Here is a 57,394-nt window from a genome sequence, read left to right as displayed (position 1 = left end):
GCGGTGGATGCCGCCGAATCTATTCGAGCCAACCTATTGTTGGAAGAAGAAGCGCTGGATTATTTTGCTTGGCCTAACTTGGCTGCCTACGACCGACTCGTCCGCATTGAGGCCCGTCTGAATCATTCCAAACAAGCGCTTCTCTGGGCTGAAACGGCAAAGTCGCGCGAGTTTCTGCGCCGGTTACGACTGAGCGGTGTGACGCGATCGCACGGAGTTTCGGAGGAGTTAACAGACCGAGAAATGCAGCTAATGACTCAATTGCATCAAGCGGCAGAGGCACTTAAAACTGTTGGCGAACCAGATCGGTTGAGCGCACTCAGAAACTATGAAATAGCAGAACAAGCTCTGCGACAAGTTTGGGATGAAATTGAACTGTTTGCGCCAGAATATATAGCTCTGCGTCAAGGGAAGTCGGTTTCTTGGGAAGAATTGCAACGGTGCCTGCAAGTATGACCGATAACATCGAGCTAAATTATCTGGATGCTTTGTGGCCAGCATTTGAAGAAGCCTTAGCAAAAGGTATGCAGCTCTCTCACCATGCCATTCATCACTTGCTGAGTATGGCTGGGGAGTTGAGCAATCAAAACGATTGGGACAGAGCGTGGCGAGCTTTCTGTATTGCTCGGCAATTTGTCAAGCGATCTGGCGATAGCGATTTGTTGGCGCAAGTAGCTTCGCAGCGCGCCTTTCTCTATTACCAGTGGGGTGATTTGCAAGGAGCAGCTCTGGCGTGGGAAGAAGCGCTGGCACGTTTTAGACAACTCGACCGAACCCAAAGTATCGCCAACAGTCACTCGAATCTAGGCATTATTTACAGGTCTTTAGGCGAGATGCACAAAGCCGAAATGCACTTAAGACGGGCATTAGTGTTTTTTCGCGCTTTGGAAGATCGGGTAGGGAAAGTTTCTGTTTTGAGCAATTTGAGCGTGGTTTGCAAGAGTTCAGGAAAGACTGAGGAAGCACTGGGTTTTGGCGAGCAAGCTTTAGACCTTTGCCGACTACTTCAAGATAAAAAAAGTGAAGCTGGCTGTCTGGATAATTTTGCTAGTTTAATCCTAACTCTCGGAGACTCCAACCGCGCCCTTGCTTGCAGGCACGAAGCACTGTTCCTGTGGAAGGCATTAGGAGAGCGTCGAGAAGAAGCCATGACTCTAAATAATTTGGGTATTATTTACCAAATCCGGGGAGATGTTGGTCAAGCTCAAAATTGCTTTAACGAAGCTTTAGAATTGCATCTGAGTTTGGGAAAAGACCGCTCTACTCCCAGAAATCAGGGCAATCGTGCCACAGTTCTCGTTAACCTAGGACTCCTCTATCGCGATACAGGCGAATTGTCTCGCGCGCGCGCGCACTTGGAAGAAGCTTTGATAATTTATCAGCAAATCGGTTGGTTCAGAAACATTATAACAACGCTCGACATTCTGGCTCTGGTTCATCAATCTCTCGGCGATCTAACAACTGCCTTGGCTTGCACGAACAAAGCTCTGGAGATGGCGCAGACCGGAGGCTACCGCAGTACCGAAGCGCATTTGTGGGGCAATCAAGGCTTGATTTATCAGTCTTTGGAAAGGCTGGATGACGCTCTCAAGTGTTACGAACGAGCGCTAGTTCTGCACAAAGAATGCAACGACCAATTGGGTCTGCTGGCAGCATTAATAAATATAGGAAGTATCAATCGTCTTGAGAAACGTTTTAAGGAGGCTCGAATCTCTCATCTAGAATCCCTAGAAATCGCTCGTTCTTTGGAATATAAAGAAGGTCTAGCTTACAATTTAGCGAGTTTAGCATTGATTTACAATCAACTCACTGATTTTTCAACAGCATTAGACTATCAAGAACAGGCATTATCGGTTGCTAAAAGCATTCAGCATCCCGAACTTATATGGCAGATTCGATACAGTCGAAGCGAGACTTATCGGGGTCTAGAGCAAATTATAAATGCTGTAGCAGAACTCAAAAAAGCTGTGATAATTATTGAAAGAGTGCGTCGCCGTCTGAGACGAGATGAGGAGCGGTTGAGCTTTTTCGGCGCACCCAAAGGAAATGTTTACGCTCTGCTAATTGCGATACTTCACGACTATTTAAAACGAGATAATGAAGCGTTAGAGTATGTAGAGCGTTCGCGTTCGCGGGCATTCTTGGATGTACTCGAAGCTAGAGGGCTGACTTTACCAGAGGGCGGTGAGGGAGAACCGCTACGATTTCAGGAATTGGTGGGACTGCTATGCTGAAAGCTCTACCTTAAGGAACTGGGGCAATGCTAGCGTGCTTTGGGTCGAACTCAGCCGATGCAGCCACGCGCGCCTTACTTGCGAAAATCTGAGGACTATTTCCCTCATCTGATCGCACCCTTAAAGGTAATGCTGAATCTGGCTGGAAATGTTACGATACTGCTGGAGCGGATGAGAGGAATGCCTATAAAAACTCTCCCCGCATAGATTTTTTGGAAGGATGTTGAATTCTGTATCAGAACGAAAGCCTCCCCAAACATTAAGCTACATTAATCTGTGACGCGGTTTTTCCGTGGAATTAGATGACAGAAAAGCTTGTTTGCTGCATCACCTGAATCATTACACCAAATGCCTACTAAGCGCGTCATCTTAGCTGAATACTTCACTGTCGAAGACCGTACCCTACTTTTTATAGTCCGCGATGACTTTAAAGAACCAGAGGTTATCGAAATTCCGGTGGGAACTGAAGCCATCCAACAAATTGTCATCAAGCATTTTCAGGCGGAAAGAAACGCAGCAGGTCAGGTAGTCAAATCAACAAAAGATAAGGTATTGAATTTGGATGAAGCGGTCTATCAGTCCTTCTTCGCACCTTTCGTCGCACCGTTGGTGTCCAACTCGTCCCAGGGGGACATAATGACAGAAGAAGGCGACATTATCTGGTTGGTGCCGCACAACTTTCTCCACTACCTGCCTTTGCACGCCCTGCAAGTGGAGGGTCGCTACTTGATCGAGCGCAACCCGGTCTGCTACACCCCCAGTGCTTCCGTGATGAAATACTGCCACGCCAAGCGCAAAAACAGGCGAGAGAAGGCATTGATTCTGGCAGATTCTTGTTCGGATAGGTTGCATACTCAAGAACAAGGCATCGCAATTAAACAACTTTTTCAGCCTGATGCTGAACTGTACATCGGGAACGAGGTCACCAAGGATTTACTGGTGCAAAAGCTTCAACAATCCAAAGCTGACATCGACATCCTGCACATTGCTTGTCACGGGGAATTTAATGCAGTTGAGGCTTTAAAGTCGGGCATCCAGTTGGCGCAAGAAGAAAAATTGACGGCAGAGGAAATATTAGGCTTGGATCTCAACCTGGATTTAGTCACTCTCAGCGCTTGTGAAAGCGGCATCAATGCTAATAAACCAGGAGATGAACTCATAGGACTGACTCGCGCCCTAATTTATGCAGGAACGCCTTCAGTAGTCGTCAGTTTGTGGGAGGTGGATCAGATTTCTACTAGCATCTTAATGAGTAAGTTTTACCAAAAGTTAAAAGATAGAGCTAATAAAGCGGAAGCTTTACAGCAAGCACAAATTGAGTTGCGGAATATGACGGCTCAAGATGTAATCGATTATTGCGTAGCAGCCAAAAAGCGATTGAATAACCCCATTGCTCGACTATTATTGGATTTTAATATTGCAGATATGCGCCAGAACGCTAGGGATTTTGAGGGAGCAGTCAACGATTACAATCGCTTACTTCAAGAAACAGAAAAATCCAGCAAAGAGTACGAACAAATGCTAACAGCGCTGGAAGCGTGTGAGTTTGTTCTTGACCCCCTACCTGTGGATTATCAGAGAGCAGTTTACGACCATCTTTACTACTGGTCACCATTTATCTTAGTAGGCGATTGGAGATGATTTTATGAGTCCGTTTAATAACTACGTGATAAGGACAATCCAGAGCCTCTCTGGCAGTATGCAGCCAACAGAGGCAATAGCTGCACTGCAAGCTGCTAATGCTAGCCACGGGGTCGTTATAGATGAGCAAGGAGTTCCGGCAGCGCTGGTCGTAGCTGAGGATTTAGAGCAAGCCACCAGTCGGGGAGCGCCCTTTCTGCTGCATCCCCTATCAACCCTACCTCCAGTTGTAATCGTGGGCAGTAAGGCATCTATGCAAGATTTAGTCATTAGGGATACAACGCTGAAATCATTTATTGCGGGAGCCAGGGGAGCGGTCGTCTTGGGTGATGAGGGCATTTTTGGTATTGTTCCTATCCGAACAATCAAACAATTTCAGGGAACGAGCCAGGTGCAGGTAGGCGGTGGAACGCTAGGGCTTTCTGCCAGAATGGGAGATATGGTGTTGGCCGGTGAGCGCACCACACCTTTGTGTCGGGTTATGTGTGCTGAATGCGGTTTCATCAATGAGTTGCTTTTTCTCGACAGGAGAAACCTACCCCCTTGCCAAAATACTGACACCAACGTGCCACCTCATACTTTGAAACTTCGCTAAACCGGAATACTGGAATGTTTAATGATGTCCTTAAGGAAGTCACGGGCGTTCTCGACCGTCGCTTTCTGCTCAATGCTTTCTTTCCCAGCTTGACCTTCTGGGGACTGCTTGTTGTTGTAGCATTTGCTGGCGCTGGATGGGATTTGGTAAAAGTGGCTCAGATTTGGAATCAACAAGATGTCACATTTAAAACTTTGCAAATAGTGGGGTGTCTCAGTTGGGTAACATTCTTTTCCGGGATTTTGACCAGCCAGTTAACTGCAATCGTGCGATTTTATGAAGGGTATTGGAATTTCCCTCTTAGTCGTCGCCTAGCAGCTATCGGTAAAAGCTGGCATCAAGATCGTTTGAAGGAACTTGATTTTGATATACAGATGAAGGAAATTACAGACAAACTTCAACAAGTTCAAACTCAGCTAGAGCCAGTTAACCAAGCATTGTCACACAATTCTCTTCAGCCATCAAACTCGCCTCAACATTTAGCTCAGCTTCAGAAGCAACAAGCTCAACTTCGGAAACAAGAAACTCGGCTTGAGAAGCGGCAAGCCCAGCTACAACAAAATCTGGCAAGTTTGTATAACTGTATCTATCTGTATTATCCCCTGCCTACGCAATCGGAAAAGGTGATGCCAACCAGTTTGGGAAATATTCTCAAAAATGCCGAACTATACTCGTTCGAGCGCTACGAACTGGATGCCGTTCTGATTTGGCCCCGCCTGTACAACCTGCTTCCCGACCGTTTTATTCAGACTTTGGCTGAAGCAAAAAGTTCATTAGACTTCATGCTAGTCATCTCTACCCTTGGTGGAATCTTTGCGCTCCTAAGTGGTGCTTATTTGCTAACTATTCAATCATCAGGATGGCTGTTTTTGCTGTGTTTTTGGGGAGGATTATTAGTAGGGTGGCTGGCTTATCGAGGTGCGTTGGGCAGCACCATAATCTATGCCGAATTGATTAAGGCGGGCTTTGACCTGTACCGGAACGAACTGCTCAAACAAATGCGCTTACCCCTACCCAAAACACCTACAGAGGAGATTAAGCAATGGGATGAAATTCGCCAGTTTCTTTATAGCAGCAACACGCAAGTAACTTGGCAATACATCGAGCCTGATATAACCACAGATAGAAATTCACCCTGATGTCTGCAAATAAACCATTCAAGTTTTCTTTATCCCTCAGTCAGTGGTTGGCTGTCGTTGTCATTCCGGTTGGCATTGTCGCTGCTGCCTACCTGTTTTGGCATGAAACCAAAACAAGCGTTTCTATTCCTGTGCCAAAACAGGACTTACCGGCCTATCACTCAATTAGACCAGGCGATTTAGTCCAGAAAATCTACTCGACCAGAAACCTACCTTCTAACACTTTCAGAAAGCCCCAAGAGATTATAGGGCGGTATGCGCTGACCCAGATTCCCAAGCAAAAGCCGCTGACGGAAAAACAACTCAGTTCCAAGGTTGACCCAGTTCTCCTTGCTAATACCGTTGCTGTTGGTATCCTTGCCACACCTGCCACAACATTGGGTGGTAGCTTGCAAGTGGGTGATATCGCGGACATTATGCTTGTGCCTGCCACAACTAAGTCAGGGTTTTCATCTCCCACGCTATTTCCTAACATTTTGATATTGGATGTGAAAGCTGCGTCGCAAGCAAATTCATCGTCTGCATCTGTGATTGTGATTGCCCTACCTTTGAAGCGTCAGCAAGAATTTATTAGCAAAAGTTTCGGTGCAACCTTATTACTCACCCGCAAGCTTTAATAACTTTAATGATGAAAGAAGACACCATCGAAATTGTTGGTTTTCACGCACATATTTACTTTGACAGTGATAGCCGCGATGCTGCTGCGCGTGTACGTGAAGGATTGGCTCAGTTTGAGGTGCAGCTAGGGCGTTGGCACGACAAACCCATTGGGCCACATCCTCAAGCGATGTATCAAGTTGCTTTTTTACCCCCGAAGTTTGGCAAAGTCGTTCCCTGGTTAATGCTCCACCGCGATGGGTTAGATATTCTCGTCCATCCCGAAACAGGCGACGATCTGGCAGACCACACAACACATTCTTTGTGGCTGGGAGAAAAACTAGAGTTGAATGTCGAATTCCTGCGACCTAAGACAGCCAACGCAAGCGGATGAGCTCACCCTCCGTAAAAAGTAGCAATTCATTTTTCCTCACTGATCGCAAGAAACGCCCGTACTCAGTTGCTGACACTCGCTCGATTTGGAGCGAGTGTTGCACCTTTTAGATGGACAGATGACGGGTCGCGTTTTGATTCCAATAACCCAGCTTCAACCGAGCATTTCTTGGCCTTTCTTTACCTCATGTCCTCGGAAAGCTATTATCTCGGCTATACGGCTACAACGTCGCGCGGTTTGTTGAATTGGTTCATCTTATACAGCAGGGACGGCAAGACTTTTCAGCTTGTTTTTGCCAGATAAATTCTTTCAATTTCAGTCGCAGCCAAAGGCTTAGAAAATAAGTAGCCCTGTCCAAACTCACAGCCAAGTTGTTGCAGCCAGCTCAGTTGCTCAGTTGTTTCAATGCCTTCGGCAATAACCACGAGTTCAAGTTGATTGCTCAGAGCAATAATAGTGTTCACAACTTGATAGTTACGATTCCCGGCAAGGATTTCATTGACAAAAGAGCGATCGATTTTGAGGTTGTCCACTGGAAAACGGTGCAGATAACCCAAGGAAGAATATCCCGTCCCGAAATCATCAATGCTAATCTGAATTTGTCGCGACCGCAATTGTTCAGTCAGCGCGATCGCCGCAATCGCATTTTCCATAATCGCACTTTCGGTAATTTCCAGTTTCAGGCGAGCGGGGTTGACTTGAGTTTCTGCCAACACCCGATCGATATCAGATAAAAGAGTTGGGCAAGCAAATTGTCGCACAGAGAGGTTGACGCTCATCGTCAACTCCGACTGGCCCTGTTGCTCCCATGCGCGAAGTTGCTCACACGCCTGCTGCAACACCACCATTCCCACTGGTACAATCAGCCCTGTTTCTTCCATGCAGGGAATAAATTCTCCCGGTGAAACCATACCCAGAACCGGATGTTTCCAGCGCACCAACGCTTCAAAACCGCAAACTTGTTCGGTTTGTAGATTGACAATCGGCTGATAGTAGGTGACAAACTCTTGATGTTTCAGCGCCCGTTGCAAATCATTTTCCAGCGTCAGGCGATTCAGCATTGCCAAAGACATTTCACGCTCGAATATTTGATAGCAACCTTTCCCGCGAAGTTTAGCTTTGTACATTGCTGTATCAGCATCTTGTAGAGGTTCTTCCGGTTGTTGATAAGCGCTGCTACCTAAAGCAATGCCGATACAAGCTGTCATAAATATTTCACAATCAGCCAGCAAAAAAGATGCGTCAAAGCTCCGCAGAATCGATTCAATAAATGACTCCAGGACTTTCTCGCCATCGATTTGATACAATAAAAAGCAAAACTCATCCTCACCTACCCGTGCTAGAACATCACCGGGGCGAAGATAGTCTTGTAACCTTTGTGCGACTGCAAGGAGTAATTGATTGCCGACGACATAACCAAAGGAACTATTCACCAGTTTAAATTGATCGCAGTCTAGATAAACTACTGCAAAGGAGAATTTTCCTGTTTGTAGAAGCTCAGCCAACTTTTGAAGCAAGAAAGTTCGGCTGGGTAGCGTTGTGAGTGCATCCTGAAAAATCATGGTTTGCAACTGAGCCGTGCGTTGTTGCACCGTTGTTTCCAATCGGGTATTGAAAGTAGCTAATTGCTGATATTGCTGGTGGATGCGTAACATAGAGCGCACCCTTGCTCTTAACTCCAAGCGATTAATCGGTTTGCTAATAAAGTCATCCGCTCCAGCCGCGAAGCATCTAGCTAAATCCGTTTTGGTGATGAGGGCTGTCACCATAACGATTGGCACAGATTCCCATTGTGGCATAGCTTTAATCCGCCGACATACTTCTATGCCATCTATTCCAGCCATCATCACATCCAGTAAAATTAAATCTGGCCGAAAAAGGTCTAGGGAATCGATCGCCTCTTCCCCATTTGCAGCATAATGTAACTGATAGTCTCGATCGCTCAACAGGGTTTCAATTACATCAAAGTTATCTGGTTCGTCGTCAATAATTAGAATGGCAGGATTATTCATAAAAATATTATGGGAATGGGGAATGGGGAATGGGGAATGGGGAATGGGGAATGGCGAATGGGGAATGGCGAATATCAATCCCGTTGGCATCCGAATTATTTATCAAAATTCAGGGGGTTAAAACGCCCACATGACGGTGGAATGTTTTTATAGTGGAGTTTAAATCATCATTCTAAAAACCTAGATGTTAACTGTAAAGCGGTCAACCTGTATGCTGTCAACTGTCCACTGTAAGGTGCGTCACTGTAAGATGGTCGATTTTTGTTTGCGATGGTTGGTGGCGAGGGAGCATCTCACTTTTGCAGCCAAGCTAGAAATCTAAGTTTTGAGGCAGAAGGCTCTCTTGCTGCGAGGCAGAAGGAAGGAGCCAAAAGAAGTGTTTTTACAAATATGAGATGATCCCGGTGGCGACGCACCCTACAACTGTCAACTTGTTTACTGTCCCAGGTCAACTATCAACTGTCAACTTGTTTGCTGTCAACTATCAACTGTCAACTGTTTAATAGACAATTCAATATGAACCGTCGTCCATTCATTGACAACACTTGAAATTCCGAAATTACCTCCATACAGTTCCACGATTTTCTTAACTATTTTCAATCCCAATCCGATGCCTTGTTGCTGGTAATAATTGCGTTCAAATTGTGTAAACGCTCCGATTTGTGCAATTTGTTCTGCTGTCATCCCTCGTCCTCTATCCGAGATAGATAGATAAAATGTTTCATTTTTTAATTGACTGCTGACTTGGACGGGCGTACCAGGTTTAGAAAATTTAAAAGCATTTTCTAGCAACTCATCGAGCGTGCAAGTAAAATCTCGTTCGCTCATAGTAATTTCTACATTTTCAAGTTCCCAAACCAAGTCATTTACACGATTAACAGTTTCAGCTTGGGCTTTGATAGCATTTTCAATAAGAAGTTGAGTTGAGATGTGTGGCTGATGCGTGTTTCTAGTTTCAGCAAAGTCAGGATTGCTAGTAAACATCTCCAACTGCGCGTAGTGCAAAAATCTTTTGGTTAATTTTTGCAGTCTCAATGCAGATTTTTGGGCTATTACCAACAACTCATTAACTTCCTCTGAACTCATGTCTTGATATTCATCAACCAGCAAACCAATTACGCCAAAAATTCCATTGAGGGGAGTGTTGAGTTCGTGGGGCAGTGTAGAAACTAAATTACCGCACAATTCATCCAAATTATTTTGCAATAACTGAATCGTATTTTCTTGTAATTTGGATAAACTCTCTATCCGATCGTATTGTTGTTTAACGCGCAGCATAGATTTGAGTCTGGCGCGAAGTTCAATGCCATTGACTGGCTTGCTAATGAAGTCATCTGCACCAGCTTCCAGGCAACGAGCCAGGTCTTCTTTAGTAGTGAGAGCCGTTACCATAATAATCGGTACGGGTTCCCATTGCGGCATAGCTTTAATTTGTTTGCAGACCTCAATACCATCTATTTCTGGCATCATCACGTCCAGTAAAATCACATCTGGGTCAAACAGTTTGAGGGATGCGATCGCACTACTACCACTGGCGGCGTAGTGTAGTACATAATCTGGCTCGTTTAAGAGTGTTTCAATAACATCAAAGTTGTCGGGTTCATCGTCAATCACTAAAATAGAGGGCATATTCATTCGTTATCTTGTGTTGGGGTTAAAAGCTGTTGGATAGTGGCAACCAGTTGCTTGAGCTTCACTGGCTTAGTTAAATAATAATTTGCCCCGGCTTCCAAGCAACGATCTCGATCGCCAGTCATCGCCAGAGCCGTGAGTGCAACAATCGGAATATCAACCAAGTTAGGAGCGAGGCGAATCTGTCTCATTGCCTCTAGTCCATCCATTCCCGACATTTGGATATCCATCAAAATCAAGTTAGGCTGGTGAGTTTTGGCCATGTCGATCGCCTGTTGCCCATCTTTTGCCAAGATAATGCGATAACCCTTGGCTCCGAGGTAGCTAGAAACCGTACTGATATTGGCTTCGTTATCTTCTACGAGCAAAATCAGAGGCGTTTGGCTGGTGGCTTCGTTGGTGGCGAAGCTGGTGGGTGGAGAGTCTTGTTCGAGAGTATTGGCTAGTTGCTCGCCTGCTGTCATTTCAGGTGAGAGGGGAAAACCAATCGTACAGGGTAGGTCGATCGCAAAGCAACTGCCCGTACCTAGTTCGCTGGTGAGTTCCACCCTACCACCGTGGAGTTCGACAATTCGCTTCACCACTGCCAGCCCCAAGCCCGTTCCTGCATATTGACGGTTTAAGGCAGTATCGATTTGGATGAAAGGCTGAAATAGTTTCTTGATATTTTCTGGTGCTATGCCAATGCCCGTATCGATTACGGCAATTCGCAAGAAGTTTTTTGGGGAAGAATTACTAACAGTTGCATCGGAATTCAGTTGGCGGACTGGAGATACCTCTACAGTGATAGAGCCGCCTGAGGGAGTGAATTTAACTGCATTGTTGAGTAGGTTAATTAATACCTGACGAATGCGTCGTTCATCCACTAACAAATCTGGTAGATTTGCTGGAATTTTCATCTCAAGTTGGATGCGTTTCTTGAGAGATTGCTGTTTAATAAACGCTAAACTAGACTGACAAATATGAGAGACAGAAATTGAAGTACAGTCGAGTTCGACCTGTCCGGCTTCTATTTTTGCTACATCGAGGATATCATCGATCAACTCTAGCAAATGGGAGCCGCTTCGTTCCACAGTTTGTAAGGCCTTGAGTTGTTTCTCGTTGACACTGCCAAAGACTCCTTCTTGTAGTCCTTCGGTCATGCCCAGAATCGCGTTCAAGGGAGTCCGAAGTTCGTGACTCATGTTGGCAAGAAATTCATCCTTGAGGCGAGTGGCGCGGGCGAGTTCTTGGTTGGAAACTGCCAGTTGTTGATTGCTATCAGTGAGCTTTGCCTCTGCCTCTTGTCGTTCGGCTAGTTCTTTCTGTAATTGCTCAAAAAGATTCGCTTGCTGAATGGCAATTGCTAACTGATTAGCTGTTTGTTGAAGTAAATTGATTTCCCGTTGTTGCCATTGGCGCGGACGATCGCATTGATGGGCAATCAACAATCCCCAAAGGGTTTGATTTTGAATAATTGGAACTACTAATTTAGCTCGAACCTGGATTTCTGCTAGGAATTCGACCAAACAGGGCAAGACTGATTGCTGTTCGTTTTCGCGATCGCTTAGGGCATATATTCTTCCCTGTAGATAACGAGCATAGTTTTCTTCAGGAAAAACCTCTTCCGGGAAGACAATATTCAGAATCTTCGGCCAATTTGCTAAAACAGATTCGGCAATGGCTGCCCCCGTACCTCCGGGAAACACACGATATACCAATACTCGGTCTGACTTTAATACTTGATGGACTTCCTCAACGGTGGCATTGAGAATCTCGTCCAGATTCAACGATGACCGCATCCGTTGAGTAACCGATCCTAACAACCGCTGCTGTTCTGCCTGTTGTTGCAACCTCACTTCCGCTTGTTTGCGCTGGGTAATATTCCGAAAAATACCCCGCGTCGCGATCGCTCTGCCATCTTGAAACTGACAATTCACATTCCCCTCGACGATGATTTCTCTGCCATCTTTGGTCAGGAATCTGGTTTCGATACCCAAACAGAGCGCACCAGCAAATAAGCTTTGCATCGCAGTCTGACAATGTACTAATTCATCGGGATGGATAATTTGGAAAAGGGACAGTTGAAGGAGGTCAGCATCGTTGTATCCCAGCGTTTCTTTCCACGCAGCATTTACAAATAGAATCCGACCGTCGGGAGCAATGCTTTGAATGAGATCGGTGGCGTTGTCGAAGAGATCGCGCAGTTGAGCCTCGCGTGCTTGTAGTTCGCGCGTCCGCTGTTCGACCCTCGCTTCCAAGTCCTGATTCAAGCGGTGCAACGCATCGTTGGCGGCTTTCCGCTGTAATTCTGTGGCTGCCCGTGCTGCAAAGACCTGAAGAATGGCGATTGCTTCGGCACGTTTTTCGGCTGGTAAGGGCTGTTTGTCTAAAATGCAAAGGTTGCCAATCGCCTTGCCGATATCGTCTTTTAAGGCAATGCCCAAATAGCTATCTGCCTGCATCGTCGCCAAGTATAAATCATCAGGAAAGATGCTTTGCACTTGGCTGGGGCTGTAAAATTCCCCATTTTTCAAAGCATATTCGCAGGGAGTGCGAGCTGGATGATAGGATTTTTCGGGCTGCAAAGCTCCATTTGCCCAGAATCCAAGGGTATGGAGTTCGTCGCCCACCAGCTCGGTAACGATGGCACAGCCGATATCCAACGCTTCGGAAATGTGGCGCACTAGGGCGAGAAAAAAGTCTTTTCCCGTGACGGCAGCAGTTCCTGTTACCAGTTTTTGTAGGGTTAATTCAGCTCGTTTGCGATCGCTAATATCAGTAATCGTCCCCACATAACCTATAACCCGCCCAGCGGCATCATGCTCTGCCACCGATTGCCCGTACACCCAAGTCACAACACCATCGGTGCGTTGGAAGCGATACTCCAGGCTAAAGGGGCGGTTTTCTTGGGCCGATTGATACCACTCTGTCGCTATTTTGTCTCGATCCTCTGGGTGCAATCTTTGCCGCCATCCATCTCCGGCTGAGGATTCTGGAGTCAGTCCGGCTATCTGACACCATCGATCGTTGACATAGGTACATTTACCTTCAGCATCGGTACGGAAAATCCCCACGGGAGCGGCTGCGGTTAATGTGATGTAGCGCTCTTCACTTTCGAGTAACCGAGCTTCTGCTTGCTGGCGTTCGCTCAGTTGAGCTTGCAATTTTTGGTGAGTGGTGGCTTGCTGGATGGCAATCGCCAGTTGTACCGACAAAGCTTGCAACAGTTCGACTTCTTCCGGTTGCCACTCGCGGGCGTTCTGGCTTTCAGTGACATTGAGCAAGCCCCACAATTCATCTCCACACAGCAGCGGCACCAAGATTTTCGCCCGCGTCTGGAGGCGGATCAGCATCTCGCGGTGGCAATCTGACATGGGGGTAGTGTAGATATCGGGTACGACCCTAATTCGCCCCTGGCGGTAAATCTCCGTACAGTCTTGGCTAAAACAGGTGTCGTTAATCCGCTCGTTCACTAAAGACAGGGCCGAGTCAGTAGATTCGGCAACGGCAATGGTTTGCCAATCCGCTTCAAACTGCCAAATGTTCACGCGATCACACCCCAGCACTTGGCGTACCTGGGCCACAGTCGTATCTAAGATGCTTTGCAAACTCAAGGACGAGCGAATTTGCGTGGCAATTGCAGCCACCAATTTTTCCCTTTCTGCTTGAGCTTTCAGGGCTGTCGTCCGGGTTTGTACTTGTTTTTCTAGTTCAACGGTGCGGGTTTGTAATAATTCAATTTTCTCTGCTTCTAATACCACTACCTTCTGTTCCATGACCTCTGCCAGCTTGTATAGCTCCAATGGATTGAGGGCTTGTAGCAAGCTGGTCTGGGTGATGATGCCCAATAGCTGTCCCCGGAGGCCCGTCACCGCCAACCGATGAATCAAGCGCTGTTCCATGATGGAGTGCACCACCCACAGCGAATCGTCAGGTCTAACGGCAAAAATCGGTCGGCTCATCACCGTCTCGGCTTTACAGGTTTCCAAGTTCAAGCCCAATGCCTGAAACTGCACAATATCTCGCTCGGTGACAATCCCCACCGGAATTTGCAACGGTTCCGATTCACTCCGACTGATTTCCACTATCATTACGGAACTAACCCGGTGTTTTGCCATCAGTTGGGCGATCGCCAACATCAATACATCTGGCTCGGCACAAATCACCTGATTCGTCATCACCTCTGATACCAGTCGCAACCGCAAAAGATCTACAGGGCGACTGGTTTGTCGCAAACTTTCATGGGTCAGTAACCCCACTAAGCGCTCGGACTCTCCCAGAATGGGTAAGTGGCGAATCTGGTACTGTTGGAGCATATTAATCGTAGACAATAAATCGGTCAAAGCAGACTCGTACATGGTGATGACTGGATGTGCCATCACCTCTCGCATTGCCAAAGTCTCCAAAGAACGCTGCTGAGCACTCAAGCGCACGACATCCCGCTCTGTCAAAATACCTACCAAACGCTCATTTTCTACGACCAACACGCAGCTTGACCGTACCTCTAGATGCAGTTCGTCCAGTTGTCCATTTGCTGTTTTAGTGGTATCGCAGATAGCCCGCATACCGCTCATTTGGGCGATGGCTTCTATCACCGTCGTATCTGGTTTAACCATGAGAGGGTCGCGCACGATCGCCGATTTCAGTTCTGATGGGGTAAGAGCTGTGGTGCGGGTAAACATTGCTATAAAGGTATTTATTTTTGATTATCGCTCTTTTGTAGAATTTGTTAGACCGCAGCCCGCAAACTTATTTCTTTGCTCAGAGGTACAAGAAATTAGCGATGGATGGTGGCTCGACGATAATTTTTAGTTGCTGTTGCTATAGGAAATAAACCAAGCTTCGGTACGGTGGCTCCCAACACCTCAATTTAGATGCAAACCAAAACCCAATCCGCCCACCATGCCCAAACTCCCCGAATGCGATCGCTGCATCTTGTACGCCCGCAACCCCCACTTAGTCTGCGCCGTCCATCCCGCAGGCCCCAACGCCGACACTTGCTTAGACTTTCGAGCAAACCCCAACGCTGAATCGGAGGAATTGTGGGAACCCGAAGGTGCGAGCTACTACAACGGCGAACTCATCCTGCAACCGAGGCAGCGGTGGACTTTGGAACAGCAGCTAGAGCTTTTGGACACGCACCCCTTGTTTACCGGCCGGTGTCCCCGGTGTGAAATGACTTATCCCAAGTACGAAGTCCCCCCGGTGCATTGGGATTGTGCGGAGTGCGGGTGGATGGATGATTCGGTGTGAGGTTGGCGGGAATTGGGCGATCGTTGGTTTTATTGGTGGCAGAGCGATGGGAAGTGAGTAGGGGAAAATAGGTAGAGACGTTCCTATGGGCAACTACGCAAAGGGAAAGTTTGCTCAGAATTTGATTAAGTGGAATTTGGATAGCCTGACTAATTTAGAATATAAAAAGGATTTTCGGCGTTTGGGCGTTATTCTGGAAGAGCCAGAGTTTTCAACTACATTGGGGTTCTGCACGATTTTGGTAGCTCCGATGGAGCAATGTTGGTTCAAGGATTGAAAATTGAAAGTATGATTTTTAAGTAAAGTAAACTAGATTATGACTACAATTTCACCAGATGAATTTGGACGGTTTCGCTCAGAGCTGGCAAATAATCCAGAAGCCTTAGCTGCTCTTGATGTAATTGAACAGTGTGAGGGTAACTTAGAAGATGCAGCCCAAGTGATTTTACTTGAGGCAGGAGAAGAAGAAGTTCAATCAGATTTGTTTGATAAGTTAATTAGATACTGCCGCAATGTTGCCTGTCAGGAGGATATGAAAGAGGAATTACCCGTACTGGTAGCTGCTGTTACAGAATATTTAGCAGCGGGTAGTGGCTTTCCCCCAGGTCTGGCAACTCCGTTTTCTATTTTTGTAATTAAGAAAACACTGAAGAAATTTTGTCTGTAAAACGACCAAATTCTAAATCCCTGTAGTAATGAAGGCTGCCCAGTAGTACGGGCTTGCAAATGGATAGGGTTGGGCGCGAATTTGGTTTTCTGCATTCTTAAGAGATGCACTAAATATTCGTTGCTTTCTTGGTGGAAGCATGGGAATAATATGATTAATTTGAGGTTTTAGTTCGTTGTCTAGAATTTCCTGACAACGTTCGCTACTAAGCTCTCGAAGCCATTTTTGTGCTTTTTTTAGGGCGCTAGCTACATCTAATCTTTGATGGGTTGAGAGCTCGGTCAAAATATTTTTGAATAGCTCCCCGATCAATAATGTAGTTGAAATACTATTCACTTCCCACAGACTATGGACAATATTAGAACAACCAGCAAATATAAATCCACTGGCTAAGCCAATATACTCATCACTGAAACTATTCGGATAAGTCAACCCTGTTTCGCAAGCTGAAAGAATCAGTAGTTGGCATTGGCTAAGGTCGAGGTCAAAAATTTCCCCCATCATCAGACGAGTGTTATTGGCTAATTTTAAACAAGATTGTTCAGGTAATTTTAAAATATATTCACCATGACCCGAAAAAATAACACAGTGAGCCAGACGCATTTTTTCTATATTGCCAGAATCATTGAGGGCATCTCTTGTAGCAGCCTCTCTGACTATAACACAAGCTTCTTCTTGAAAGTAATGACCAATTGTTTCCACTAAGGAATTAGCAAATGGTAAATTTTGTTCGGGATCTTGAATTGCAAAGAGGCGACTCAAGTCAAAGTTTTTAGATTTTTGAGTCATTTGTAATAGTTGGCAGCTAGGGGCATAGCTGATACCTTTGGAAAAGCGATCTAAAAAGCAAGTACCATCCGCTAAAAAGAGTGCATGAAGGGGAAATAGATGCAGAAACCGATGGGGTACAAGAATGAGGCGGTCGCACTCTTTAGGAATGTGGAATAAAATTTCTTCTAGATGTAAAATTTTACTTAAGTCGTTCAAATGAGCAGCTAGGTCATTTTTCCAATTCTTTTTGTTTTGCTCATAAGGAGTTATATATTTATTAGCCCATTGCACCAGAGGTTTACTATCTTTTGGTTCAGCCATCCACAAATTATGTTTGCTAATCAGAAACGTAAAAACTGTTTCATCGGTAATAAACCACTCAATAATTATTGTGTTTTCATCGGGTAAGAGGTCTTGAATTTCGGGGAATGAAATAAACTGAGATTCTTGTATATTTATTAGAGATTGAGTGTTGACAAATAAATCTGTCAAATCTTCGTGGGTGACAATTTTTTCCAGTAATTTATCCAAGTTCTGCCGCAGTTCAGGCAATAAAACTGTTTCGATTGCGTGAGGAGTAAGCTTAAAAATATTTTTTCCCAGCTTTTCTACTTGAGTTTCAGCCTTGGAAACTTCACCATTAGTGGAGGCTTTACGGTCAGTTATCAGTTCTACTAAAGTCCGTGTTTTACTGCGTTCAACGTATTCTACTGCTTGTTGAATTTGGTTAGTTTTGACACAAGAACGCACCATGTTAAAGTAAACTTCTATTACTTCCTCCATAATTTCCTGACGATTAGGGTAAGTAGTTGCCCAATTTCGCCTTTGCTGCACCGCCTCAATAGCAATACGATAGACTTCGATAGCTTCATGCCATCTTTCAGCATGGAAGAGAATGTTACCCAGCGTGCCACTTGTTTTGAGGCAAGCTAAAGGATAATCAGTTGGTTTGAATATTTCTAAAGCTCGCCATAAATATTTAATCGCTTCAAAAATTTGCCCTGCTTTATTGTAGGCACAACCTAAATTTTGTTGCACTCCACCCCATTTTTCGGGAACCTGTTCGCGGGTATAAACTTTCAAAGCATTTTGGCAGGCGATAACAGTAGCTTGTAAATTTTCTATTTGATTTGTTTCTATCATGTCTGTATAAACTACAGCCAAATTCATTTGAATGTCTGCCCAAGATTCGGGAAATTCTTTATAAGTATAGATTGTTAAAGCATTTTGGTAGGCAGTTATTGCTGCTTTTAAATTATCCTTTTCATTTCCATTAATTCGTCTGCGGTAGGCAGCACCTAGATTAATTTGGGTATCAGCCCATTCCTTTCGGTATTCTTCACATTCTAAGATTGGCAGTGCTAGTTGATAGGCAGCAATAGATGCTTCTAAATTTTCTGCTTTGTCTCCTCGGATTCGATCGCGGTAAGCAAGACCTAAATTATTCTGTATCCATGCCCATTCCATCGGAAATTCTTCACTTGTATGTACTTGCTGCGCTAACTTGTAAGCATTAATAGCTATTTCTAAGTTTTCGGCTATATCTCCCCAAATGCGTTGAGTACATACATCAGCAAAAAAACGTTGAGTTCTAGCCCACTCCACAGGATAAACCTCTCGTTTAAAAATCAAAGAAGCTATTATGAAGGCTGCCATTTCTACTTCCAGATTTTCAGCAGTTTTACCCTCTCGTCGCTGATTAAAGAAAAAACCTAGCTCGGTATAAGCATTACCTAAAGTTTTTTGTGTTTGCTCCCACAACTCACAAAATATGTCTCTAGTAAAGACCTCTAATGCTTTGTCACAGTAAGCTATTGCTTGTCTAATGTTGTCTAATTTCTCTTTTTGGGAGCGTTTTATGTAAACGATTGCTAAACTAAGTTGGGTAATCGCCCAGGCTTTCGCAAATAGTTCGCGAGTAAAAACAGTTTCTACTATTTGGAAACCTGCAATCGCAATTTCTTGATTCCAAGCTTTATTGCCATTAGGAAACCCTAAAATTAGTTGGCTAAAATTACCAATTGCTTCTGCAATCCCAACTTTTGTTTCGGCTTCGGATTCAGATAGTCTAACCGTAGCCCAGAGGCTAAATGAACGAGCAAAATTTTCATCTAATTTTTCTACTTTTGTTTGCAAAAGTGGATAGAGCATTTGAGGATCTCTATTATTATCTACGATATTTTGTAAGACTTCCTCTATAAAACTATAAACAGGTTTGGTTAGTGATTCTGCCATTTGAGCCAACCCATAAAAAGATTCTGCTAAAATTTTATTACCTTGTTTAATTTGATTAACTGCCAACTTTTTTGTTATCTCTACAAAGCCGATATCAATCAGTGAACGATTTACCTTGATAATTTCTTCTTCTTCACCAATGGAACAGCTTAGCAGTTTGTCAATTAGCACTAAATAGGCTTTGGTGCGATCATCATTCAAATCCAGATTAACCATTATTATAGATACAGAATTATAAATTTATTATCGCTTGAACTACTTTATTTGGCATAACCTCAAAAATTCTCTTAACTAGAGCGCTCACTTAGAATGCTCTAGTAGTGCCTCTAATTTCTCAGCTACGCAACAACACTCGCTCCACACCCCACTTGAGCGTGCAGCCCGCCAATCCCCCAGCAAACACTACGAACGCGCATTGAGGCCACGCCGCGAACCAGACCCACTCCTGCGGCCACGATTGCCACAAGCGAAACATGATTGCAGCGATCGTGGTTAGTAAGAATATTTTGCCAACAGTTGCTTCACCGATCGCCCACCCCCGGTAGATTCCCTGGCAACAGGCGGCCGTCAATTCAATAAACAGCACCAAGTTCAAAACGCTGATGATGGCGCTGTTGATGTTGCTGTTGATGTTCTGCAAGAAATTGATGAAATCCATAGGGTTGATTTTTTAGGCGACTCCCCCAATCTAGCAAGCTTAACAACGGTTGTGTGGCGGCTGCTTCTCAAGTTTCCTAGTCAACGACGGTAAGCCCTGGAGTCACAAACTCAAAAACTTAGGGGTCGCCGGGACTGTGTGCGATCGCAAAGAGAGTTTCTGCTGCTGCGTATTTTGCGTGCTTTGTGTGGCGATCGCTCTCCAACTGAGTCAAGCGTGAAATGATGGTGAGGTAGGCACTAAGAAATATGGAATGCAGAGAAATGACCAACTCACCACTCGAACAAATCAATTTGCTAGACACGGACTATGCCGACATCCTAGCCCACAGCAGCAATCCATCGTTTGAAATGCAACTGATTAAGTTAGGGATTGATGCAACAGAAGCGCGAACCACAACCAATTTCCTCACCCTGGTGCGACAAAGATCCGATACTCCAGCATCCTGGGCAGCTTTAGCCGAGGCTTGGGAAGCAGGTTGCGGGTTCGAGCCAAACCTCGAACATCTTCAACAAATTCTAGAATTGCTGTGGAATCACCATCAAAGAAAAGTTGAAAATGATTGATAATCAACAGTTGTCACTAATTGGTTAAATGACTGATTCGCCCATCGAACCCCTCGATTTACTAGACACAGACTACGCCGACATTCTCGCTCACAGCAGCGATCCATCGTTTGAACTACAACTGGTTCGGTTTGGAGTGGATGCAGCAGAAGCCCGCATCAAAACCAATTTCCTCACCCTGGTGCGCCAAAAACCTGAGACTCCCGAACAATGGGCTACTTTAACCGAAGCATGGGAAGAGGCTTGCGAGAATAAGCCCACCGTTGAAGATTTTCGCTTATTGGCAGAATTCCTGTGGGAGAATCAAGAAAGCGTTGAAGTGGATTAGCTGCTGATAATTTTGAATTGAATTTACTTAACAGAGCGATCGCCATATTTTGAAAAGATGAGCTTTTACCGCTATGCCTAAACCAAAGAGGTATCCCGACAATTGGCAAGAGATTGCGCTCTCGGTGAAAGAAAACGCAGGGTGGCGCTGTGCTAAATGCCATCAACAATGCCTCAGACCGGGCAACAATACTAAGGGCTTAACCAAATCAGAACGCTGTGCTTTAACTTTGAGCGTGCATCATCGTAATCGGATACCTGAGGACAACCGCCTCGAAAACTTAATCGCTCTTTGTACCGCGTGTCACCATTAAACTCAACGAGACTGTCACCAACCCCGTTGGTCTTCAAAACCGTGCATGAAACTTTAATTTCACACGGCTCCTCAATGATTTGGTGCTTGTTACGCATACCTCATTACCCATTTATCCTCGACTCTTTCAAGTCTTTTGGTGGGTTTAGGCTCGACACTGTTGCAGTCGGATTTGCTGCCAGAACTGCCATCATTGGCTGTCTTTATATCATGGCAATGTCTATGTAGAAGTTGAAGATTTTTATACTCATCCTTTTTACCTTTCGATTTGGGGATGATATGGTCAACTTCCATTACATCATCTTCACGGAAGAACAAACCGCAGTGGGTGCATTTCCCTTTTTGCTTTTTCAGGAGCGTTGCCACTCTAGACGGCATTTCCGGGTTTTTACCCATTCTTGAACTCCAATAAACTAGGTTTCCGTCGTATGGTGACGATTCGCCTTTAACTTTCACATGACGCACTATTGGGGTGACGGCATGGTCAAGTAACCGAAATGAGGTTAATCCATCCTTCTTCGTTGCGAATACCCAGTTATCACCGCCTATGGAATGCCAATATTTGTTTGACACCCATTCCCTGCTCTTTTTTGGGTGGCGGCGTTTTGCCCAAGCGCTTAACTTTTGGTACGTGAGGCTATCGATATCTGAGTAAGCCACCTTACTTACCACAGTCGCATAGTAGTTTGCCCATCCCCTAATGATTGGGTTTAGATGGTTGATTAGCGCCACTTGTGGTGCTGCCTTATGGGCTTCGATAACACTAGCGATTTGATCGTAATGTACCTTTTGCGAATGCTTACTTGGGGTGATGATTGTTTTAAAACCCTGATTAGAGTGATACTTTCCAACAGTGAATTGTTGTATCCTAAAACCAAGGAAATCGAACCCTGGTTTTTCTTGCTCATACTGGTTGAGAGTGTGAGTAAGTCTCGTTTTGCTGGGTTTTAGTTCTAAACCCATGCCTTGTAACCATTCAGAGATAATCTCTTTACATCTTTGGACAACGGTTATATCTTCGTGAAGAATAACGAAGTCATCGGCATAACGAATTAGGCTTAGGCTTTTACGGTTGTCCCGCTTACCATGACCACTTCGGGTGGGCAAAGTATCAGCATACTTTTTAATTCGTTCTTCCATCCCGTGGAGGGCAATATTTGCCAGTAGTGGAGAAATTACCCCGCCCTGTGGCGTACCCTCAGATGTTGGAAACAACTGCTTATCATCCATCACTCCCGCTTTTAACCAGGCTCGAACTTGTCGGCGGATGGTGGGGAATGTATTTAATTTTTTGAGCAGTGCTTCATGGTCGATGCGGTCGAAACACTTGGCAATGTCAGCATCTAGCACGTATTTAGATTTCTGACTAATTACCGTGAATATTTGCTCTATCGCATCATGGCATGAGCGATTAAAGTCGGCGACCCTCTCACGAGAGCCGCCGCTCTCCAAAACCGTGCGTGAAAATTTCTCTTCACACGGCTCCTCAGTGACTTGGTGCTTGTCACGCATTCCTCATTACCAACATATCCTCATCCCAAAACCAATTCAGTTCGGAGGGTGGTTTAGGCTCGGCACTGTTACAGCCAGATTTTCTGCCAGGACTGCCATCACTGGTAGTCTTTGTGTCGTGGCAATGTCTGTGTAGAAGTTGCCAATTTTTATAATCATCCTTTCCACCTTGCGATTTGGGGATAATATGGTCAATTTCCATCACATCGTTTTCACGGAAAAACAATCCACAGTGGGCGCATTTTCCCTTTTGCCATTTCAAGAGTGATGAGACTCTTGTAGGCATTTCTGGGTTGTTGCCCATTCTTGTACTCCAATAAACCAGATTCCCGTCAAATGGGGACAGTTTGCCTTTGACTTTTACATGACGCACTATTTTAATGCGGGCATGGTCAAGTAACCGAAGTGGGTTTTTCCCAACTTCAGTGGTTGCAAATACCCAGTTATCATCGCCTATGGAGTGCCAATATTTCTTTGACACCCATCCCTTTGATTTCTTTGGGTGGCGGAATTGTGCCCAAGAGACAAGCTTTTGATACACTAGGTCATCTAACTGAGCGTAGATTTCCTTACTTATGACAGTCGAATAGAAGTTAGCCCAACCCCTAATGATAGGGTTTAGTCGCTTAATTAGCGCCGCTTGCGGTGCTGACTTATGGGAGTCAATTACATCTGACAGACGGTCATAATGTGCCTTCACTTTTTCTTGACTTGGGGTAATGATGGTCTTAAAACCGAGTAATTCCCCTTTCGTATTTTTACCTGTATGGTGTTTCCCTTTGGGGAACTGACGTATATTAAATCCAAGGAAGTTGAATCCTGGCTTTTCCTCAACAAAAGTTGAAAGAGTGTGCGTCAGCCGAGTTTTACTGGGTTTTAATTCCAAGCCTATGCCCATTAACCATTCCGAGATTATTTCCCGGCATCTTTGAACAACGGTTATGTCTTCATGGAGAATCACGAAGTCATCGGCGTACCTGATTAAAGTAGCTCCTGGCTGATAGCCAGCGTATTGACCTTTCTTGACAATTGTGCCACTAGGAAAGGCGCTTTTTATCCGGTTTTCCATCCCGTGGAGGGCTATATTTGCCAAAAGCGGCGAAAGACATCCGCCTTGTGGCGTTCCCTCAGATGTAGGAAACAACTGCTTACCATCCATCACCCCCGCTTTTAACCATGCACGAATTTGACGGCGAATGGTGGGAGATGTATTCAGTTTTAAAAGCAGTGTTTCATGGTCGATACAGTCGAAACACTTCGATATGTCAGCATCAAGTACAAACTTTTGTTTATACCTGATGGAGTTAAAGATTGCTTCGATTGCATCATGACATGACCTTCCGGCTCTGAACCCGTATGAGTTTGGTTCAAATCGCGCTTCCCATTCTGGTTCTAATGCCAGTTTGACAAGCGTTTGCAAGGCGCGGTCATCCATTGTAGGTATTCCTAAAGGTCGCTTCTCGTCACGTCCAGGCTTGGGAATCCATACACGCCTAGTCGGGCTGACCTTAGAACCCAGTTTTATTTGATTTATCAAGGCAAGACGGAGATTAGGAGTCAGCGATTTAACGCCGTCTACACCTGCTGTCTTTTTGCCGCAATTATCCTGGGTAACTCTACGAACCGCTAACGCTCTTGCTGACCAAGAATTCATCAGCGTCTTTTGGAGTCTGCGAAATGCTTTTACATCACCACGAACAGAGGCTTGATAAATTCTCTTTTGGAGCTTATACACATTACGCTCTAGCTTACGCCAGTTAATTTTGTGCCATTCCACCATCAGTTTTTTAGACTGTGTATTAGACATTTTTACTCACTACTTGAGACTTGATCTTCCAAATCATCGTAAGTCTGTTTGCATATTCTGGGCACTACCCCAGACGTTCGCTTCTGACTTAATCTCTCCTACTCGCTGCATACGGTTAGCACCTACTCAGGTATTCGACCACCTGAGAGCAGACGAGAGGTTATCTCGTTCCGAATGACCATACTGTGTACCTTTAGAGTGATGCTGTTCGCCGGGTTTATTGGAAGTGCTTGTTGGTCAATCGAAAACTTGCCAACTCCTTATCCTTTGCCTTTTGGCTCCAGCGCATTAAGCCTTATTTCGCTGGTTTTGTGTAACGACGATTCAGTTGCATCTTCAAGCCGGGGCTTTACTCATGGGTACTTTGCTCAATGCTTTACCAACTTAGGCTGTCAGTAATCACACCTTTTCACCCCGCTTTACGGATTGATGACTATTCGCTACCGTAGGGGTGATGCTTTCACCGCTGCACCTGCGGGGTAGGATTTGAGGGTTCTAGGATACTATTTCTCACCTACATGGTCACTCAGTTGTCAAGGTTCTATACCTTGCGGCTAATCCTCTAAAAACCTTTTAGGCTTTAGTTTCTAGCCAACGATTCGCACTTTCGTATCACAATCGCGGTCAGTCTAACGTATCGCCGGGGCAATTATCCCTGTTCCCTGATGATGGCATTGATTGGGATATCATGAATTTTTACCAGGAATCGGCACCGGACAATTTATCGGCTGTTAAGTTGAAGAATTTGTAGCTATTGCTTCAAGCAGAAACAAACCGACTTTCTTGTGCAGTCCCTCATTTTGTTGGGGACAGCCGAGCTGGAACAAGCATTTAGGGCAGCCGTCAGAACACTCGCAACTTAAGGCAAGAGACATGGCTTTAGCAGCAAATAACGGTAGCTGCTTCCCTATTTCTTCAGATGCTCCATTTCCCCCATCTGTGGTATCAAAAAAGGTTAATCTGTCTACATCAGCGGTGAGAAAATCTAAAACCCGAGGTTGTACCAATGGCTAACATGAATTTAACGCAATAGCAGCAGAGCGATCGAGTTCCACGAAGCTTATGTAATGGCTTTTAACGATTGTTTTTACTTTGTGGGGATTGCTTTGCTGTTAAGCGGGATTGCGATTTTGGGTTTTAAAAAGGTGAAACCTGGTGCTGGTGCTGGAGGGGCTCATTAGAGCTTCGTGACTTTTTTCACAAAATCTTGCGAGAGCGAATTAGATGTTCTCGAAGATAATACGCCCTTGATGAAGCAGTCTCGACGATAGCATTAAGCAACACAAAACAAGATTCATGCATACTTCTTGGTAAAGGCCCAGTTCGATCGACCTGTAAAAAACCCTGAATTGCTCTCTCTAAGTAGAATGCAGTATTTACCCCTGAGAGCAAACGAGTTCCGCCCTCATCCTTTTGATGTTTCGAGAGGATGTGTACTCCTGATTCAAAGAAAATTGAGGGGAAATGATACATGAGTGAGGCTAACGCTTCAAACACGTCTGGATTCTTTCCAGCATTCGTGACAAACTCCAGTAGCAAGTCTTTTCCGAGCGTAATATCTTGAGTTTCATAATCAATTTTCTGCCAACCTATATCAGCTTTTAACATTCCGCGAATTAACTGACGCCTGTTATCCCGTTGCCTGTAGTCAGAGTCGTTGCCAGCAACCTCAATAGCTATCTTTTGTACATCCTGCGATAATTCTTTCCATAGTTGCCAGTAAACTTCCTTCTCACCTGTTATTTCAGCCTCTACTGCAACACATAAGAGGAGATAATCCATAAAAATGGGTGCTATTTCACAACCCATTTGTAACTGCTCAATATAGTCTTCAAATTTTGACTCATGCAAGCAAAACAGATATTTAGAAAAACGTTTTGTGAAGCTAGATCGAACTTCATGATTTATTCTTAATCTATCATCTCTAAACCTATCATCTCTACCAGATTGATTCTTTTTATTCTCTTGTTCAGCTTCAAAGAAGAGAGCCAGCATTTTCAAAAACAATTTGATATGGCTTGGTTCCCTTGAGCCATCTGGAATCATGAGGCAAGGGCTTAAAATATGCCATGAACTGTGCGATCGAAGAGTAATTTGCTCAATTTCAGTCAAAAGCTCGCCTCGTGCAAATAGATCGCGAAATTTATCTTTTTTTACTTGTAGCTTAGCGACTTCAACCTCTCTTGCATCACCCTCTAGAGAATATATTCGTCTTCTTGCAATCTGGTTATCCTGCTCAAGCTCAAAACGGGCATACTCAAGCGCTCCCATAAGACATTTTTGAGCAAATTCACGATCTCTTTGCCAGAGATGGTTTCTAATACCCTCCGCTGCTTTGTGCCGAATATTCTCGTTAATATGTGTTAGCGCAATGACAATTAACCTTTTAACAATAAACTCCTCGCTCTCTTTAAAAGCAAAGTCCAATAAAATTGAAAGGACAGATGCCGCAGCCGCTGCACCATCATAATCTGTTGCATCTGCAATTGCAGTTGAATCGTCTGCATCTGGATTTGCTGTAACTGTTTGAATAATTAATTCAGCACACCACAATAAATTCTCTTCATTTAATTCACTTGAATTGTCTCGTACAAAAACTGCTGCCGCCATTACAATGCCACCAAAGTGCATTGCTATATTATTTACCGTACCAGCCTGGAGTTTTTCAAAAAGCTCTTTCGCGTCAGCAATAGCTTCACGCCATGTCGCGTAGTATTCATTCTCTAGGGACTCGTATTCAAAAGTTTTTCTTGCCCATAGATATAGCGTACAGAAGCGGTTTTGCACCTGCATCATTTCTTGAGTTTGCTGCTGAATATCCTTTAAGTCAGATTCCAAACCTTCAGGCTCGAAAATAATTCTATTGTTCTCTTTATCTTCGACAGGTTTCCAGCCACGACTGTCAATCCTATGCAACAGGAACCGCATCGTCTCATCCAGAGGTTCAGATGCACGGAGCACATCAATAGCAGCAAGCGCTTCATCTCTCCATTCTGAACACTGAAGGCGTACAACAAGTGTTTCTAAATCCTCCCTTCGCCACGGACGCAGTGCAGCAGTACGTCTCTCTTCCGAGTAAAGTTGAGATAGCGCATCTCTTTGAAAGCCAGAACGATGCCAATCAATTTCGTTGCCGACTTGCTCACGAACAATCCGACTCCGATCCATATGATATAGTTCGGGAGTTCGTAAAAGTGGCAGCGCAGATTTGCCAACTTTTTCAGGAAAACCCGTTGCTACAGAAGCCAAAACCGCTGTAGGCATGACAGAGTTGCTCTTTTGCAAAATATAGTCAAATAGCCACTCTAACTGGTCTGATTCAAAATACTCTATGTATACAACTAGCCAGTTCTCAAGCGCCATGAGAGCGGACTGCAACAGGTAAGGAACTACAGAATGTCCACGATATGCAGCCCACAAACGACCAGAGTAATGCTGCTGAATTTTTGTCCCATCATTTAACTGGATAGTCAATGGTTCAAACACCAGTTCTGACCAGTCTTGTTGTGTCGGTGAGTGGCGATTTGGTGCATCTAAGCCTGAGTGGGCATATTCTTCTGCTGCAATATTAAGTAATTCTAAAATAAAGTCTAAGCCCTTTCTTGAGTGGAAACGTAAAAGGTGTTGAAATGGACCTTTAGCGCCACTGGCAGGGGAAAACTCATACCGATGTTCGCGGAGGCGAAAGTAATGATTTACACCTATAGTTTCTCTGTACTGGCATGTGTTACCTTCCCCAGACTTTTTAATTAACCATTCAGAGTGCGCCAGCTTGATTAGTGTGTCTGGAGCGTATTTGCAAAAGAAGGCTGTTTCAACGCCCTGAAAAGCCATTTCACAAAAATCTTCAACGTAGTGCGGTCGGCGCGATCGCTCATCAGTTTCATCCACAAAAACATCAGCTTCTAAAAGTCCTAAAAACTCTTTGTGTATTACCGGAATGGTTTTTATGATGATGCTAAGTAGTTTTTTCCTATCACCATCATCTCTATACGATTCTTTAAGAGGAGCTAATAGGTGAAGGGCTAATAATCCTGCTTCACGGGCTGGTACTGGTAAATCCTCACTTAGGTTCAGTAGAGAAGACCAATCATTCAAGACTGCTGTTATATGTGGGGTTAAACCCTCTAACAAAGAATCTCTTTTTTCAAACAGAAAGCAAATCATGGCTTTCCAGCCTTGACCATATGGCTTAAGAAGCAAAGCATCAACTAAAGCCTTTTCATCATTTTCTTTTAGTTGGGAAGTTAATGTTTGATCCGGCGTTTGACAGGCGATTCGGAGAATGAAGCAGAAACGTTTAAAAAGTTCCCCATTCTCTAAAAAAAGTTGCTCCTTTAACAGCCTGAGAAAATCATCTGGGTTATCACCTTGAAGTACCGCAGCGATAGTTTCATCTTGCCAGTATCTCTGGATATCTTGACTACTAACAACAGAGCGCACAAAGTTATCAACGTTCTCGCCGTACCTCAATTTTTGGTGCAGCCACAAGCGAAACGCACGGTTCATTGCAGGTTCATGACCTATTGCATCAAGAAAACTCTGTGTGTTGTTGGAGTATTTCCGATAAGCATCCTCAATGTATCGATCTAGTGCCCAATCCTCTAGAACGTCGTGTGCTGGGCTAACGAGACTATTCTTGGAATCGCGACGAACTAAATTATCCTCTTCTAGCTTGAGTACAACATCGCCATCAAACTGATTCTCTGGAACTCCATAAACCATTTGCTTAGCCCGACTGACTGCAATGTCGATAAACGCTTGCTTCCGCTTAGGTGGCATCCCGTTTGCTCGGACTTGTTCTTTTGCAATCACATCTCGCCAGACTGCGTTGCGAAACTCCTTTTCACCATCTTCAGGCGTAAACTCTGTTCCAGTTTGAAGAACTCTATATGCTAAATCCGCAAAAAATGGAGATTTCAGCAACAGCTTCAAAGTTGGATTATCAGAAAGTTTTTGTAAAGGTTGAAGTTGTTCACATAAATTTTTAACTTGGTCATTACTGAAGCCACTCAATGTAAGTGTTGTAAAGTTAATTCCCAGAGGCTGAAGATGATGAAAAGCTATTAGTTGATATGCATAGTCACGACCAGTAGCAATCACAGTCCAACCTTGCTGGTTTTTCAATAAATGAAGTAAATCTGTGAATGCTGTTGTTTTTTCTAACTCAAGAAGCTTTTCTAACGATTCGATTACCAAGTATTTTTTTGGCATCAAAGCGAAACCTGCTTCTAAATCGCGAAGCGAACCTCTTAAGCCCATTGCTGAAAACACGTTATCGAGGTGGGTTCGATCTAAATCCTCTGTGCGTAAACAGAAGATAGGAGCACGTCTGCCTATATAGTCTGAAAATTCTCGTATTAGACTAGACTTTCCAGCCCCGCGTTCACCAGACACAAAAAGGAAACTTGAGGTTTCAGTCAAGCTGAGTAATTGAGCAAATGCGTCTGATTGCTTAATGTGAATTTCACCAATAGTAGTTCTTATGCCATCTAAAATGTAATTCCCATGTTTCTTTAGCTTAGTGACATCCGATGACCAACTAGAAGAATTAACCGTACTAAATGCAGTCCGAATGTCTTCCGGCAAACTTTCTAAAGTGAGTGTTCCTGCGTTCTGGTTTGCAGTTTGAACCGCATCAATAACTCTCGTCCATAAAAATGGCGCAGCTTCATTTGAATACTGGGCAATTAGGGAGTGAAGCAAGGACAATGTACTCCCTGATTCTGTATCTAAATCATAGCCAATGATATGAAAAACTTTTAAGAATTCCCATACTTGCCTGTCAGGAACATCATCATTTTTGCCATTCGCATTCTTCAAATGCGTTTTGAATGCTTCTAGCTTTTTTCTTTTTGCATCGCTACTAAAATTAGGAGTATTGATTTTGGTAAAAAATTCTTCCTCATTCTCAGAATGTCTTGCCCATTCCAGAATAGGTCGCACATCGTTTATGTCAGTTGCACTCAAAGGACCTGTAATAAGAGCAAGGGCATCGGTGTTATAGTCAAAACTTTCGTCACTGAAATCATTCCAGGTACTTTGAATTACTTCAGCGAAAGTTGCATCTCCTGCCGTGATGCTAATGTCATGTTTTATTTGAGCCAACAGCTTTGCTTTTTTCTCTGTTTCTGGCTGTTTGGAGAATACAATGAAATCATCGGTGTTAAAGCCAGCGTAACGCCCTTGTAGTTTGATCTTAGTGATTGGGAAAGGAGGTAGGCAGGGCCCAAGCCTACCTGACAACATAAGAACAGTGAAGGCTGCTTGAACCCGCGTTTCAAAATTTTGTCCACCACCACCTGTAGAAAAAGGGTTACTTTGCTGCTTTGCTGACTCAGGCATTTATCTTCCGTGTTCCAGTCTTCTTCCGCTTGACTTCTTTATCTTAGCTTTTCACCCCATCGATCGCCCACAGATATATCACCCCAAAGCAAACTCTGTATACTGCCGCACGTGAGGCGCATGATATGCCAGCACAATGTCTTGCTTCGGCACTCCCTTTGCTACTAACCAATCGGCAATTGCGTCTTCGGTTCCATCATAGCGTTTTTCCCGATGCTGTGGGAGTCACAATACTTAAATCGCAGCCTTGACGCAGGCAATCTAAGGCATTAATTTGATGCGAATACAGTTCCTCAATTCCCAATCCCCGAAGAGCATTTTGTAAGGCTCAGGGCAAGTCTTTGGGAATTGCGTACAATGAACCAGAGGCGGGAGGGGTAATGCGAACAGCGCTAAGATGTGAAGCTAACTCTTTCGCGATCGCTCTAAATTTGGGTTGAGGAATAGCGGCAATTTCTGCTGCACTTACCTGAGAAAAGCTAGCAGACTGTATTTCACCTGCACCATTTTCTTCAGATTCGGATGAGGATTCAGGTGTTTTAGATGCCTCCCCAGGGGCGATTTCACTCCTTTCAAGAGCTTGCTGCCAATCTTTGTATAGAACGGGAACCGAGTATCCGGGAAACTTCACTATAAGTGTGTTACCCATCCAAGACATAACCTCGCCTTGTCCGTACTTGGGTGAAAAGAGCTGCTGTCCGGGGTCTAGCCACTCAGGATGCTTTCGTTCGCTGTTGGGAGTCACAGCGCGGATAAGAGCAGCATAGTCAACGGGCTCGGGGTTTGTCATTGTTTTGGGGATAACTCCAATTTTTATCATAAACTTCTTCTCCCAGACTGCTGGCATTCTCTCCCGAAGAAGGCGGCGTCATTGACTTTTGGATTTGCGCTTACTCTCAGGAATCGGGACGGGGCAATTGATTCGATCCGAATCCGCTGCCATTAGTTTAATAAGCTCAAAAGCAGCCGTGCAATCTCCCAGCGCTCGATGGTTCCCGCTCGGTAAAGGAAAATACTTATAATCTTTGTAATAATAGCTCCAATCACCTCCCCACTGTGCCGCCCATTCCATAAGGCACTCGGAGCGTTTTTTGAGCTTTAAAATTGGCAAGTGGTGAAGGTGGCAGCAGTAATTCAATATTTTAATATCGAATTCGGCATTGTATATCAAAATCCGTTTATCTTTAAGGATTTCAGCGATGCGGGGATAGACTGTGGGGAAACTCGGAGCATCGACTACCATTTCGTCAGTTATGCCGTGAAATTCTGCTGCTTCTGGGGGGATGGGAATTGAGGGTTTGATGAGAGTATCGAGCAAGGTTTCTTCAGTGCGATCGACAATTGCAATCTCCACAATCTCAGCATCGTCCAATCCAGTTGTTTCGGTATCGAGAAACACCCAATTGTTGTGGGTTAATTGTTCTCTTGCCCACTTCACCGCTCTTACCCTATCTCTTTCGATAAAACCCACTTCCCGATACCATTCTCGATAATCCCGCTTGATTTGGGCTTTGAGGCGGTTGGCGGCTAAAGTTTCCAATTGTTTAGGAGATGATTTCCTTTTTGGTCGGCAGCATTCAGGATTGTTGGGGTCGTAGAGGAGCACGTCGTATTTTTGAGTTTTGATAACTGCCACCGCTTTTAGAGGTGAAAGACCCAACTCTCCCAACTGTTTTTTAGTTTTTAGGTGTTCTGGTGGCTCGTTGGATTCACCCCACCAACTGTACTTTGCCAGATCCATATTTGATATCCCGATATCAAAACAGCATATTCAAAATATAGCTCGGTTGGTGGCACGGGAGAACCCACACAATAACCAACTCTCACAGCACTATCAAAATAGAAAACCCCCAGATAGGGGGATGAGTCGCCGCTGCAAAACTAAACGACAATCTAATTATTTTATCAAATTTATGTTACTGCTTGCCAATCGAAACCACCAATCCCGCAGCCCCAGCACCCACTACAATTGCTGCTAAATTCGGTTTTATGATGGTTCCAAAGGCACATCCAACTATCAATGCAGTAACGAGAGTTAGTGGAGCTTGGCTTTGCCTGCGTTCCATTCTAGCTATGCGTTCGTCAAGAGCTTGAAAAAGTATCGCTGTTTCTTCTTCATTGTGCCAATTGGTTTGGGTCTGTTTCCTGATAACCGCTTCTCTAGCAGCACCGTACAAAGGTTTGCCGTTCTTTCCTGTAATTTTCATTGTTAATCCTCCTTAGTTAACTTTAGTTCTGCACTATTCTCGGTTTGTTGCAAAGCTACTCGTGCCAAATCTGCACCATCTCCACCGCCTTTCCACCTTCTCGGTTTCAAATGTCCGTAACAACTAACATCGCTCCAATTCGCGGGGTCTGCGTAAGCTGCTAAGGCTTTGCGGTAAAGTTCTAAAGTCTCGTCTTTGTTATCCGATTTCTGCCAGGGTAATTTAGGTAATTTCACGTCAGTTACTCCACTATTTTGCCAAAGATTGATTCGAGCAAATCGTACCAATGTTTAGCTTTTGCAAATGCCTTGCCTCCCGTACCGCAGCCAAATACATCCCTGCTGGTTGCGGTCACTCCCAACTTGAGGATTTTTAAGCTCAACCAAAGCGCTCTATCTGGCTCGGTGGGAATCAGGGCGATTGCTTCACTAACTCGCTCGACTTCACTGCTTCCCCGATTGCTCAGAAGCGGCATCACCCTCGCCAACGCCTTCGAGCGCTCGACTTCTGGAAGTAGTGAAGTAGTGCTGCAATCCAACTCTGGCAATACTTCACCAGCTTCACCCGTTACTTTTTCTGCTTCATTAGGCGATGAAGTAAAAGTATCATCGGGTGCAGTAACTTCACCCGCATTCAAATCCTCATTCCAGGATTCAATCAGTCGTTTCTTGGCTAGTTGCCACATTTTTTTGGATTCTTCAATTTCCTGGGGGAGCGCCAATTCAGTTGTTTGAACTGTTTCAGTATTTACGGAATTTTCTGTTTGAGATGGCGGTTTCGGAATCTCTCGTTTCCATTCGCTCAAATCGGGTACGATTGCCGGGAATTCACCCAACTCGCAGCTAATCCACGCAGCCCGATTCCCCAGCGATTCCAAGTAATCCCGTACTTGCTGATACTTGGCGTATTGTTCCGAATCCTTGGGATATTTGTTGCGATACTTTTCACACTCCTCTAGGGCGAATCTACCCATATAAATGCTGCAAAAACACTCTGCCAAATCGCTCTCATCCTCTAATCCCCAGGTCACTACTTGTCGCCCCTGAGCCAAAGCAAAGATGCGGATGCCGAGTTCGCGGGCGAGAGTAATCATATCGCCCATAATCTGTTTGGCAGAAGGCGATACGATTTGCTTAGTTTTGCGATCGACAATTGCTTTGATATTCTTGCTAATCACTCTCCATTCATCAATGCCCACATTCCACATGGGGAAATCAATTCCCTTTGCCATCAATGCAGTACGCCGGATTCTCTCAGACTGCAAACTTTCCAAAGTTTTACGAATAGCATCATAATTCTCTGGAACTCCAATTACCTCTAATCCAGTCCATTGATGCGGTTTGCGTTTGATGGTGATGACTGTTTTTCTCTGGGATGGTATCACATCCATTAGCCAATCAAAGAGCGTGGTTTTTCCACCGTTGGTGGGTGCAACTCCTCTAATGTGGGGAAACATCTCAGGAGTATCCCTAAACTGTTTCCAATCAAAGAATTTAACACCTAAATCCGGAGTTATTGGTAATTCTACACCCAACAATTGATTGCTCAGGAGTGCGGGTGCTGCGTTTTGTTCGACTTGGGCATCTTCAACTTCCTGAGACTTTGATTCCATTGAAGCGGGCAAAGATTTAGGGGTTGTCAAAGCATCCAACAGTTCGGGGTTCTTCTCTAAATAAAGTGTGTTGTAGCCGTCATAGAGTTCTCGTTTGAAGTCCTTGACTCTCAAATCAGCGGCAATCGCTGTTTTCTGGATTTCTTCGCCATCCAAAATATCGCTGGTTGTTGCCTCTAACTGCTTCAGCCGCGCTTCCTCAAGAGCATTCGATTCATCTATCTTCCTCTGCTTTACCGATGCTGCACTGGATGCAAAATAGGCTGCACCGAAGCTGATGGCAGCAACTGCACCAGATGCTGTCCGCAGCAGCCCCCAACCTTGATACAGCTTCACAAACTTGGCATTCTTGGGATACTTTGAACCCGATACTATAACAGGCGTACAAGGATTTGTAGCAGGGTTGCAGTAACTGACGTGTTTGTCGAAGTAGCCGAACAAACTAAGTCCGGTGCATCCGATGCCCGCAATCAAAATAGCGATCGCACTTTTCATCGATTCCTCCGCAGCAATGCAACCAACTTCATCAGCACCACCGACAAACCGACTATCACCCCAAGCTGCCACACTGTTGTTACTCTAAAGCCGAAGCCTACAACCAAAGGCATATTTGCTAGCAACCACGCCGCATCCCAAAATGCAACCGCAGTTCCGACAATCACCACCAACCCGCTAATCCGACGCATCGACAGCAAGTAGGGTGTAGGATTTTTCGGTTTGACTGCGAACAAACCACCAGCTAGTAAAATCACTGCGACGAGCATTACAGGAGCACCGACAATCCTCGCAACGTGAGCGATGGATAGTCCAACCGCAAACCAGAATCCTTGACCGCAGAGACTGTTTAAGTTTTTGATCAACCGGCATTGGTCTGATTCTTCAAATTCTGGGAGTTGTGATTGCTGTGGAGCAACGGTCGGAGTTTGAGGTTTGGGGATGAGAAATGGTGGCAACTGCATGGTTATTTACCTGAGAAAAAGTCAAAGGCTTTACCGCCCCAATTTCTTAGCCAACCGCTTTTATTGGCAGCGTTATTGGTGGCGTTATTGGTGGCGCTAGTGGTTGCATAATTAGTTGCGTTATTGGTTGCGGTATTGGCAGGACTTAATTGTTTGCTAGTCGATGATGACAAGCCATATTTGCCACGAGTACCGTAAGCGAACAAATCTTTTATTCTATTTCTCTCTTCACTTTTTGCCTCTTGAGCTACTTGTCGCTCCTCAAAGTTTGCTGCTTCTTTATCAGGTTTTCTCGATAGCGTCTCTTTTTGGCGGACTAATCTGTTAGCCACAATCTGAAGAGAAATCTCAAGGTCGTATTCCGCTAAATCACTGTAGTCGATAACTTCTTGGTCGAGAAGTCTGACGCCAACATCCGAATCTTTGGCTAGCTTTTTAGTATTGGCTTCCCAACCTTTCCATGCCAAGAATACGTCGAGGGTGGCTCGATCGATCTTCTCCATGCCATTAGCACCGGCTTTGACGCAGCGGGCAATAAACTCGTTGTACTTTACAACACCATTAATATAGTCATTGACGTGTTTTTCCAACTTATCGAGGTTGTCAATCAGAAACTTGATTTCTTCAACTGAATCTACAAATGCCCCCAATTCTTCCTCGGACATCCCGGCAAAGGCTGAGGGGTCAAAGCCGTAGTATCCCTGAAAGGAAGTCAGCATTTCGGGTGCGCTATCAAATGCTTTGACTTTTCCCACTAGGGCCGGTGCGATGGCTCCACCGCCTGTGTATTTGACAATTGCATTCACGGTTTTTCTCCTTTACTTTGTGCTACTTTAACTGCGTTTGTCCCGTGCTTCCATTCACCAGATAGATACCAATCAGCCCATTGCGTTGCCGAACAAAAAGCTCTATCCTCATTCCCTTCAACTCCCATTTCGATTGGGTCGCAATCGCCGTCGTAAACGTACCAGCCCGCAAAATCTTTTTCAACAACAATCTTGATTCTCACTCCCAGATAATAGAAAGAGCCATCGGGTTCTGGTTCTGCGGCTTGGGATCTGTCATTCTCAATGATTTCACCCCGATTTCTCAATTCACTAAAAGCAGCACCGTGAATGGCAAATAGGGTAGCTGTCGGTAACAAATTCGCAATTTTATCCAGCATTCTATTGCCTCCTAATTCTTTGGTTTTTGTGAAGCAACTAACGGTTGCAGTAAATCCCTCAATTCGCGAGGAAGCGCCATCAGCACCCGTCTGTCGCCCTTGGTTTCTTTGTACCGAACGGCTGCATTGAGGAGCGATATCGGAATCTCAAATTCTTTGTATTGGTTAGTTAATTCTTGCCACAGATCCAACCAAGTTCGCGCTGCTTTGTCGCTAACCATTTCTGACATGAGCGCGGGGATGTTGTCTCTAGTTAAAACTACCCCCAATGCCGTTATAGATGACTTCCGCACGTACAATTCAATGAACGAGGGAATGTAGGCTTTCCAGCATTCTGGATTGTTGGTTGCAAAGAGTTCCTCTATCGTTTCAATTTGGTACATCTTGTTAGCTCCACAAAACTGAGTAATCTAGTTGATTCAGCATTAATTGCTTACTCCCCAATGACGGTGCAAATTGATAGTGATTGTGAGTGCTGTTGTCGATATTCTGGGATACTTGAACTACCGTAGGCGGTAAATCCTTGACGGCTTGCTTGTAACCGTCGTGGTAAGAAGACTTGACCAAATAAACCAGCATTACCGGAATGGCTGCAAACAGGATTGACGCACAAATTACAGAGAGTTTTTCTGACATAATTGTTACCTCAATTTTTCAGGATCGTTGTTCTCTTCAGGAGACATCAAAAGGTGGATCGATTCCTGAGTCAAATCGTTGCTGATTGCTGGTTGTTCGAGTTCATTATTTTGAGTGCAATCTAATTAGCCAACCACCAATGTATCCACGCTTCAGCAGCCGTTATTGCTTCTTCTCGTGTGGTAGATTTTCCTGACTTAATTATGTCAATTCCAACGGTATCGATGACCCTCCACTCCCAAAAATCACGATGTTTTATTGCTTGGACAGACAATCCTCTACATTCAAAAGTAATTTCTCTTTCGTCTGTATATCCAACTATCCAAGTTCTAATTGCACCTCGCTCCTGGAGGTTATTGAATCCAGCGCTTGCTATCCTATCGACAACTTCCACCGGCAGCAGATTAAACACTTTAGTCAACATTTTGCACCTCGATAGTTTGTTCAGATTTATCGGTTGGCATCAAAATATGGATGAATGATGCTGTCAAATTTGGGCTAACGTCGGGTTGAGGAGTAGGAACAGACAAGTTGTGAGTAATAACTGTTTTCGGAATCGGTACGGCTAAGTTATTGCTAATGGATGCCGATTCTGTTAATTCGGAGAAATCAGTATTTTCATTTGGATATAAATTCATTGGTTTTCCTCAAGGTAAGTAGGTTTTCTACGGTTGATTTTCGGGTGTAAAATTGCGGCTTGTAACTATGAAATCTTTTTCACATTGTTCATTCAATCGACTGCTGAATTTTGTGCAGCATATCGAACCACAGCACGAGCTGCTTCTGCTACCTGTGCGTCTGCAATGATTTGGGCTTTGTCGATAATTTGTTGACGGTTTTCGCCCTGAATGCAATTGATAAGTTCGCCGTTTTGATAAACATTGCCGTAGTGTTGACCGCTGCGGTAGCTGATGATTTTTAATTCGTAGACTCCATCTATATCGAGCATTTGATACCGCTGTCCGTCTACGACCTTGTGAATGAACCAATCCGTCAACCAATTCAGCATTTTAGTACCCCTTGAGAAGAATTTCATTAGTCGGCTTGTAAAAAATTACATAGCCGTACTCGACGCAGTATGCTTTTAAAAGCTGATACTTTTCATTGTCTTCAGTAAAAAGGAAATGCACTAACTCTTGCTCTTTTCTGCCCGACTCAGCATAGTGAATTGTTGCCATAACTTCTCTGATTTTAATCAAGCACATCCTCCTACCAGCACGGCAACGAGAGCTAATTGCGACCAACGTATATTTGATGGTTTTCCAAAGCTTTAAGGGAACGATTGAGTACATTTCAACGAATCCAAAGCTTTCAATCATTGTCATCTCCTCCTAAGCATTCGTGTCCCTCGCGACACTCATAGTCCTGTTGTTCTGTTTCAAACCGATAGCAAACCCCTGGATACGTGCATTCTTCAGGGCCCACGCATTCGGGAGGAAAATACTTCTCTTTGGGAATGCAGAGATTTTTGTTCTCGTCTGCTGGCTCCAAGAAGACTTTTTCAGCACCAAACCTTAAAATTTGCTCCTTCATGTAATACAGGCTGAGGTCTTTGATTTGACAAAAGCGCTGGCATTCGTTGGCTGAGTTGTAAACAAAAACATAAGTGTCGTCGTGCCAATGAAGGACTTCTCGATTGCATACTGAAATCAACATTATTTTCTCCAAAAATACTTACAAAAACCTCATTAAGGCGATTGTATCTTCAGCATTTGTGTTCAGGGGCAACTCAGTTGTTTTAATTTGTTTGTTGCCCCCGCATCTCAGGCTCAGGAAAAAGATTAGCTGAAACAATACTTTTTCACGCTTTGCCTGTTGCAGAGCTAGGGCTTCTCCTAACTCCTGGTGAGCCTTTACCAGAGTCCTGGCAATATCCTCTGCTGCTGCTGTTGCGGTGCTGGCTCGATTGGTAACGCAGGCTTTGGGACTGGTAGATTTGCATCCCGCAAGTCCAAAGGGGCTGTTTTCACTGCCGTCGTAAGGACACCAAAGTTACCTCGAATTTGAGATGCGAGCTCGGTCAATCCACTTGTCAGATGGGCGCTGAGAGAAATCTTAAAAGCATCTAGCATTTGGTCGCTCACCGCCACCGCAACATCGGCCATCCCCAAGGATGCTTCGCGGGTCATTCCCTCTATCGCTTGGATTGCTCCGCTTTTTTCTTCGTTAGCATCGCGCTTGGACTCACCGGCAATCGCATCTGAGTCAATGTCGTTGCAGTATTCCCCGCGTCCGTTGCGAGTGCTCGCTATTTGTTCTAGCGCCGAATGCGGTGCAATTCGTTGGTTGAGTACCAGCTCGAAATAGAGGTCGAGTTCAGCGCTATCTTCTTCGCTGAACTTAGAGTTTTGCCAATCTGGGTGTCCTAAAGCTTTGCGCGCGTTGGTCACGTCCGAAACTTTGTTGAGTCCCCATTTGACTTTGATATCGCGGCGCTCAATTGTTAGTTCGGTGTTCGCATTCATATTCATATTCATGAGTCGGTAATCCTTCTTCTGTTAATCGTTCTCGGACAGTTGCAATGCAGCGGTTGGCTTGCTGTATCCAGGTTTCTAAGGTTAACAAGCAATTCAAATGAAATGGAGAAAATGTCCGCCGGTAAGGTGCTCTTTGAAACTCTGGGCATTCTGCTTCCAAAAGCGCGAGTCTGGTCTTGAAAGTAGCTTCTGGCATCGGTTTACCCGGATTGCCTAGAATGACCCTGACCTCTGCTCGAAAGTAACTTGGATGCTGCCACTTGCCTTGCGTGCTGTTGAAAACTGCTACATCTACAGGTTTTTTAGGTGTTGGCATTTTCTGGTTAGCAAATTGTTAGCTATTTGTTAGCTACTTAGCCCAAAAGTCTGATTCTTTGGTTAGCTATTTGCGGAGTTGCCCGAAGTAGCTAACCAAGAATTTAAAAAAAATTATTGTCTCACCGGGACGCTAAACGATTTAGCATCCCAAATCCCCCAGACTTCGCGGGCAGAGGAAACTGCACTTAATATGGCTTCCTGCTGCGATCGCCCGAAAACTCTAATCTCCCGAGGCGGGTTGTACTTGCGGGTGACGGTGACGCTCCATTGGATTTGATGGCTTTTGAGTGCTCTCATCGATCGTCCCTCCCGTCACCGACATTGGGCAATGTCTCTGAACTTTGGACTAACAAAGAACCCGAGAGCAAGCGAATCATTTGCAGCGCTTCACTCTCAGACATCCAAACATTTAAATGTTCAGATGTTAGGAACAAATCTAAGAACTCGCATTCGGACACCGCTTCCAACACCTTGCACGAGTAGTGCTGGGCGTAGGCGATAGCTTCGATGAGCGCCTTCTTCTGGATGTCGGTGCTGGTGGTTAGAAGTTTTTGCCAGCATGGATGGAGTTGGCGGATCGAGAATTGGTCGGCGATCGCTCGCACCAAACTCAAAGCTTCAGCGGATGTTGGCAAGAAGTCAAAAGTCAAAGGCCACTTATCCCCGAACAATTCGATCGTCCCGCATTCTTTGATAGCGCGGGTGAGGGTATCGCTTTGACGGAATGAATAGACGGAGGCTTCCATCAGGGCGCTCAGTTCCTGGTGTGGCATCGCGTTAAGTGATGTCAACAACTGGCGGTACAAAGCGGCAGTTGTTGTATCCGGTTCTGGTGCGGGTGCGGGTGCAGGTGCTGCCAAGAAAGGTGCGGCTGCTTCAATGGGTATCGGTATCTGTGGTTGTGTCATGATGGTCGGAGCATCCTTGTTGATGTGCCAGACCCCGCCCTAGAAGATTGCAAGTCAGAGGGGCGGGATTTGGTTTGTTTGCAGTTTTTTTCTATTAATTGATTGATTTGGGCGATCGCCTCCTTGCGACCCATAGTTTGAACCAGTTGCCGAAACTCCCAAAGAATTTCGATCGCCTCTCTACGAAACCCGCGACTGTTTGCTTGGTAGTACCAGCCAATCGGCTCCAATCTTTGAAGCACCGCAACATCTCGTTTTAATTGAGATTTACTGATATACAGCAATTCCAACGCTTCGTTGCGAGATATATAGGAGATGTCCTCCGGTAATGGCAGGCTGTTCATGACATGGGCTGGTTGCTGGCGATTTTGTGAACCAGGCTCTTAACTGGCTCGCAAATCAATCATTACATAGGGACAATATAGGTGCAATAGTGGTACAAATATATGAGCCATTCGTGAGCCAATCTTAACATTGCTCCACAAATGCACCACTATTGCAACAGAAATGAGATAATAAAGTAAAAATATTGGTAGAATTTATGGCACGCAAGGATGACCGATTGCACGTAGCACCATTGGGCGAATACTACGACGACATATTAAAGATCGATAGCTGGATCAACGCCCGCCCAATTTCTAGCCAAGCTAATTCGCTGCTCTGTGTAAAGCTGCAAGAACGGGAGGAGCGGATTCGAGCGCGAATTGAATACCTCGCAGCGAAGCGGGGAATATCAGGGAAAGAGCTGTGGAATCAAATTCTCAAGGGAGATGCAAAAAAATTGGAGCCAGAGGATATCAGCGAAGTCTCAGATTGAGAAAAAGTTAGAAACTGGCGCTGCCACAAATTGACACGAGGCAAAAACTTGCAATTCCAGGGGGGTGACGTGCTCTGGCGATCGCGCTTGTTACTTAAAAAACTAGGTTGAACTGTCGGTGTATAGACGCCCAACTCACCTATCGAAGGTTTGGTGTATACCCAATATTTTGCAGGCAAAGCGTCAAAGTGAGGATGTCATGACTGAATCAGTGAGAGCAGTTCGGGCCGCAGTGCAAATAGGTTCCCTAACAGTCGATGGGTTCATGTTGCCAGATGGGTCATATCGGATGAGTCAGACACAAGTAGTTGAAGCAGCGGGCTTATCCCGACGCAACGTGTCCGATTTCTTACGCTCAAACGCCGGCGAAAGCTTATTGGGTGAAGGTTACACGGGTACGATCTTTGAGTGCGATTACTACGAGCGCTTACTTAGGGAACACGGCATCGATCCTTGGAGAATTCCGGGGGCACAGGATGAACCGGGTTAATTACTATCCCCAAAATTGGAATTTTTCGATTCCCAAATTCCTTGCCAGCTAGCAATCCAAGTAACACGTTCAAGTTTAAAATTTGGGGGTGTCTATTAAATCATGGAATTAGGGCTCTTCAAAACCACCGAAAAGCCCGCAGCAACCAGACCAGACAAAAAAAAGAGTCCGCTATCTATTGAAGAGACGGCAGACAAACAAATTTAAAATTATTTAGATTCATCATAATCGATATCTGCGATTACTGCAAAATTTACACCTATGTAAATATCACGGTAGTGAAAGCAGGGCCGTCTCTTCTACATATAGCGGGTTTTTTCACAAAAACCAGTTAGCAGCGCTATGAGTAGCGAGAGAGGATTTATGAATGTTGTAGGGCAAATTCAATCTACCGCGTATCTTTCCAGCAAACACGAGCAGCACATCACCGCCAGGGGCTTGCTCAACGACTGGGCCCGAGCAAACTGCCGCACTGTATCTGCTGATGAGGCATCAGTATATTTGGGATACAAGGCAAAGTCTGGCGGCATCCTGTTTCTGGGAAAAACAACGCAATTTCAATTCAGACCGGATAAACCTTGGAAATCAGAAGGCTGCAAAAAAGCACCCAAATACCGCACGCCGGTGGGAGAGTACGACGCATTCTTGCCCCAGCATCCCACCGACAAAAACTACTGGGAGCCAGAAAATCTCAAACAGCACTGCTACCACATCAACGGACACCCGTGCATTGTCCTCACCGAAGGCCCGTTCAAAGGAATCGCCGGGTGCGCTAACGACATCCCAACTATTGCACTGCTGGGCGTTTCAATGGGTCTAACCTCTAAAAAAGGAGACATTCAAGGCAAGCGCTACTTGGTCGAAACTTTAGAAAAGTACGCTCGTGCCGGTTTTGGGTTCATCATTTCCTTTGATGCAGATGCAGCCACCAACCCAAACGTCACCTGGGAACAGCGGAAACTTGGCCTTGTGTTGCTCAAGTTCGACGTTCCGGTCTACAGTGCGACTGGGGGCTGGGATGCGGGTACTGAAGGCGAGACAAAAGGCATGGACGATTTCATTCAACGAAAGAGCATTGAAGCTTTTAGAAAAGTGCTGGCCACGTCCGTTACTTTTAAGGACTGGGAATCAAAAACCTTTGGAGGCGACGGCGGCAGCGGTGGAACTAGAGACAGATACTTAGTCCCCAAGTCCACAACGTTTGAGGTACACTGCCTCAAGAATTTATTCGGAGATGATTGGATAGTTGTCAACGATGCTTTCTACCAATGGAACGGGCGCTATTGGCAGTTCGAGCACTTCGAGGACGTGAACAAACTCATCGGCGACTTTACGGAGAATTGCTACGAAACAGCAGAAGTCGGCAAAAAGTTTAAGTTCGGCACCAACAAATTCTTAGATTCGGCTTTTAAATATTGCCGGAAGGTGCTGCACAAGAAGGTTGATACTTCTCGAAACCACCTCAAATCGTTCTCGAACGGTACTGTAGATTTGAGGACTGGCGAACTGTTCTCACATGACAAAGAGCATTACCTACTTTCTTGTTCCCCCTGCGATTATGTCCCGGGTTCAGAGTGTCCGGCAGAATTTCAGAAATTCATCTTTTCTGCTTATGGTGCTGAACAAGTAGAAGTCATCAGGGCCATAACTTCGATGTACTTAGACCCAACCGCACCTTACGGGAAGTTTGCTTACTTGATTGGGGATAGCGGTAGCGGGAAAGGCGTGATGCTGCGGACTTGGGCTAACTTACTTGGCGAAGAAAACAGCGTCAGTTCCAATAGCTTGACTGAGCTGACAAAACCTGAAGGCCGGCATCAATTATTAACTGGTAAATCCCTGTTTTACATCCCCGATGCTGGCGGATTTCTGAGCGGACTCAAAGCTTTTTACGAATTGGTGGACAACGGCGGCATTTCGGGACGCGCTCTATTTTCTGCATCGGCTTACCAGAAGAAATGGAACGTTCGATTTGCGATCGCATCCGTCGAACACATCCAAACAGAGAATAGCGGCGACGGTTGGGACAGGCGCTGCATACCGCTACAAACTCGCCCCCGCACCGCCAACATTGAAGATCCAGAACTGGGTCGCAAGCTATCCACCGAGTTAGGTGAGATTGCCGGTTGGGCGCTATCAATGGACAAGACAGAGCGCGACCGCATTTTGCTCGTGCCGTCAATCAACCCGTCAATTGTCGCGCTCAAACAAGACGGCGCAATTCTGGGAGATAGCGTCCGTTCGTTCGTCGATCGCTGTTTGAGATCGGGTGGCGAGAGTTACGCTGGCAGTGATTTGCATAGTTGGTATGTGGCATATTGCAAAGCCCACAACCTCTCGCCGAGCGGTTACAACAAATTTGTCCACCACTTGCAGCGAGTGCTCTCAAATCATTGGAAAGCTTCCGAGGTTGTGCGAGAAGGCGACAAAATCAAGCGCATTCCGGCTCAGTGGCGGGGACTTCAGATTTTACCGTGCTTTGTTGATGTAGCAGTCGCAGAGGATGAAGATGGCAGCAACCGCCCGCACATCCCGAACTGGGCTTGCATCAAAACTATTTGTGCTGATGGCGGATTGCAAGAATTAGCCGAAACCCGCACGGTTACAGGCACTTCAGCGATTGCAGAAATTCCAGCACATTCTCAAATAGCTCAAACCGTTGTGGTTACAGGCGTTACCAGCAATTCTGAAATTGTTACAACATCTAAAAACCCTACAACCCGCATGGTTACAGACGTTACAGCGTTACAGGATGAAAGTAGCCTATTTGAAAAAACACCATCACCTGACATCGCAGAGAGTATTAATAATAAAGTCGAGTCTCAACCAGTAACTGATGTAACGCCTGTAACAGCGCCTGTTACACCCACTTTTGAGGTGGAAGCCAAACCGTGTAACAACCCAGAAACTTGTAACAATCCGATCGCCCCTCAACTCCAATTCACCCCCGGCGATCGAGTGAAAGTTTCGGCCCAGTATCCCGGTGCCGAGGAGTACAAAGGCGAGCGAGCCACCGTAGTTGAGGTGTGGAGCGATGGGCTGTGTCGAATTGAGCTTGACCGCGAAGTGGCAATTCTCGGTCAATCAAAAAAACAACTCAACCTTGACCGGCGTTATTTAGTTTCACAATCCGCTGCTGACTCAAATCTCAACGAAAACGAACTAGAACTGGTTGAACGTGCACTCAAAGCAATCGCGGACAATGACCCCGCAGCCGCCAATGATGTCTATTGCCAAGTGCATGAATTGGGAGTCAAGGAAGCGGTCAAAGCACTGCTAACAAACGATGAAAATGAGGATTTTAGACGGCTAGTTAAAGTTTGGAAGAAAAGGAAAAGTCAGCCTTAAACTAACCCCAAGATGCCACTTTTAGTTTGGTGTATACCCGCAATATTGGTTTTCCCCGCCTAGCCTTAGCACTTTTAAGCCCTGGGTCAGGATATGCTTTTTATTTGTAGTTTACACGACTCGATGAGAGTTTATTAATTGAATCTTTGTTCTTTTTCCCTTAAAACGCTTACCTGTAGTAGTTACACCATAAGGTGTGACTGTTAGCACTTGAGTGCTAGCATCATATGACTGCATTAATTCTTTATAAGTGTTTATAAAATCACGTGTTTTTAAATATCCTGCTTCTTCAGGTAACAGTTTTTTTTCTTCTTTTATTTGCTTATAAGTTTTTTCAAAATCTGAAAATGAAATTAAAGCTACTCCCATAGATTGTGGAGGCACTATGCCGGGAATGGCTTCCACTTCAATACCTGCCATTACTTCCTTTTTATTCTCCTTTAATGTAAGAAATATGTTAATCAAATTAACAAAATTAAAGTCCTTTCCTCTGTTGGTAACTCCTACTTCATTAATTATTACAGGATTAGAGCTTTTATTAACAACTTCAATTAATAAATAGTTGTTCAAGGGTTTATTTAGCGCTAATAAACTATAATTATCACGCTTAATTTCAATTGTTATTGCTGTTCGATCTTTATTTACGTTATAGAGAAATGTGCAGAAACTAATAACAAAAACTAAAGTGCTAATAACCGCTGTGTATAGTTGTAGTCCAGTCGTTGGTGTTAAAGATGATAGCCAGGATTTTAAAACATTAAACATTATGTAATACCTCTTTGGCTTAGCTGTAATGTTTCTAATTATAGGTGAGAATATTTAAGTATGCCCGCTTAGCATTTGACACCCGTTTATAGAAATGGTTAGGTAGAGGTATTAGCCATTTATGGGAACGGTGATGAGTAACGAAGCTGTAGCAGTTTTAAGCCGAGGGTCAGGATATTGAACTTCCCCGCCTAACCTCACACCTTTTGGGAATTGTAACGGAATGTAACGTTTATCTCTGGCCCTGCGATTTGGGAACTAACCTGACTCCCTAGACTCTGCATTAGCTCTAATTGTTAGGATTAATATTGCTGTGCCTTAGCTTAAGTTGTCTTACATATACCACCTTACACGTTTTGCATACTGCCTTACACCCTCTTCCCTATTCTCTAGAATCAAAGCTACAATTAGTAAGTTCTTTAAAAAAATGCAAATAATATGCCTTCTCAGTCACCTGGTATGTATATTGTTTTAAGTGGGATCGTAGCTGCCGTAATTTCAGGTATTTTCTCACTATGGACAAATTCAGTTAATGATAAATCACAACTAGAACGAGAAGAAAAACAACGTACTTGGCAACTAGAACGAGAAGAAAAACAACATATTCTGCAAGAAGAAAGCGAGCAAAAAAAATGGTATCGAGAAAAAGTTTATGATTCTTATAAAACATCATTTCAGGTTTTAATAAAAATTCAACAAGAAGAGCTTGACAGTGTAAGTAAAACTAATGATATTGTTAAGAAATATACACATATTACTAACATAAATAAACTCATTTTAGAATTCAATATTGAATTTACTATGATAATAGCTAACCATCAAGATAAAGATTCTGAAGAATTTATAAACAAACTAAGTACAATTGATAAATGTTTGAGAGCAGCTACAATTGATAAATCTCTAGAAGAAGACTCTTCAAAAGTACGACTTATAATGATTGAAATAATGGAAAATGATTCAAGAATAAAAATATAGCAAAACCATCTAATTTGTAGACAATTAGTTCAATAAATGCAAGCGTTTCATGTGGTTCTACATTCATAACTCAAATGGAAATGGGAGAGGACTGTTTGAGAAACCGCTTATGGAGATGAGAGAGGGCTGTTTGGGTAACCAATAGGCAACCGCTTATGGAAATGGTATGTAACCACTTATGAAAATGGGATATAGCTACTTATGGAAATGAAAAAGGGCTACTGTTTCTTAGAATATATAAACTTAGTTACTAATTGATTATCTAGTACCATATCTAGTGAAAAAAAGTAGTTAAGCGAAAATAACCATATTTATTTCCAAGAACATAGTAAAATAATGTTATTCAATTATATAGTCGTAACAAAAAATAACTATGACTCTACTACCTGCATTTGTTCATATTATTGAATCCCCATCCGCTGATGACCTTCTTAACGGACGCACAGAAGGACGTGTCCTTAATGAGATTCTTAATCTCGCTAATATCCCTCATTGTTACAATTTAGCTACAACACAACAAACATTTTATACTGCACTAGAAACACGCCTAAACGAAGCATCAAAAAAGTTTCAAAAATACCCCATACTTCACCTCAGTATGCATGGTAACGAAAATGGCATTGGTCTAACTGACAATACATTTCTACCGTGGGCTGATTTACAAGCAATGCTTACACCATTAAATAATCATTTGAAAGGTGAACTTTTAATTTGTATATCCTCTTGTTTTGGTAGTTGTGGATGTGTAATGGCAATGAATGAGGATAAAGATGAGCCATTTTGGGCTTTAGTTGGTAACAATTATTCAGTTTCTTGGGAGGATGCAGCAGTTGCCTACGTTACTTTTTATCATTTACTGTTTAAAAATACTCTAGTTGAAAAATCTCAAGTTAAGGAATATGTGGAGTACATGAAATTAGCTTCTAAAGACAATAATTTTGAGGTTTGGTGGGGACGTACAATAAAAACAGCTTGGGCTAAACATATAAAATAATTAAGCTAAGAAAAATTATTAAAATATCTCAAAAAAGCAGTTCTTATGATTTATGGAACTGCTTTCAGGGCAACCTTCACTGTTTATGGAAATGCAACTTTGAGATACCTAACCTCACCCTGCAACGTTGCCGTAACGGTTTCGGGTTCTAGGCTGGGAAATATGGATATCCTGACGTAGCAGCACGGGTTACAGGGCGTAGGCGGGAAAATGTCGCTTCCCGGATCAGATTCGCTGTCCGGGACAGACAGTCTAAAATCACACCTATAGGGAGGGATGTGCTATGTAATCAATCAAAACTTCAGTAATTCGAGGATGATAATCCTCAATATTTCGACTAATCCCGTGTGCACATGAAATAAATGTTTCCTGTACTTCCTCAACCTGTATTTCTATCGCAATACGTTGTGCTATTAAATCATCCAAATTGGGACCTAACATATACATAACTTGCTTCATGACAAACCAACGATGATGTAACTTCCCCAATACAGCACCTGCTAGAGCAGTCGCGGATTTGCAATCAAGGTTACCTAATTCAAAAATTACTTCTAGTCGCCTAATAATTACGTCGCAGTAATCAAAGACAAAGTAGCTATAACTACGTGCCCAATCAGAATAGGCGAGAGCCACTACTTGCCAAAGTTCTTCGTCGAGTAAATGTAGTTTTCTTAACACATCTTCATCGATTGCCTGACATATAACCCATAAATCAGATTCGTCTTGTGTTGCCTTAATAAACCTTGCAAAAGTTTCTAACTCTTGGTTGCGCCAGTCAGAAATATTTTGCAATTTATCTACCCATTCTGTAGCGCTAGTGCTAGGAGTAAGATTTTGGGGTTCTGATAAAATTTTGAGGAGTGCGCCACGAACTGCTGTAATATGCTTAAATCGCTTCTTTGGGTTAATTTCAGTACATTTCTCAATAATCAGACCTACAGGGCCTTGACTTGTATATTTGTGATAGGGTATACGAACATGACCTCCAAATAGATCATGCAGTATGCATCCAAAAGCATAAATATCTACCTTTAGTGTTGCGTTGCGAAAATCTTCAACTTGTTCGGGTGCACAATATTTTGCGGTTCCCCAAGCCGAATCAAGGGAGGTTAATTTAGTCGTAGCGCCTGTAACAGGAAGCACTAAACCAAAGTCTGATAGCTTCCAACGCCCCTGATGAAAAAGAATATTCTCTGGTTTGAGGTCGCGGTGAACGTAACCGAGGGAATGAAGCTCTTCCAAAGCATTGAGAATATCAGATAATGCTTCCCGCGGAGTAGTGCCGTTAATGCAGGCATCCTGTATTTCTTGCGAAAAATTTCTATCAGCAAGAGGCATAGTAAACCAAGGAGTTTCGGCTTGGAGATCGGAATCAAGAACTTCTATAAAGTAATCAGCACTAAGTGATGATTGAACTTTAACTTCTCTCTGAAACCGTTTTTTTAACTTTGGTACTTCAGCCGCAGCCAGGATATCTGGAAGAGGGTCAAATACTTTTCGGGCAACTATTTCTCCATTGCCTAGCTCAACCTTCTCAACTCGACCGAACCCGCCACGATTGATTACATTTAATACTTTCATAGATATGGATCAATTCTTCAATTTTTAACATTTTAAGAATAACCTTACGGTTACCGCTACATTAATAATGTATACACTATCCTGATATAGTCGCAGTGTTTCCACCATCTTAGACGGGAAATTTGCGTTTCCTAACGTAGTGGCAAGGGTTAGAAGCTTAGGCGGGAAAATAGGGGTATCTTCGTTTAAACCTCTAGCGGGATTTTTTCGACGGCTTACCATTTATATTTCGTAGTTACAATTTAAGATTTAAGTCGTTGGAAAAATCTCCGCACTGCCGTCCGCAAGGACACCTAAAGCATTGTGTCATGCGGCTGAGACTATTTAACCACCTTAGCGTTTCCAGCCTCTGGCTCAGTAAATGGATTTTTTCTGATAAAGTTTTAGTAGGTGCAAGCCTAGGATGGAATTACAAACGCTTCTGACTTACCTGTAAGGAAGTTGATAGAAAGGGCAAACAGCATCTACTTGTATTTCAGAATAAATCATTACTTCTCCCTGCCAAGTCATATACTGAGAACCAGGACTCTCCAAAATCAAATCTGCATTTGCATTATGACGGTGGAATTTAATATCTGGTGTTTTCTTAGAAAACTCATTCTCAAAGAATAGAAGTGGCAGTTTACTGATGCGTTCTGCAATTGACTCTATATTATATTGGGAGGCGGTATCATTAACAGCGACATCGCGAGGCAGTTTTATTTTGTGAAAGTGACGAACAGTTCTGGCTATTGCAGCCATCAAATGATCGCCAACTCGGTAGAGATTTGCAAAGTGATAACGTAGGTCACGATTTAAAGAAATAGCGGTTATACCACCGGGATGAATTTCAAAATCAGGACCTATATGCCCATTAGGTTGCATCCCCTCTAGAAAATACCCAATAATGCGAGCATTTTTAGGGAAAGTTTGAATACTTGTCTCTACAGTACGTGCAACTATGCCACGTCCCCTTGAGTACATCATTATAGGACGCAATTGACTACCATTGTGTTTAATCTTATTAACAATAGGAGCAAAGGATTCTCTGTAGTCATTGATTGCATTCCGAAAATCCTTATAAGCAGGGTGTCCGACCTTATCCAACCAACGGTCTGGATGTTTTTCCTGAACCTTGCTATCATATGGGTGAATAACTTTAAGAATAGAATAGCAATCATCAATGTGAGATTGTAAGGCGTATAGTAATTCTTTTTGTAAATCAGGCAGCTTTTTCAAAGGATAATCTAAATTTCCATCAGCATTAAACAAAGCCGTAGAAATCCGATCTATTTCATCTAGAACAGCATTGAAAGACTGTATTACTTTCTGTATTGAGTTACTATAGATTGAGAACGGATGCCGTTGGGTATGATCTTTATGATAGGTAAAGCTTTCATTGAGAAGTTTTAAACAATTAAATGCTTTAGGCTGCAAGTTGCCATCTCTATATGTTTTACGTTCGAGGTTCATAGAAGCATAAGTGAGTCAGGTTGTATTACAAGTGTAACACATTGAGTTTGATTAAGGACTGCTAAAGCCTCGGCGCTAATGTCAATATGTCCCAAAAGTATGGGAGTAACTTGTCATTGACCTCTTTTCTGCTGCCAATTGCTTAGTTTTGGGGGTGAATTATTGAAATCGCATTATACATCTTTTGCCTGTATGCTGACCTTGCTGTAGCGGTTACAAGCTCTAGGCGGGGAAAGTGTTGTACATAACTTCTTCTGTTTACAATAATCCTGCTTGACGCTGGCTCCCGGCAACTGCCACACTCCCGGCTTAGCTTTAGGCTCCGGCTCGTGCCTTTTAGCATCCCTTCAAGGAGCATCAAAGCCAGCGATTTTTCTGTTTCACAAGCTCAAATAATTTTGTTTTTCTAATGTGTGTAAGGATACGACGGAGAAGTTAAAATGTATCTAATGTAATGGTCAACCAATTCAATTAAAAAGCTATTAACTAATGGAAGACAATAAGATTTCCCAATTCATTCAAGCGCTGGCATTCTTTGAGCTAGAGTTAGAAGAAATGACCGGGAAGCCTGGGGTTGAAGATAGAAGAGGCCAAGTTATTGCAGTAAGGAAAAAAGGCGATAAGTCACGAATACTGTGCGCTTATTCCACCTATGACGAACTGTTGAATTGGGCAAAACAACAATTTCAATACCCAATTTAACGCTTTTGTTGAAGATAATTTCACAGCCGTTTATTACCATTGGAAAGCCGCCACACTTCCTGCCCTGTTCGATCGCTCCCGACAGCCTTGGTGTATACCCACTGTTAGCGTACATCAGCTTTGATTCTGTTTGCGATAATCCCAAGGACGCTGACCGCCACCAGGAAGCTGCCACACTCCCAGCTTTTGCGATCGCCCGATTTCCTCTGCCGTATCGAACACATCAGCATTGTGGCAGTTGCCACTGAATTGCTTGTAGTGGTAAGCCATTCCCGCTGTGAGCATTTCCTCCTGTACAGATTCTTCACCCTGCGGCGTATCAAACAGCACTTCGGCAACAGTACGGCCGTAGCGGTCTCGATCCATCTCCACTACTATTACCTCACCTTTGGCTTTATTCAAAAGCGATCGCAGGTAATCCCTACTTTCGATGCCGAGGGGTTGCTTTACTTCTGGTGCATCGATACCGCACAAGCGAATCTTAGAAGTTTTGCCATCGCATCGCACTTGAAAGGTATCGCCGTCGTATACCGAGCCTTCGATTACTTGACACCTCTGAGATGTTGTTTCGCTGGGAGGCTTGGCTAACTTGGGTTTGTCGGAGTCTGGTTTGTGGAAAAACTGAAACCAAATCAAACCGACAACGACGAGTAGGGGCAGCGCATTCACAAGTTTTTGCATTTTATTTGCCGCCCACAACTTTGAGAATTGCCAACCGTGCTAGCTGCCGATCTATCCAGGTTTCGCAATCTTTAAAGGAGGTAGCATCTTTGATTAACGCCCAATCGCCCGAAGGGAATTGAATCAAGAATTCTCTACCTCTAGCTTTTTTTATAATCGTGCAGCCCCGGTAAATAGAACTATTTGGTAACATCAATTACTACCTCTAAGCTAATTTGTCTGTCCTTTTGACCGAGATTCTTGATCCGCCTTATTTTACCAGCTACCGGGGATTTAATCTGAGTAATATCCCGCAACTTTCCCTCAATTTCTTGTTTCTTACCAACCAATCCTGCAACCTGATACTGCTGCCTCTGCATCTCTGACTGCTGCCGTACCAAATTCAAGGAATGCTCGTATTGCTGATGTTGGTAGTCATTTTTTACCTTATTAAGCGCTGCAACTGCACTGTTTAACTGTCCCGTCAACCGTGCTTTGGATTCGGCAAGCTTTACTTCATTTTCTACATTTTTTCTGATTGTTTCTGCTGCTTTCTCTAACTTGTCGTGTTCTGCTAGTCTTTGCAATCTTTTATCCTTAAATCTAAAAAACGTGGATTGAGGTGCTGTTTCTGGTCTAGCATTCAACAGTTCAATTTCAGTTTTGATTTGAGAGATTGCCGCTTCTTCGACAGCAAAGTTAGGCGGAGGTAAATCAGTTAGTTGGCTGCTAGGAATCGATAATTTTTTGATAGTATTGTCGATTTGGTCGCGTTCTACCTCCAATGATTGCCGTTCTTCGGTACGATCGCTGATGATTTGCCCCTGAGTAACGCTATCGCCTTCAGCAATCTTTAAATCGGTTAAGGATACAACTTGTACCTGAATTCGATGGCGTTTTGATTGTTTGGTTTCAGGCTTCTTCAGTTGAATGTTTGTCTGCTTCTGGAGTTGCAGGTTTGTTGATGTTGGTGTTGGTTGTATGGACAGTAAAGGTAAGAACGGCAAAGAACCAACGATGCTTGCTCCAAAAGCTGCGAGTAATAAATCTTTCATAAATCTGGTTTTGGATTAAATATTTTGGCTTCTATCGCACCTGTGACATATTGCCCTTTGAGCAATTTGACAACCGTTTCAATCGGGCAGTAATTAAAGTTTATTGTATTGCCAGTCAATTTGACAATCTCAAGTTGCTTGGAATTGCTGGGTATTTTAATGAGATCCGGCTCGTCAACCGTCAAAGTACCGCTAATCACAATTAAAGTATTGGGAACCGGGACAACGGTAAATTCTTCTTCATCAAATTCCAAAGTCTGTACCGATGACGATGCTGATTTCCCAATTTCCGCAGTCAAACGGCTGGCGATAATGTTCGTTCCTGTTTTGAAAATTCCTTGTTTGTTGCTAACGACAAACTCGTTGCCCTCGTTGGCAATCACAAAATATTTGCCGTCTGCTGCTGCTGAATCGCTAGCAAAAGTACCCGCAATTTCCGCGTAAACGTGGTGCGATGCCGAATTGGTTCGGTAAGTTTCTGTTGCGTTGGTTCTCAGCCCCAGCGTACTCCCCACTAGCGCAGTCGGGCCGCCCGAACCGCTTAAATAGAGAGCTGCAATCAAAGTTATCATCGCAATTCCCAACACCCAATATTCGCCAGTTCCCCCAGTTTGCAAGCGTCGGTTCGGGTTACTCACGGATATACACCAAGCTGGATGCGGCCAGAAAAACTGCACGCCTTGTTTGGTAAATACATCAGAGAAGCAACTAAGCAAGTGTCCCAACGGCAAGGAGAGCCAAGTTTTCCAATCAGCGTAGAAATACAGGGGTGCTGAGACCAGAGCGATCGCCACAGTTGCTAAAAAGCAGTGAGTTATTGACCTGTGAGGAAAGCGATTCTCGATCCAATTGCTAATGGGAAATAGGATTTGTCCGATTGTCGAAGTGCTCGTATCCAAATCAGGAAGTTGGGAACCCGCGATCGCCAATGCTAGGTGCAGCGGACTCCCAGTAGTCAAAGTTAGCGAGACTCCTGCTGCTGCGATGATGCTGTGAGTTATTGCCATCATAGTTTTGGCTCCTTCTTTAACATCAGTTCACCCCCAAACCCTTATTGTCCAAGCTTCTTGCGAGCACCCTCGACCCTTCCCAATTGTTTCGCCGCCATCGCCACAGTCAAAGCAACGCCACCAAAGATTTGCCAATTTTTGTTGCCAGTTCCCATGCCCACATAGCGCAGGATAGCAAAGGAAAATAAGGCAGCCAACAAAATCGGCATCATCACGAGATACTGTCTGTGTTCGACTGTTGGGTTGATTCCGAGCTTCTCTTGTCTCACTACTTTCCTGGCTAGCATCGGATTCCGACCAGCTAACGGTTGTAATTGAGAAAGTCGAGCAGGCGTCAGGTTCAACCCCAACTTTTTCGCTTCATCCTGCATTGCCGATCTAATAGTGCGATCACAAGGTAGCTGAAGTTCTACTTCGATCATCTCAATGAAAATATCGCGACCGGGATTGGCGATCGCAAAGCAACAAACTCGGCATCCCTGATCGATTAAATCTTCGAGCCAAAACCGAATCCCCGTAGTCAGTCGTTTGGCTTGGGGCAGAATCAATAACGCATCGGTCGGGAGATTGAGTCCAATTTCTTCTTTGAGTCGATCTAATGTCAGTTCCTTGATTCTGCCTTTGTCATCCTCAATCTCAGTTGGTACATCTAATTGTTCTGCTAACTGCTGAAAGAATTTCTTGCCGCTTCCTTTGTAGGTAGCCACAGCAACTGAAAATTCTCCCGCCAATTCCAGATCAACGCCCGTCGCCACATCTTCCAATCCGGTTCCCAGTTCCCCGGTGACGATGCAGCAGTGACCGCTACGGAGTATTTCACAGACTTTGGTTACTTCCTCTCTTACTTCTTGCCTTGATTCTGGCGGTGCCGCTGCAACAGTCCCTGAGCTATTGATTCGGCATTCTGCTTTGGGTCGGCTGCTTCCCTCACTGCTTGTAGTCTTGCTTTCTGCTTGTTCGACAAATCCTCCTCCGTCATTTCGTGGGCTAAGCGCAACCTCACCAAATATGGCATCGCTATCTGCTTCACTTTCAGATCGCCTGCTTCATCAATGAATTGACTTACCATTTCATCATCCATCTCGGTGAAAGTTTCTGCCTCCACCTCTGGAATTTCCAATTCCGATGCCAAACCGGAACTTTCCGCCACCGCTAACTGACCTCCGCTCCCCCTAAATCCCTTCATCTTCCCCGTTTGTTTTATGTGCTCGTTCAGTTCCTCCATGAGTTTCATTTGGTCAGGATTCAGATACACTCCCTCCTCATCCTTGCTTGCCTCAATTCCCAGATGGTTTAATCTGTTGTAATACGTAGTCGATCCGATACCCAGCTTCTCGTAGATTTCATCGGGTCGCCATTTGGTGGAAACTTCTTCTGTCATTGGAATTTCCATAGCTTTTTCATATCAGAGTTACATAATATGTACTATACACCGCAAAAAACTTAGTGTCTTTCCAACCACCCCCACCGGAAAAAGCACCGGAACCGTGGATTTTTTGGCTGCGTAATTGCACGTTAAAGTAATCTGGTGAAGCGGTGTAATTTCAGACAATAAGGATAGAATCGAGAAAAGTGCAGGAGGCGAAGATGGCACAGGCTGACATGGGCGATTCGATGGTACGAGCGTGGAATATGGGAAGGCTAGCGAGGAAGAAGCGGAATCCGAGAACTGGAGAAACCAAGGACATCCTGACGGGTGCAGATTGGAATGAGGGTATCATCGACAACAACAACGGCACACCAATTAGCACCATCAATGAAACGATTGGCGGCGATGATGTAACCGATTGGGCGAGGTTTCGGGTCAACTTTCCGGTGCAAGTGAATCTGGTGACGGACAACGCCATCGCCGCAATTGTGAACTCTAGCCGCAACGTTGTAGTGGATTCTAGTGACGGGTATTCCAGCAACCTGACAACCACTTTGCAGCCGGGAGTCTACTTTCTCCAGTTCAGCACCGAGTCTTCGATTCCCTCTTTGTTTACCTCGCAACTGACCTTAACCAAGGTTTAGCAGCCAGTATTTGGAAGGATCTGAGATTTGTCAGGCTTTGAGAAGTTTGCTACTATGGCGATATACTGTCAATTGTATGTATAAATTTATGCCGAATTTAAATCCTAAAACGGAGCAGCTATCAAGTTTTCCCCTGTTGGGGGAAGCAGAAGGAAGGCTTTCGCGGAAACAAATTCAGGTAAAGCCGGAACAAGAAGTTTATGATTTTCTGATGTCTCTACCTGTAGAAGAGAGAGTTTCTTTGATGAGAAAAGCTTTGCGAGACGCCGTAAAAACTTATCAATCTGCATCTTCCCCGTAACCGCCTCAACTTCCTCAAAATCCTCATCGGAGTCAACATCAGGGGCGCGGCCGACATCAAAAGGAGTCTCGATCGTATACTTGCGGCGGGCAGTGCGATCGTCCAACACGACATCCTCCTGCAAATCCTGGATGTCGTCGTCAAACACGGCACCCTCAAAACCGGCATCCTGAACGCTGGCATCCTCATAGGCATTGAACCCAGTTCCAGCAGGAATCAGGCGGCCGATGATCACGTTTTCCTTGAGGCCGCGCAGCCAGTCGGATTTG

General features: G+C 44.4%; 60 protein-coding genes and 1 pseudogene (1 of these 61 cut by a window edge). 20 read left to right on the top strand and 41 right to left on the bottom strand.

All coding sequences use genetic code 11. From position 1 onward, the window contains the following. The 7 genes from JGK07_RS03280 to JGK07_RS03250 form a co-directional block, all read left to right on the top strand. Nucleotides 1–456 carry the 3' end of a tetratricopeptide repeat protein gene (locus JGK07_RS03280; protein ID WP_293242196.1) on the top strand. It extends 1,287 nt beyond the left edge of the window, so 456 of the gene's 1,743 nt are visible here — the last part of the coding sequence; the start codon falls outside the window, past its left edge; the stop codon is at nt 454–456. After that, complete coding sequence (locus tag JGK07_RS03275) at nt 453–2,234, top strand: tetratricopeptide repeat protein (RefSeq protein WP_293242199.1); 1,782 nt, start codon at nt 453–455, stop codon at nt 2,232–2,234. The genes JGK07_RS03280 and JGK07_RS03275 overlap by 4 nt, the downstream gene beginning before the upstream one ends. Nucleotides 2,235–2,582: 348 nt before the next feature. Further along, on the top strand, nt 2,583–3,875 hold the full coding sequence (locus tag JGK07_RS03270) for a CHAT domain-containing protein (RefSeq protein ID WP_293242202.1): 1,293 nt from the start codon (nt 2,583–2,585) through the stop codon (nt 3,873–3,875). A 58-nt stretch (nt 3,876–3,933) separates the two neighbouring features. Continuing rightward, nucleotides 3,934–4,470 carry a hypothetical protein gene (locus tag JGK07_RS03265; protein WP_293242205.1) on the top strand — a complete coding sequence of 179 codons (537 nt, stop codon included), beginning with the start codon at nt 3,934–3,936 and terminating at the stop codon, nt 4,468–4,470. Nucleotides 4,471–4,484: 14 nt separating this feature from the next. Then, a complete protein-coding gene (locus JGK07_RS03260; RefSeq protein WP_293242208.1) occupies nt 4,485–5,609 on the top strand; it encodes a hypothetical protein in 1,125 nt (374 codons plus the stop codon). Beyond that, nucleotides 5,609–6,226: a hypothetical protein gene (locus JGK07_RS03255; protein ID WP_293242211.1), complete on the top strand. Its 618-nt coding sequence runs from the start codon at nt 5,609–5,611 to the stop codon at nt 6,224–6,226. The genes JGK07_RS03260 and JGK07_RS03255 overlap by 1 nt, the downstream gene beginning before the upstream one ends. Nucleotides 6,227–6,234: 8 nt before the next feature. Then, complete coding sequence (locus tag JGK07_RS03250) at nt 6,235–6,600, top strand: DOPA 4,5-dioxygenase family protein (protein WP_293242214.1); 366 nt, start codon at nt 6,235–6,237, stop codon at nt 6,598–6,600. A 281-nt stretch (nt 6,601–6,881) separates the two neighbouring features. On the opposite strand, the gene JGK07_RS03245 is transcribed toward JGK07_RS03250, so the two are convergent. After that, a complete protein-coding gene (locus JGK07_RS03245) occupies nt 6,882–8,612 on the bottom strand; it encodes an EAL domain-containing protein (RefSeq protein WP_293242217.1) in 1,731 nt (576 codons plus the stop codon). On the opposite strand from JGK07_RS03245, the gene JGK07_RS03240 reads away from it, so the two are divergent. After that, on the top strand, nt 8,596–8,733 hold the full coding sequence (locus JGK07_RS03240) for a hypothetical protein (protein ID WP_293228563.1): 138 nt from the start codon (nt 8,596–8,598) through the stop codon (nt 8,731–8,733). The two genes, JGK07_RS03245 and JGK07_RS03240, sit on opposite strands and share 17 nt — an antisense overlap. Nucleotides 8,734–9,089: 356 nt before the next feature. Here the strand turns inward: JGK07_RS03240 and JGK07_RS03235 are convergent, their stop codons facing one another. Beyond that, complete coding sequence (locus tag JGK07_RS03235; RefSeq protein ID WP_293228566.1) at nt 9,090–10,247, bottom strand: hybrid sensor histidine kinase/response regulator; 1,158 nt, start codon at nt 10,245–10,247, stop codon at nt 9,090–9,092. Further along, entirely contained in the window at nt 10,244–14,908 is a 4,665-nt protein-coding gene (locus JGK07_RS03230) for a GAF domain-containing protein (protein ID WP_293242220.1), read from the bottom strand. The genes JGK07_RS03235 and JGK07_RS03230 overlap by 4 nt, the downstream gene beginning before the upstream one ends. Nucleotides 14,909–15,128: 220 nt before the next feature. Between JGK07_RS03230 and JGK07_RS03225 the strand changes: the two genes are divergently transcribed. From JGK07_RS03225 to JGK07_RS03215, 3 genes are all read left to right on the top strand, one after another. Beyond that, nucleotides 15,129–15,479 carry a hypothetical protein gene (locus JGK07_RS03225; RefSeq protein ID WP_293242223.1) on the top strand — a complete coding sequence of 117 codons (351 nt, stop codon included), beginning with the start codon at nt 15,129–15,131 and terminating at the stop codon, nt 15,477–15,479. Between the two features lie 85 nt (nt 15,480–15,564). Beyond that, nucleotides 15,565–15,756 (top strand): DUF6753 family protein, encoded by a 192-nt coding sequence (locus JGK07_RS03220; protein WP_293242226.1) that lies wholly within the window; start codon nt 15,565–15,567, stop codon nt 15,754–15,756. A gap of 39 nt (nt 15,757–15,795) precedes the next feature. Then, nucleotides 15,796–16,146 carry a hypothetical protein gene (locus JGK07_RS03215; protein ID WP_293242229.1) on the top strand — a complete coding sequence of 117 codons (351 nt, stop codon included), beginning with the start codon at nt 15,796–15,798 and terminating at the stop codon, nt 16,144–16,146. Between the two features lie 12 nt (nt 16,147–16,158). Here JGK07_RS03215 and JGK07_RS03210 read toward each other — a convergent pair whose 3' ends face one another. The 3 genes from JGK07_RS03210 to JGK07_RS03200 all read right to left on the bottom strand — a co-directional run bounded on the left by JGK07_RS03210 (nt 16,159) and on the right by JGK07_RS03200 (nt 20,081). Next, nucleotides 16,159–19,368: a CHAT domain-containing protein gene (locus tag JGK07_RS03210; RefSeq protein ID WP_293242233.1), complete on the bottom strand. Its 3,210-nt coding sequence runs from the start codon at nt 19,366–19,368 to the stop codon at nt 16,159–16,161. A gap of 118 nt (nt 19,369–19,486) precedes the next feature. After that, nucleotides 19,487–19,810, bottom strand: coding sequence for a hypothetical protein (locus JGK07_RS03205; RefSeq protein WP_293242236.1), 324 nt, complete (start codon nt 19,808–19,810; stop codon nt 19,487–19,489). A 118-nt stretch (nt 19,811–19,928) separates the two neighbouring features. Then, nucleotides 19,929–20,081 carry a hypothetical protein gene (locus JGK07_RS03200; protein ID WP_293242239.1) on the bottom strand — a complete coding sequence of 51 codons (153 nt, stop codon included), beginning with the start codon at nt 20,079–20,081 and terminating at the stop codon, nt 19,929–19,931. Between JGK07_RS03200 and JGK07_RS03195 the strand changes: the two genes are divergently transcribed. Then, the gene (locus tag JGK07_RS03195; protein ID WP_293242242.1) at nt 20,074–20,376 is read left to right on the top strand and encodes a hypothetical protein; all 303 of its coding nucleotides are present in this window, start codon (nt 20,074–20,076) and stop codon (nt 20,374–20,376) included. The two genes, JGK07_RS03200 and JGK07_RS03195, sit on opposite strands and share 8 nt — an antisense overlap. A 28-nt stretch (nt 20,377–20,404) precedes the next feature. Continuing rightward, the gene (locus tag JGK07_RS03190; RefSeq protein WP_293242245.1) at nt 20,405–20,704 is read left to right on the top strand and encodes a hypothetical protein; all 300 of its coding nucleotides are present in this window, start codon (nt 20,405–20,407) and stop codon (nt 20,702–20,704) included. Nucleotides 20,705–21,106: 402 nt separating this feature from the next. Here the strand turns inward: JGK07_RS03190 and JGK07_RS03185 are convergent, their stop codons facing one another. From JGK07_RS03185 to JGK07_RS03065, 25 genes and pseudogenes are all read right to left on the bottom strand, one after another. Then, nucleotides 21,107–22,528: a reverse transcriptase domain-containing protein gene (locus JGK07_RS03185; RefSeq protein ID WP_293242251.1), complete on the bottom strand. Its 1,422-nt coding sequence runs from the start codon at nt 22,526–22,528 to the stop codon at nt 21,107–21,109. Next, nucleotides 22,521–24,335 carry a group II intron reverse transcriptase/maturase gene (gene ltrA, locus JGK07_RS03180; RefSeq protein ID WP_293242254.1) on the bottom strand — a complete coding sequence of 605 codons (1,815 nt, stop codon included), beginning with the start codon at nt 24,333–24,335 and terminating at the stop codon, nt 22,521–22,523. Before ltrA ends, JGK07_RS03185 begins: the two co-directional genes overlap by 8 nt. A 731-nt stretch (nt 24,336–25,066) precedes the next feature. Next, a complete protein-coding gene (locus tag JGK07_RS03175) occupies nt 25,067–25,342 on the bottom strand; it encodes a DUF1998 domain-containing protein (protein ID WP_293242257.1) in 276 nt (91 codons plus the stop codon). A 190-nt stretch (nt 25,343–25,532) separates the two neighbouring features. Continuing rightward, nucleotides 25,533–30,680: a hypothetical protein gene (locus JGK07_RS03170; RefSeq protein WP_293290723.1), complete on the bottom strand. Its 5,148-nt coding sequence runs from the start codon at nt 30,678–30,680 to the stop codon at nt 25,533–25,535. Between the two features lie 78 nt (nt 30,681–30,758). Then, a pseudogene (locus JGK07_RS03165) lies at nt 30,759–30,869 on the bottom strand (element excision factor XisI family protein); the annotation flags it as partial. Nucleotides 30,870–31,008: 139 nt separating this feature from the next. After that, nucleotides 31,009–31,470: a hypothetical protein gene (locus tag JGK07_RS03160; protein ID WP_293242263.1), complete on the bottom strand. Its 462-nt coding sequence runs from the start codon at nt 31,468–31,470 to the stop codon at nt 31,009–31,011. Between the two features lie 78 nt (nt 31,471–31,548). Then, nucleotides 31,549–32,421: a 3'-5' exonuclease gene (locus tag JGK07_RS03155; protein ID WP_293242266.1), complete on the bottom strand. Its 873-nt coding sequence runs from the start codon at nt 32,419–32,421 to the stop codon at nt 31,549–31,551. Between the two features lie 175 nt (nt 32,422–32,596). Next, nucleotides 32,597–32,887: a hypothetical protein gene (locus JGK07_RS03150; RefSeq protein WP_293242269.1), complete on the bottom strand. Its 291-nt coding sequence runs from the start codon at nt 32,885–32,887 to the stop codon at nt 32,597–32,599. A gap of 2 nt (nt 32,888–32,889) precedes the next feature. Beyond that, the gene (locus JGK07_RS03145; protein WP_293242272.1) at nt 32,890–33,123 is read right to left on the bottom strand and encodes a hypothetical protein; all 234 of its coding nucleotides are present in this window, start codon (nt 33,121–33,123) and stop codon (nt 32,890–32,892) included. 5 nt (nt 33,124–33,128) lie between these two features. Further along, a complete protein-coding gene (locus tag JGK07_RS03140) occupies nt 33,129–35,066 on the bottom strand; it encodes a hypothetical protein (protein WP_293242275.1) in 1,938 nt (645 codons plus the stop codon). Beyond that, nucleotides 34,991–35,458, bottom strand: a complete 468-nt coding sequence (locus JGK07_RS03135) for a hypothetical protein (RefSeq protein ID WP_293242278.1) — start codon at nt 35,456–35,458, stop codon at nt 34,991–34,993. The genes JGK07_RS03140 and JGK07_RS03135 overlap by 76 nt, the downstream gene beginning before the upstream one ends. A 2-nt stretch (nt 35,459–35,460) precedes the next feature. Continuing rightward, on the bottom strand, nt 35,461–36,264 hold the full coding sequence (locus JGK07_RS03130) for a hypothetical protein (protein WP_293242281.1): 804 nt from the start codon (nt 36,262–36,264) through the stop codon (nt 35,461–35,463). Continuing rightward, entirely contained in the window at nt 36,261–36,623 is a 363-nt protein-coding gene (locus tag JGK07_RS03125) for a hypothetical protein (RefSeq protein ID WP_293242284.1), read from the bottom strand. The genes JGK07_RS03130 and JGK07_RS03125 overlap by 4 nt, the downstream gene beginning before the upstream one ends. 11 nt (nt 36,624–36,634) lie before the next feature. Beyond that, nucleotides 36,635–37,006 carry a hypothetical protein gene (locus tag JGK07_RS03120; RefSeq protein WP_293242287.1) on the bottom strand — a complete coding sequence of 124 codons (372 nt, stop codon included), beginning with the start codon at nt 37,004–37,006 and terminating at the stop codon, nt 36,635–36,637. A gap of 4 nt (nt 37,007–37,010) precedes the next feature. Continuing rightward, on the bottom strand, nt 37,011–37,259 hold the full coding sequence (locus JGK07_RS03115) for a hypothetical protein (protein WP_293242290.1): 249 nt from the start codon (nt 37,257–37,259) through the stop codon (nt 37,011–37,013). Nucleotides 37,260–37,380: 121 nt separating this feature from the next. Beyond that, the gene (locus tag JGK07_RS03110; protein ID WP_293242293.1) at nt 37,381–37,683 is read right to left on the bottom strand and encodes a hypothetical protein; all 303 of its coding nucleotides are present in this window, start codon (nt 37,681–37,683) and stop codon (nt 37,381–37,383) included. Beyond that, nucleotides 37,673–37,897, bottom strand: a complete 225-nt coding sequence (locus tag JGK07_RS03105; RefSeq protein ID WP_293242296.1) for a hypothetical protein — start codon at nt 37,895–37,897, stop codon at nt 37,673–37,675. Before JGK07_RS03105 ends, JGK07_RS03110 begins: the two co-directional genes overlap by 11 nt. Before the next feature lie 92 nt (nt 37,898–37,989). Beyond that, nucleotides 37,990–38,268 (bottom strand): hypothetical protein, encoded by a 279-nt coding sequence (locus JGK07_RS03100; protein ID WP_293242299.1) that lies wholly within the window; start codon nt 38,266–38,268, stop codon nt 37,990–37,992. Between the two features lies 1 nt (nt 38,269). Further along, nucleotides 38,270–38,578: a hypothetical protein gene (locus JGK07_RS03095; RefSeq protein ID WP_293290720.1), complete on the bottom strand. Its 309-nt coding sequence runs from the start codon at nt 38,576–38,578 to the stop codon at nt 38,270–38,272. Beyond that, on the bottom strand, nt 38,571–38,915 hold the full coding sequence (locus JGK07_RS03090) for a hypothetical protein (RefSeq protein WP_293242305.1): 345 nt from the start codon (nt 38,913–38,915) through the stop codon (nt 38,571–38,573). Before JGK07_RS03090 ends, JGK07_RS03095 begins: the two co-directional genes overlap by 8 nt. Before the next feature lie 197 nt (nt 38,916–39,112). Next, entirely contained in the window at nt 39,113–39,724 is a 612-nt protein-coding gene (locus JGK07_RS03085; RefSeq protein WP_293242308.1) for a hypothetical protein, read from the bottom strand. Next, nucleotides 39,696–40,052 (bottom strand): hypothetical protein, encoded by a 357-nt coding sequence (locus JGK07_RS03080; protein WP_293242311.1) that lies wholly within the window; start codon nt 40,050–40,052, stop codon nt 39,696–39,698. Before JGK07_RS03080 ends, JGK07_RS03085 begins: the two co-directional genes overlap by 29 nt. Nucleotides 40,053–40,165: 113 nt before the next feature. Next, entirely contained in the window at nt 40,166–40,351 is a 186-nt protein-coding gene (locus tag JGK07_RS03075; RefSeq protein WP_293242314.1) for a hypothetical protein, read from the bottom strand. Next, entirely contained in the window at nt 40,348–40,962 is a 615-nt protein-coding gene (locus JGK07_RS03070) for a hypothetical protein (RefSeq protein ID WP_293242317.1), read from the bottom strand. The genes JGK07_RS03075 and JGK07_RS03070 overlap by 4 nt, the downstream gene beginning before the upstream one ends. Then, nucleotides 40,959–41,306 carry a hypothetical protein gene (locus tag JGK07_RS03065; protein ID WP_293242320.1) on the bottom strand — a complete coding sequence of 116 codons (348 nt, stop codon included), beginning with the start codon at nt 41,304–41,306 and terminating at the stop codon, nt 40,959–40,961. The genes JGK07_RS03070 and JGK07_RS03065 overlap by 4 nt, the downstream gene beginning before the upstream one ends. 197 nt (nt 41,307–41,503) lie before the next feature. On the opposite strand from JGK07_RS03065, the gene JGK07_RS03060 reads away from it, so the two are divergent. The 3 genes from JGK07_RS03060 (at nt 41,504) to JGK07_RS03050 (ending at nt 45,617) form a co-directional block, all read left to right on the top strand. Then, nucleotides 41,504–41,779: a hypothetical protein gene (locus JGK07_RS03060; protein WP_293242323.1), complete on the top strand. Its 276-nt coding sequence runs from the start codon at nt 41,504–41,506 to the stop codon at nt 41,777–41,779. 199 nt (nt 41,780–41,978) lie between these two features. Next, nucleotides 41,979–42,269, top strand: a complete 291-nt coding sequence (locus JGK07_RS03055) for a hypothetical protein (RefSeq protein ID WP_293242326.1) — start codon at nt 41,979–41,981, stop codon at nt 42,267–42,269. Between the two features lie 363 nt (nt 42,270–42,632). Then, the gene (locus JGK07_RS03050; RefSeq protein WP_293242329.1) at nt 42,633–45,617 is read left to right on the top strand and encodes a DUF3854 domain-containing protein; all 2,985 of its coding nucleotides are present in this window, start codon (nt 42,633–42,635) and stop codon (nt 45,615–45,617) included. Nucleotides 45,618–45,728: 111 nt separating this feature from the next. Here JGK07_RS03050 and JGK07_RS03045 read toward each other — a convergent pair whose 3' ends face one another. After that, the gene (locus tag JGK07_RS03045) at nt 45,729–46,382 is read right to left on the bottom strand and encodes a hypothetical protein (RefSeq protein ID WP_293242332.1); all 654 of its coding nucleotides are present in this window, start codon (nt 46,380–46,382) and stop codon (nt 45,729–45,731) included. A gap of 438 nt (nt 46,383–46,820) precedes the next feature. On the opposite strand from JGK07_RS03045, the gene JGK07_RS03040 reads away from it, so the two are divergent. After that, nucleotides 46,821–47,357 (top strand): hypothetical protein, encoded by a 537-nt coding sequence (locus JGK07_RS03040; RefSeq protein WP_293242335.1) that lies wholly within the window; start codon nt 46,821–46,823, stop codon nt 47,355–47,357. Between the two features lie 373 nt (nt 47,358–47,730). Further along, complete coding sequence (locus tag JGK07_RS03035; protein WP_293242338.1) at nt 47,731–48,351, top strand: hypothetical protein; 621 nt, start codon at nt 47,731–47,733, stop codon at nt 48,349–48,351. A gap of 264 nt (nt 48,352–48,615) precedes the next feature. On the opposite strand, the gene JGK07_RS03030 is transcribed toward JGK07_RS03035, so the two are convergent. Continuing rightward, nucleotides 48,616–49,932, bottom strand: a complete 1,317-nt coding sequence (locus tag JGK07_RS03030; protein ID WP_293242341.1) for a serine/threonine-protein kinase — start codon at nt 49,930–49,932, stop codon at nt 48,616–48,618. Nucleotides 49,933–50,358: 426 nt separating this feature from the next. Beyond that, a complete protein-coding gene (locus tag JGK07_RS03025; RefSeq protein WP_293242344.1) occupies nt 50,359–51,384 on the bottom strand; it encodes a hypothetical protein in 1,026 nt (341 codons plus the stop codon). A gap of 489 nt (nt 51,385–51,873) precedes the next feature. On the opposite strand from JGK07_RS03025, the gene JGK07_RS03020 reads away from it, so the two are divergent. After that, a complete protein-coding gene (locus JGK07_RS03020) occupies nt 51,874–52,086 on the top strand; it encodes a hypothetical protein (RefSeq protein WP_293242355.1) in 213 nt (70 codons plus the stop codon). 114 nt (nt 52,087–52,200) lie between these two features. Here JGK07_RS03020 and JGK07_RS03015 read toward each other — a convergent pair whose 3' ends face one another. The 6 genes from JGK07_RS03015 to JGK07_RS02990 form a co-directional block, all read right to left on the bottom strand. Continuing rightward, on the bottom strand, nt 52,201–52,767 hold the full coding sequence (locus tag JGK07_RS03015; protein ID WP_293242358.1) for a thermonuclease family protein: 567 nt from the start codon (nt 52,765–52,767) through the stop codon (nt 52,201–52,203). Between the two features lies 1 nt (nt 52,768). Continuing rightward, entirely contained in the window at nt 52,769–52,960 is a 192-nt protein-coding gene (locus JGK07_RS03010; RefSeq protein WP_293242361.1) for a hypothetical protein, read from the bottom strand. Continuing rightward, a complete protein-coding gene (locus JGK07_RS03005) occupies nt 52,947–53,801 on the bottom strand; it encodes a hypothetical protein (protein WP_293242364.1) in 855 nt (284 codons plus the stop codon). Before JGK07_RS03005 ends, JGK07_RS03010 begins: the two co-directional genes overlap by 14 nt. Further along, nucleotides 53,798–54,811 (bottom strand): metal-dependent hydrolase, encoded by a 1,014-nt coding sequence (locus JGK07_RS03000; protein ID WP_293242367.1) that lies wholly within the window; start codon nt 54,809–54,811, stop codon nt 53,798–53,800. Before JGK07_RS03000 ends, JGK07_RS03005 begins: the two co-directional genes overlap by 4 nt. A 41-nt stretch (nt 54,812–54,852) precedes the next feature. Beyond that, a complete protein-coding gene (locus JGK07_RS02995; protein WP_293242369.1) occupies nt 54,853–55,566 on the bottom strand; it encodes a hypothetical protein in 714 nt (237 codons plus the stop codon). An 86-nt stretch (nt 55,567–55,652) separates the two neighbouring features. Further along, on the bottom strand, nt 55,653–56,204 hold the full coding sequence (locus JGK07_RS02990) for a hypothetical protein (protein WP_293242372.1): 552 nt from the start codon (nt 56,202–56,204) through the stop codon (nt 55,653–55,655). Between the two features lie 221 nt (nt 56,205–56,425). Between JGK07_RS02990 and JGK07_RS02985 the strand changes: the two genes are divergently transcribed. Then, a complete protein-coding gene (locus tag JGK07_RS02985; protein WP_293290717.1) occupies nt 56,426–56,824 on the top strand; it encodes a hypothetical protein in 399 nt (132 codons plus the stop codon). Between the two features lie 104 nt (nt 56,825–56,928). Here the strand turns inward: JGK07_RS02985 and JGK07_RS02980 are convergent. Further along, on the bottom strand, nt 56,929–57,394 hold a 466-nt coding region (locus JGK07_RS02980; protein WP_293242378.1), incomplete at its 5' end, for a hypothetical protein.

The organism is Microcoleus sp. PH2017_24_DOB_U_A (assembly GCF_020738205.1).
Lineage (GTDB): Bacteria > Cyanobacteriota > Cyanobacteriia > Cyanobacteriales > Microcoleaceae > Microcoleus.
Note: the sequence above shows the minus strand (reverse complement) of the source record. Positions and strands in the feature narration are given on the sequence as shown.

Coding starts and splice junctions, on each gene's coding strand:
- JGK07_RS03040 (WP_293242335.1), top strand. CDS start 46,821: ATGCCTTCTCAGTCACCTGGTATGTATATTGTTTTAAGTGGGATCGTA.
- JGK07_RS03080 (WP_293242311.1), bottom strand. CDS start 40,052: ATGCCAACACCTAAAAAACCTGTAGATGTAGCAGTTTTCAACAGCACG.
- JGK07_RS03215 (WP_293242229.1), top strand. CDS start 15,796: ATGACTACAATTTCACCAGATGAATTTGGACGGTTTCGCTCAGAGCTG.
- JGK07_RS03135 (WP_293242278.1), bottom strand. CDS start 35,458: ATGCAGTTGCCACCATTTCTCATCCCCAAACCTCAAACTCCGACCGTT.
- JGK07_RS03275 (WP_293242199.1), top strand. CDS start 453: ATGACCGATAACATCGAGCTAAATTATCTGGATGCTTTGTGGCCAGCA.
- JGK07_RS03245 (WP_293242217.1), bottom strand. CDS start 8,612: ATGAATAATCCTGCCATTCTAATTATTGACGACGAACCAGATAACTTT.
- JGK07_RS03095 (WP_293290720.1), bottom strand. CDS start 38,578: ATGATTGAAAGCTTTGGATTCGTTGAAATGTACTCAATCGTTCCCTTA.
- JGK07_RS03020 (WP_293242355.1), top strand. CDS start 51,874: ATGGAAGACAATAAGATTTCCCAATTCATTCAAGCGCTGGCATTCTTT.
- JGK07_RS03250 (WP_293242214.1), top strand. CDS start 6,235: ATGATGAAAGAAGACACCATCGAAATTGTTGGTTTTCACGCACATATT.
- JGK07_RS03155 (WP_293242266.1), bottom strand. CDS start 32,421: ATGGATCTGGCAAAGTACAGTTGGTGGGGTGAATCCAACGAGCCACCA.
- JGK07_RS03170 (WP_293290723.1), bottom strand. CDS start 30,680: ATGCCTGAGTCAGCAAAGCAGCAAAGTAACCCTTTTTCTACAGGTGGT.
- JGK07_RS02990 (WP_293242372.1), bottom strand. CDS start 56,204: ATGGAAATTCCAATGACAGAAGAAGTTTCCACCAAATGGCGACCCGAT.
- JGK07_RS03160 (WP_293242263.1), bottom strand. CDS start 31,470: ATGACAAACCCCGAGCCCGTTGACTATGCTGCTCTTATCCGCGCTGTG.
- JGK07_RS03240 (WP_293228563.1), top strand. CDS start 8,596: ATGGCAGGATTATTCATAAAAATATTATGGGAATGGGGAATGGGGAAT.
- JGK07_RS03115 (WP_293242290.1), bottom strand. CDS start 37,259: ATGTCAGAAAAACTCTCTGTAATTTGTGCGTCAATCCTGTTTGCAGCC.
- JGK07_RS03110 (WP_293242293.1), bottom strand. CDS start 37,683: ATGTTGACTAAAGTGTTTAATCTGCTGCCGGTGGAAGTTGTCGATAGG.
- JGK07_RS03000 (WP_293242367.1), bottom strand. CDS start 54,811: ATGATGGCAATAACTCACAGCATCATCGCAGCAGCAGGAGTCTCGCTA.
- JGK07_RS03225 (WP_293242223.1), top strand. CDS start 15,129: ATGCCCAAACTCCCCGAATGCGATCGCTGCATCTTGTACGCCCGCAAC.
- JGK07_RS03265 (WP_293242205.1), top strand. CDS start 3,934: ATGCAGCCAACAGAGGCAATAGCTGCACTGCAAGCTGCTAATGCTAGC.
- JGK07_RS03120 (WP_293242287.1), bottom strand. CDS start 37,006: ATGTACCAAATTGAAACGATAGAGGAACTCTTTGCAACCAACAATCCA.
- JGK07_RS03035 (WP_293242338.1), top strand. CDS start 47,731: ATGACTCTACTACCTGCATTTGTTCATATTATTGAATCCCCATCCGCT.
- JGK07_RS03070 (WP_293242317.1), bottom strand. CDS start 40,962: ATGACACAACCACAGATACCGATACCCATTGAAGCAGCCGCACCTTTC.
- JGK07_RS03220 (WP_293242226.1), top strand. CDS start 15,565: ATGGGCAACTACGCAAAGGGAAAGTTTGCTCAGAATTTGATTAAGTGG.
- JGK07_RS03030 (WP_293242341.1), bottom strand. CDS start 49,932: ATGAAAGTATTAAATGTAATCAATCGTGGCGGGTTCGGTCGAGTTGAG.
- JGK07_RS03210 (WP_293242233.1), bottom strand. CDS start 19,368: ATGGTTAATCTGGATTTGAATGATGATCGCACCAAAGCCTATTTAGTG.
- JGK07_RS03260 (WP_293242208.1), top strand. CDS start 4,485: ATGTTTAATGATGTCCTTAAGGAAGTCACGGGCGTTCTCGACCGTCGC.
- JGK07_RS03100 (WP_293242299.1), bottom strand. CDS start 38,268: ATGCTGAATTGGTTGACGGATTGGTTCATTCACAAGGTCGTAGACGGA.
- JGK07_RS03190 (WP_293242245.1), top strand. CDS start 20,405: ATGACTGATTCGCCCATCGAACCCCTCGATTTACTAGACACAGACTAC.
- JGK07_RS03015 (WP_293242358.1), bottom strand. CDS start 52,767: ATGCAAAAACTTGTGAATGCGCTGCCCCTACTCGTCGTTGTCGGTTTG.
- JGK07_RS03125 (WP_293242284.1), bottom strand. CDS start 36,623: ATGCTGGATAAAATTGCGAATTTGTTACCGACAGCTACCCTATTTGCC.
- JGK07_RS03255 (WP_293242211.1), top strand. CDS start 5,609: ATGTCTGCAAATAAACCATTCAAGTTTTCTTTATCCCTCAGTCAGTGG.
- JGK07_RS03270 (WP_293242202.1), top strand. CDS start 2,583: ATGCCTACTAAGCGCGTCATCTTAGCTGAATACTTCACTGTCGAAGAC.
- JGK07_RS03025 (WP_293242344.1), bottom strand. CDS start 51,384: ATGAACCTCGAACGTAAAACATATAGAGATGGCAACTTGCAGCCTAAA.
- JGK07_RS03060 (WP_293242323.1), top strand. CDS start 41,504: ATGGCACGCAAGGATGACCGATTGCACGTAGCACCATTGGGCGAATAC.
- JGK07_RS03150 (WP_293242269.1), bottom strand. CDS start 32,887: ATGAAAATTACAGGAAAGAACGGCAAACCTTTGTACGGTGCTGCTAGA.
- JGK07_RS03195 (WP_293242242.1), top strand. CDS start 20,074: ATGACCAACTCACCACTCGAACAAATCAATTTGCTAGACACGGACTAT.
- JGK07_RS03235 (WP_293228566.1), bottom strand. CDS start 10,247: ATGAATATGCCCTCTATTTTAGTGATTGACGATGAACCCGACAACTTT.
- JGK07_RS03010 (WP_293242361.1), bottom strand. CDS start 52,960: ATGTTACCAAATAGTTCTATTTACCGGGGCTGCACGATTATAAAAAAA.
- JGK07_RS03055 (WP_293242326.1), top strand. CDS start 41,979: ATGACTGAATCAGTGAGAGCAGTTCGGGCCGCAGTGCAAATAGGTTCC.
- JGK07_RS03045 (WP_293242332.1), bottom strand. CDS start 46,382: ATGTTTAATGTTTTAAAATCCTGGCTATCATCTTTAACACCAACGACT.
- JGK07_RS03085 (WP_293242308.1), bottom strand. CDS start 39,724: ATGAATGCGAACACCGAACTAACAATTGAGCGCCGCGATATCAAAGTC.
- JGK07_RS03105 (WP_293242296.1), bottom strand. CDS start 37,897: ATGAATTTATATCCAAATGAAAATACTGATTTCTCCGAATTAACAGAA.
- JGK07_RS02985 (WP_293290717.1), top strand. CDS start 56,426: ATGGTACGAGCGTGGAATATGGGAAGGCTAGCGAGGAAGAAGCGGAAT.
- JGK07_RS03185 (WP_293242251.1), bottom strand. CDS start 22,528: ATGCGTGACAAGCACCAAGTCACTGAGGAGCCGTGTGAAGAGAAATTT.
- JGK07_RS03205 (WP_293242236.1), bottom strand. CDS start 19,810: ATGGATTTCATCAATTTCTTGCAGAACATCAACAGCAACATCAACAGC.
- JGK07_RS03065 (WP_293242320.1), bottom strand. CDS start 41,306: ATGAACAGCCTGCCATTACCGGAGGACATCTCCTATATATCTCGCAAC.
- JGK07_RS03005 (WP_293242364.1), bottom strand. CDS start 53,801: ATGAAAGATTTATTACTCGCAGCTTTTGGAGCAAGCATCGTTGGTTCT.
- JGK07_RS03230 (WP_293242220.1), bottom strand. CDS start 14,908: ATGTTTACCCGCACCACAGCTCTTACCCCATCAGAACTGAAATCGGCG.
- JGK07_RS03050 (WP_293242329.1), top strand. CDS start 42,633: ATGAATGTTGTAGGGCAAATTCAATCTACCGCGTATCTTTCCAGCAAA.
- ltrA (WP_293242254.1), bottom strand. CDS start 24,335: ATGTCTAATACACAGTCTAAAAAACTGATGGTGGAATGGCACAAAATT.
- JGK07_RS03075 (WP_293242314.1), bottom strand. CDS start 40,351: ATGAGAGCACTCAAAAGCCATCAAATCCAATGGAGCGTCACCGTCACC.
- JGK07_RS03090 (WP_293242305.1), bottom strand. CDS start 38,915: ATGTTGATTTCAGTATGCAATCGAGAAGTCCTTCATTGGCACGACGAC.